Source organism: Sciscionella sediminilitoris, assembly GCF_000737195.2.
GTDB classification, from domain to species: Bacteria; Actinomycetota; Actinomycetes; order Mycobacteriales; family Pseudonocardiaceae; genus Sciscionella; species Sciscionella sediminilitoris.
In genome coordinates this window covers 1-50,118 of sequence record NZ_JALM01000037.1, presented here as the reverse complement: position 1 = coordinate 50,118, position 50,118 = coordinate 1, and the positions used below count along the sequence as shown (strand labels likewise).

The following is a 50,118-nucleotide window of genomic DNA, read 5'->3' as shown; positions in this document are numbered from 1 at the left end:
CCCCCCCCCCCCCCGCCGCTGGATCGGCGGCTGGATCACCGCGCACGCGGCGCCGCTCAAACTCGTGGACCGCGGTTCGATCCTGCTCGTCGTGTACACCGCCTTCAGCGAGGGGGTGACCCAGGGAGTCTGGAGCAAGCTCTCGATCGACAGGTTGTTCATCCTCATCGGGGTCTGTGTGGTCCTGCTGGCGATCATGCTCGGACTCACCTCACTCGCCGGGCGGCTTTTGAAATTCAATCGCGGTGATCAAATAACCGCATTGTTCTGCGGTTCGAAAAAAAGTCTCGCCAGCGGTCTCCCGATGGCCACCGTACTATTCGGCGGGCACCAGGTCGGTCTCATCGTGCTCCCATTGATGTTGTTCCATCAGATTCAACTCATGACCTGCGCCTGGCTCGCCGGCCGGTTCGGCAAGCGAGCCGAGGACCAAAGTCCCGACATCGCACGGCTTGCGGCCACCCGGCCCGGTTAGCCGACCGCGTCACATTCGGTGCGAAAAGGGGGAGAAAAACGGCGCTGCTTCCCGTACGTCACGCGCAAGCCTGCAATAATTGAAATACCGTGGGTAGCATTTCCACTCACCCATGAGGTGTCTGCTGAACCGCTCCGGAAACAGACAGCGCTTTCTTCACAGAAGTTCCCGAGTTACAGTACTCGGGCCCCCACCGAGGGTGTTGGACCGCGTGCGTTCGGTACTACTTCCTATGAATCGTCGCACAAGTTCGCACGAACCCGCACAATCGCGTTAGGCTGTGCATATGACAATCGCGTTGGAGACGGTGCTCGCGAAGGCCGGACTGAGGGTCGAGGCCGCGCGGTTCGAGACGCTACTCGTGGACGCGGCGAAGAAGCTGATCCCGCCGCACCCGGATCCGACGCTGTACTTCACCCCGGAGCAGCGTGCCGCCCTCACCGAGGCCGGTCTCGACCTCTCCCCCTCGGCCGATCAGGACGTGGACCCGCGGGCCCGTTCGGTGGCCGCGCACACGGTGCTGCGCGACGGCGCGCTGAGCGTGACCGACGCGGCGGCACGGATCGGCGTGGACGGCAGCCGCATCCGGCATCGCCTGATGGACGGCATGCTCGCCGGCTGGAAGGACGGTGGCGTGTGGCGGCTGCCCGCGTGGCAGTTCACCGAACGCGGCGTGCTCCCCGGACTCGAGGTCGTCCTGCCCGCCATCCCGCTGGACCAGCCGCCGCTCGCGGTCGCGACCTTCATGTCCACGAGCCAGCCCGACCTGTTGATCGAGAACGAGCAGAGTACTCCCCGCGCCTGGTTACTCGCCGGGGGTGACCCGAACCGGGTCGCGGCCCTCGCCACTACGCTCGGCACCGCGATTTGATCACGGAAGCGTCAGCAAGGACCGAGTAACGCTCGACCCGAGGATTCCCAGAAGCGATGGCAAGGCTCCCCCTGCCACCCGATCACGCGACCCTGCGCCAGTTGCTGCGCGGCGAGGACGTGATCGTGGTGTCCGACACGACCCGGATCTCCCGGATCTTCACCGCGCGCAGCACACACTCCCAGTTCTGGAACGCGTTCCGCACCTTCGGACCGCTGCCGCACGCCCGGTTCGATCCGCACGAGCCCGGCCCGGACGGCAGCCCGAGCACGAATCCGAACGTCGGCGTGCTCTACTTCGGTCTCAGCGTGCGCACCAGTGTGGCCGAGGTCTTCCAGACCACCTCGACGGTCGACCGGGTGACCAAGGGACCGCACCTGGTGGTGCTCCGCCCGCAGCGCCCGCTGCGCCTGCTCGACCTGACCGGGCTCTGGCCGACCCGTGCGGGCGCGTCCCAGGGCATCTCGACCGGGCCGAAGTCCACCACCCACCTCTGGGCACGAGCCATCCGCTCGGCCTACCCCGATCTCGACGGGCTCTGGTATCGGTCCTCGATGGACTCCGGGGAGCCCGCGCTGTGCCTGTGGGCGCCCCAGGCCGCGGATGCGCTGCCCGGGCAGCCGGACTTCCTCGCCCCGCTCAATCACCCAGGGCTCGATGTCCCGCTCGGCCGGATCTGCGAGCAGCTCGGCTACGTGCTGCTCACCTGATCGTCCTCGCTGCCGTCCCGCTCCGCGGCCACCTCGTCGGCGCGCGCCTTGCGCAACGAGAGCACTGTCGTGACGGCGAGCACGCCGACGATGACGCCAAGCGAGACCCAGTTGTTGATGTCCAGCCAGTCCGGGGCCGCGTGGTACTCGTGCAGCGCGTGCACGACGAGCTTGAGCCCGATGAAGCCGAGGATCACCGCGAGCCCGTAGGACAGGTAGACCAGCCGGTCCACCAGCCTGCCGAGCAGGAAGTACAGCTGGCGAAGCCCCATCAGCGCGAAGGCGTTCGCCGCGAACACCAGATAGGCCTCCTGGGTGATGCCGAAGATCGCGGGAATGGAATCCACCGCGAACAGCACATCCGCCGAGCCGATCGCGATGATCACCACGAACATCGGCGTGATGTAGCGCTTGCCGCGCACCCGGACGAACGAGTGGTGCCCGTGGAAGTCCTCGGTGACCGGGAACAGCTTGCGCACGAACCGGACCGCGAAGTTCTCCGGGTTGGCGTCCTCGTCCTTCTTGCGCACCATGCCGATCGCGGTCCAGATCAGGAACGCGCCGAACACGAAGAACACCCAGACGAAGTTGTTGATCAGCTGTGCGCCGACCGCGATGAACAGGCCGCGCAGCACCAGCGCGATGATGATCCCGATCAGCAGCACCCGGTGCTGGTGTATCGAGGGCACCGCGAAACTGGTCATGATCACCATGAAGATGAACAGATTGTCCACCGAGAGCGAGTACTCGGTGATGTACCCGGTGAAGAATTCGATCGCCGGATCCGAACCGGAGAAATACAGTACGCCGAGCCCGAAAAGGATCGCGCAGCCGACGTAGAACAGTACCCAGCGGGTGGCCTCACGGGCCGTCACCTTGTGCGGATTGTGGTCGACGATGAAGAAATCGACCGCAAACAGCGCGATCAAGCCACCGATGGTGGCCAGCCAAACCCAAACGGGTACGTCCACGTCAGACCTCCGGCTACGGTCGTGCACCGATAACCGGAGGTCTCCTCCGCCGCGGAATTCCGCGACCGGCGTTACCGGGGGCCCAACCTCGGGCCCCGTGCTGACGACAACACCGCTCTGGGAGTACTCCCCTCCATTGCGACCAATTGTGAACTATCCCGACACGGGCCGCCACCGAGGGGTGGGCAAACCGGGCATAGGGCGACCGAAATCACCTGCCGCTGCCCGTTGAAAGTGAATCTTGTGCGAACCTCTCCGCTGCTGTGATACTTCCTCGCAATCCGTCGCCGTATCCGGGAGTGTCGATGCGCGTGCTCGCCAGAGTGGCTCTCACCCTCGCCGCCTTGTTGTTGCTCGGCTCGCTCTCACTCCCGGCGACCGCACGCGCCGGCGGCACCGACATCCGCGAACAGCTCGAGCACATCCCGGGGCTCACCGTGGTCGACGAGGCCAAGGCGCCCCAGGGCTACCGGTTCTTCCACCTGACGTTCACCCAACCGGCCGATCACCGCGATCCTTCCGCGGGCACCTTTCAGCAACGGCTCACGTTGCTGCACCGGGACACCTCGCGGCCCATGGTCATGTACACCAGCGGCTACGCGGTCTCCGGCAAACCGGCGCGCGCCGAACCGACCGCGCTGGTCGACGGAAACCAGCTGAGCATGGAGTACCGGTATTTCACGCCGTCCATTCCCGCGAAACCGGACTGGCCGAAACAGCTCACGATCTGGCAGGCCGCCGCCGATCAGCACGAGATCATCAAGGCGTTCAAAAAGGTCTACGCGAAGAACTGGATCACCACCGGCGGTTCGAAGGGCGGTATGACCGCGACCTTCCACCGGCGGTTCTTCCCGGACGATGTCTCCGGAACGGTGCCCTATGTCGCGCCGAACGACGTGATCGACTCGATCGATTCCTACAAACCGTTCCTCGCGAAGGTCGGCGGCCGGGAGTACGCGCAGTGCCGTGCGGATCTGCAGCGGTTCCAACGGGAATCCCTGCAGCGCCGGGACGAACTCGAAGGGATCATGCGCCAGGAGGCCGAGAAGAAACACGACACCTTCGGCAATATCGGCTCGCTCGACAAAGCGTTCGAGACCCAGGTGATCGACACCTACTTCGGTTTCTGGCAGTACCAGGACCCGAAGAAGGAATGCGGGACGATTCCCCCGAAGGGCGCGCCCGCCAAGGACATGTACGGCTTCTACGAGAAGGTCGGTTCGCTGCTCTCCTATTCGGATCAGGAATTGCAGCAGTTCGTCCCGTACTACTACCAAGCCGCGTATCAGCTCGGTTCTCCCGAGGCCTACGACGATTATCTGCGCGATCTGCTGCGCTACCCCGGGCTCGACCAGCCCAAGAACTTCCTGCCGAAGCAGACCCGCCCGAAGCGGTTCGATCACTCCGCCATGCCCGATATCGACTTCTGGGTGCGCACCCAGTCCCAGCGAATGCTGTATGTCTACGGTTCGTACGACCCGTGGAGCGCGGAACCATTCGACTGCGGCCTCGGCGGAGCGGCCCGCGACTGCCATCGTTACTACGTGCCCGGCGGGAACCACGGATCCAGCATCTCGCAGCTGCCCGCCGCGCAGCGCACGAAGGCCGAGTCGCTGGTGCGCGCCTGGGCCGGGGTGGACACCACGGCCCGGTCCGCCGGGCAGGCACCGCGCATCGATCCCGCCTTCGAGGTCGACGAGCTCCGGGCGAAGCACCCCGGGCTCTGAGCCGTCCGAGGCCGATCAACCGGGGACCGATCAACCGGGGGTACTGAGCCGGGCGCTATTCCACGCCCGCCGCGTCCATACCGCGCAGCTCCTTCTTCAGGTCGCCGATCTCGTCGCGCAGCCGGGCGGCGAGCTCGAACTGTAGATCGCGCGCCGCGTTCATCATCTGCTCGTTGAGCTGGGAGATGAGGTCGGCGAGCTCGGCGCGCGGCATGTGCTTGACGTCCTCGGCCACGTACACCCCGGAGCTACGGCCACCGGGTTCGCCCGCGGCGCGCTTGCCACGGGAGGCATTGCGCCCGGAACCGCCGACGGCGACCTCCTCGGCCTCCTCCTCGTTCTCGGTGTAGACGCGGTCGAGAATGTCGTTGATCTTCTTGCGCAGCGGCTGCGGATCGAGACCCTTTTCCTCGTTGTAGGCCATCTGCTTCTCACGGCGCCGGTTCGTCTCGTCGATGGCGTACTGCATCGACTCGGTGATCGTGTCGGCGTACATGTGCACCTGGCCGGAGACGTTCCGCGCGGCGCGGCCGATGGTCTGGATCAGCGAACGCGGGGATCGCAGGAACCCTTCCTTGTCCGCGTCCAGGATCGCCACGAGCGAGACCTCGGGCAGGTCGAGCCCCTCGCGCAGCAGGTTGATGCCGATGAGCACGTCGAACTCGCCGAGCCGCAACTGGCGCAGCAGCTCGACCCGGCGCAGGGTGTCCACCTCGGAGTGCAGGTAGCGCACCCGGATGCCGAGCTCGAGCAGGTAGTCGGTGAGGTCCTCGGCCATTTTCTTGGTGAGCGTGGTGACCAGGATCCGCTCGTCCTTGTCGGCTCGGTCGCGGATCTCGGCGACCAGATCGTCGATCTGCCCCTCGGTGGGCTTCACGACGACCTCGGGATCGAGCAGCCCGGTCGGCCGGATCACCTGCTCCACGAACTCCCCGCCGGCCTCACCGAGCTCGTAGTCGCCCGGGGTGGCCGAGAGGTACACCGTCTGGCCGATCCGGTCCGCGAACTCTTCCCAGGTCAGCGGCCGGTTGTCCACCGCGGACGGGAGCCGGAACCCGTGCTCGACCAGGTTGCGCTTCCGGGACATGTCTCCCTCGTACATCCCGCCGACCTGGGGCACCGTCACGTGCGACTCGTCGATGACCAGCAGGAAGTCCTCGGGGAAGTAGTCCAGCAGCGTCGCCGGGGCGGAACCGGCCTCGCGACCGTCGATGTGCCGCGAGTAGTTCTCGATGCCGGAACAGAACCCGACCTGGCGCATCATCTCGATGTCGTAGCTGGTGCGCATCCGCAGCCGCTGCGCCTCGAGCAGCTTGCCCTGCTTCTCCAGTTCGGCGAGCCGCTGCTCCAGTTCGGCCTCGATACCGGCGATCGCCTTCTCCATGCGCTCCGGCCCGGCCACGTAGTGGGTGGCCGGGAAGATCCGCAGCTCCTCCACCTCGTTGACCACATCCCCGGTGAGCGGGTGCAGGTAGTAGAGCCGGTCGATCTCGTCGCCGAACAGCTCGACCCGGATCGCGAGCTCCTCGTAGGCCGGGATGATCTCCACGGTGTCCCCGCGCACCCGGAAGGTCCCGCGGGCGAAGGCCATGTCGTTGCGGGTGTACTGCACATCCACCAGGGCACGCAGGAAGTGGTCGCGGTCGATCTCCCCGCCGACCCGCAGCGGGATCGAGCGATCGAGATAGGACTGCGGGGTGCCGAGGCCGTAGATGCAGGACACGCTCGCCACCACGATCACGTCCCGGCGGGAGAGCAGGCTCATCGTGGCCGAATGGCGCAGCCGCTCCACGTCGTCGTTGATCGAGGAGTCCTTCTCGATGTAGGTATCGGTCTGCGCGATGTAGGCCTCGGGCTGGTAGTAGTCGTAGTACGAGACGAAGTACTCGACCGCGTTGTCCGGGAAGAACCCGCGCAACTCGTTGGCCAGCTGCGCGGCGAGGGTCTTGTTCGGCGCGAGCACCAGGGTCGGCCGCTGCACCCGCTCCACCAGCCAGGCCGTGGTCGCCGACTTCCCGGTCCCGGTCGCGCCGAGCAGCACGATGTCCCGCTCGGCCGCCTCGAGCCGCCGGGTGAGCTCCTCGATCGCCTGCGGCTGGTCACCCGCCGGTTCGTAGTCGCTGACCACCCTGAACGTCCCGGGGGTACGTTCCACCTCCTCGACGGGGCGGAACTCGGAGACGGCGAGGACCGGATGTTCTGTCGCGAATGCCACGTCGTCCATGCTACGAGCACCCACCGACAGTTTTCGACGGCTCACTGCCGTGCTCGCTACCCTCACGCCGTGATCCATGCTCCGAAGGTGGAGTCCTTCGACACCGAGGCCATGACCAACACCGATCCGAAAGGGCACATCCGGGATGTGGACCGCTACGAGGAGACCCGGTCCGGGCTGTACCTCGCCCGCCCGACACCGGGGCGGCCGCAGTTTCACTACATCGAGTCCTGGCTGCTGCCCGAGCTGAATCTGCGCATCACCGATTTCCACTTCAACCCGGGACACGAGTTCCAGGACTTCTACCTCGATGTGGTGGACATCGAACGCTCCGGGCCGGTGTGGCGCTCGACCGATCTTTACCTGGACCTCACTCTCTATCACCACGACCGGGTCGAAGTACTGGATGTGGACGAGCTGCTCGAGGCCGTTCCTGCCGGCCATCTCAGTGCCGAAAAAGCAGAATCCGTGCTGCGCACAGGATTTTCCGCGGTCCAGGGAATCGCCGCGAACGGCTACGATCTCGAGACCTGGCTCGCCGCGCTGAACATCACGCTGAGTTGGCGACGGTGGCCGCAGCAGGGTCGCTAGACTGAAAAATATGACTTCGTCCGGGGGTGAGCGCCGTCCTGCGTACGGCACCAAGGTGCGCGGCATCGCGCTCGGTGCCGCGCTCGCGCTCGGCGTCGGCGGGCTCACCGTGCTCGGCACCCAGGCCGCGCCGATCACCGAGGCGTCCTACTTCCAGGCGGCTCCCGCCAAACCCGCCGCCGCCCCGCTGACCCCGTGCACCCTGCGCAGGTCGGGCATGGCGACCGTGGACGTCGGCGGGCGCCCGGCCACGATGTACGTTCCGGCCAAGGCGGTCGGCCGTGGCCGGGTGCCGACCATGGTGCTGCTGCACGGCACCGGAGGCAGCGGCAAGCAGCAGATCGAGGCGAGCAAACTGACCTCGACCGCGGACCGGTTCGGGTTCAGCATCATCGCACCGGACGGCGCCATCAAGTTCCGCAAGGGGCACGCGTGGAACGTGCCGGGAGTGCCGCTGGTCGGCGGGCACTGGCCGGCACGCAGCGCGCAGAACGACATCGGCTACGTCTCCCGGGTCATCGACACCATGATCGGCAGCGGCTGCGCCGATCCGAAGCGCGTCTATCTCGGCGGTTTCTCCGGCGGTGCACGGATGGCCTCGGCCTATGCCTGCGCGCAGGCGGACAAGATCGCCGCGATCGCACCGGTCAGCGGACTGCGCGCCGGACTTCCCGGGGCACACGGGCTGCCCCGCCCGGCCAGCTGCCAGCCCCGCGAACCGGTGAGTGTGTTCGCCGTGGACGGCACCGGTGACCACACCAATCCGTACCACGGTGGCGGGCAGAAATACTGGGGCTACGGGGTGCTCACCGCGTTCAACGAATGGGCGCGCCTGGACCGCTGCGGCACCCGGTTGCCGCCGATCCCGCTCACTCCGAAGGCGAGCCTGCTCACCGCGGAGAACTGCGCCCGCCAGACGCGGGTGCAACTGCTGCGTATCGACGGCGGCAAGCACCAGTGGCCGCTGCGGACCGCCAAGGTCGACCCGGAGCTGAACGTGAACGACCTGATGTGGCTCTCGCTGAGCCAGGTGCACCGCTAGCTCTGGTCTCTCCGGCGGCGTAGCCGCTCCCGCCGGCCCACTTCCTCCGGCCCCGCCATCGGACCCGCTGTGCGGGCCAATCAAACGGCCCTAAATCTCCGGGGGTACCCAGCCGGTGCGGCGCGCCCAGGCCCGCGCCCGCTCATACGCCTGATCGAACCAGGGTTCCTTGGCCTGCGCGTACTCTCCCGTGCTCACGTACCGGCCGGCGAGTTCGCGTTTCAGGGCGAGGTAGGCCGCCTTCTCCTCCTGCTCGGCGCGCAGCCAGTCCCGGAACAGCAGCGCGAACTCGGCGGCCGGGCCATCGGCGACCCGCACGTGCAGGTGGGTGAACCGGCCGGGGTCCGCGCTGCCGTGGAAGCGTTTGAGCACCTTCCCGCCGGCCGGGTTCGCGTCGTCCCACCCTGGTTTCGTGTTGTCCCACCACTGCCCCTCGTGCGCGGGCAGGCCGATTCCGGCCAGCGCGCCCGCCAGCCGGTCGGCGGTGTCCAGATCGGGCACGAGCAGCTGCATGTCGATGACATCCTTGGCGCCGAGACCGGGCACCGCGGTCGAACCGATGTGCTGAACCGGGTACTCCCCGACCGCCGAGGTGATCCGCGCCCGCAGCCGCTCGGCGATCTCCGGCCAGCGCTGGTCGTAGTCCACGATGCGCGCCGTCTCGGGTTCGATGCACCGGCCGAGCCGCTGGTTCGCCTCGAAGGGCACCAGCCGGTCGGCCCACAGCTCGTCGACCGCGCGCAACGTCTCGTCCGCGCCGCCCGCATTGTCCAGCCAGACATCGGCGACCGCGCGCCGCTGTGCCTCGCTCGCCTGCGCCCCGATCCGCTCCCTTGCCTGCTGTTCGGTCATGTCCCGGCTCGCCAACAGCCGCTCGATGCGCAGCGGCACCGGCGCGTCCACCACGATGACCAGGTGATAAGCGGGAGCGAGGCCGTTCTCCACGAGCAGCGGGACATCGTGCACCACGATCGCGTCCCCGGCGGCGCCCTCGATCAGCTCCGCCGTGCGCGCACCCACCCGCGGGTGCACGATCCCGTTCAGCCTGGCCCGCGCGGCGTCATCGGAGAAAACGGTCGCCGCGAGCCTCGAGCGGTCCAGGTCCCCCTGTTCGGTGAGCATGCCGGTGCCGAACTCGGCCACCACCTCGTCGAGGCCCTCGGTCCCCCTGGCCACGACCTCCCGCGCGATCGCGTCGGCATCGATCAGCACCGCGCCGTGTTCGGCCAGCCGCGCCGAAACCGTCGATTTGCCCGCGCCGATTCCCCCGGTCAACCCAACCCGCAACATGGGCCCAGTCTTTCACCCCACCCACCGCGTGGATTCGCCCGGATACCGCCCAGTACCGCATGAGCCAGGCGCGCGCAATACCAATTTCGGGGACACGCCGCGAAGGTCCACGGTATCGGCACCCCGGTTCCGTAGGGTTCGCACGAACTGCGTAACCGACGGGAGAGGCTGATGAAGGGCAACGGCCACAACGGCGGGCGGCACCGGCTCGGCGAACCGGGTCTGGTGCACTGCGTGCGGCACCACGAGGTCGCCGAGGCACTCGCCGAATTCCGCCGGAGCTGGTTCACCGCGATCCTGGTCCCCGCCAAGCACAGCCTCGCCGGGCTGCGCAAGCGTGCCGCCCGCGCGGCGATCGAGAACGCCTGGGCTCCCACGCGCGCGCAGGCGGCCGGGTAGCTCAATTCCGTAACTCAGCCGAAGAAGACTTCTGCTTCCTGATAGCGCTCCAGTGGCACCGTCTTGAGCGAGGCGGTGGCCTCGGCGAGCCGCACCCGGGTGATCTCGGTGCCGCGTAGCGCGACCATCACTCCGAAGTCCCCTTCGGCGACGGCGTCCACCGCGTGCAACCCGAACCGGGTGGCGAGCACCCGGTCGTAGGCGGTCGGTGTGCCACCGCGCTGCACGTGTCCGAGCACCACCGCGCGGGATTCCTTCCCGGTGCGCTCGGCGAGTTCCTCGGCGAGCCAGTTGCCGACCCCACCGAGGCGCACGTGCCCGAAGGCGTCGCGTTCCCCGGTCTGCAGCACCTCCGCACCGCCGTCGGGCACCGCTCCCTCGGCGACCACGATGATCGGGGCGAACTGGCGCTCGAACCGGCGCTGCACCCACTCGGTCACCTGCTCGATGGAGAACGGCCGCTCCGGGACGAGGATGACGTTCGCCCCGCCGGCCAGCCCGGAGTGCAGCGCGATCCATCCGGCGTGCCTGCCCATCACCTCGACCACGAGTGCCCGGTGATGTGATTCGGCGGTGGTGCGCAGCCGGTCGATGGCCTCGGTGGCGATGTGCACCGCGGTGTCGAAGCCGAAGGTGTAGTCGGTGGCCGCGAGGTCGTTGTCGATGGTCTTGGGCACTCCGACCACCGGGATCCCGTCATCGGTGAGCCGCTTGGCCACCCCGAGCGTGTCCTCCCCGCCGACCGCGATCAGCGCGTCCACCCCGTGTTCGGCGACGACCGCGCGGATCCGGTCCACACCGCCCTCGACCGAGTAGGGATTGGTGCGGCTCGAACCGAGGATCGTGCCGCCCCTGGCCAGGATGTCCTCGACCTCGTCCAGACCGAGCGGTTTGATCAGGCCGTCCATCGGGCCCTGCCAGCCGGCCCGGAATCCGAGGATGTCCCAGCCGTGTCCCTCGATCCCTTTCCGGACGACCGCCCTGATCACCGCGTTCAGGCCGGGGCAGTCGCCGCCACCGGTGAGCACACCGATCCGCATATTCGCTCCTCGCACTTCGCCGCTATGACACCGCTCACTGTATCGGTTCGGCACGGTGCGTCGAGGAGGGTGAGCGCACCGCGGTGAATCAGCGGACCGGGTAACCGAGTTCGGCGCGGCGCTGCTCGATCACCTTCCACCGGGCGAGGTTGTGCCGCGCGTCGGCGAGCGCGTCGTGCGCGTCCGCGGGCGGGTACGGCAGTTTCGGGCGCCCCACGTCCTCCCAGCGCTGCCGCAGTTCCCGGGTGAACCGGGGAATCTCGCGCGGGAGGGCGGGCATCGCGCCCCACAGCTGGGCGATCGCGACGTGGTCGTAGGCGGCGATCCAGGCCCACAGTTCGACCGGTTCCCCCGGCTCGGTCAGATAGGCGTGGAAGTCAGCACGGATCCGTTCGCGGGAACGCCACGCCTTGTCCCCCGGCGACGGCAGCTTGTCGAGGACATTGGCCCGCACCCAGGATCCCGCGCGGTCCGGATCGAACTCGGTGGAAACCGCGTAGAACTCTCTCCCGTTCTCGTCGACGGCTCCGACCGAGACGAGTTCGATGGTCTCCCCGTCCTCGATGAACTCGCAGTCGTAGAAATATCGCACCCCAGAGAGAGTACGTATCGCGGTGCCCGGGGATTCTGCTGCGTTCCACTTGCCGACACATGTCCGGTATGCGAGGCTCCAGCTCTCGCCAACGAAGTCGAGAGGATGACCGGAAATGGCTGGTCACAGTCGACGCCGCTTTCTCGGATACCTGCTCGCCGCACCCACCCTCGCGGTCGCCGTGCCGATCGGAGAGGAATTCGCCCTGCCCGGTGAAGCCTCGGCGGCGCTGCCCTCGAATCCGGAGATCGCCGACCTGCTCGATCTCTCCGATCTGCTCAATCTGGCCGCGGCACCGACCTCCGGGCTGGTCGCGGTCGGGGTGCAGGCCGACGGCACCGTCTCCTTCGCACTGCCGCGCGCCGAGGTCGGGCAGGGCATCACCACCGCGGTCGCCATGCTGATCGCCGAGGAACTCGACGTCGGCATGGACAAGGTCCGGGTCACCCTCGCCGACGCGCGCCCCGAACTACTGTTCAACCAGCTCACCGGCGGCTCCAACAGCATGCACTCGATCTACCGTCCGGTGCGCACCGCCGCGGCGATCGCCCGGCTCGCGCTGCTCGACGCGGCGGCCGGGCAGTGGGGAACCGACGCCTCCCGGCTCGCCATCAGCGACGGGGTCGTCTCCGGTCCCGGTGGCCGGAGCGCACCACTGGGCTCGTTCGCGAAGGCGGCGGCGGGCAATCGCACCAAGCAGCTGAGCGCGGAACCGAAGAAGCGGCCGAGCCTGATCGGCACCCCGCAGAACCGGATCGACGCGCATGACGCGGTCACCGGGCGCAAACAGTTCACCATGGACCTGCGGGTGCCCGGCGCGCTGCCCACCATGGTCTGTCGTGGACCGCACATCAACGCGACCGTGGGCTCGGTGCGCAATCTGGCCGAGGTCCGGGCGATGCCCGGGGTCACCGATATCGCGGTGATCTCCACCGGGGTCGCGGTGCGGGCGAACACCACGACACACTGCATCGACGCGGTGCGCGCGCTGCGGGTGGACTGGCGGGGCGGGACGGTCGACGGGGAAACCGATGCGAGTGTGCGGGCGAAACTGCGTGCGATCGCTCCGCCCATGCCACCACCGATGCCGGGTGCCGAGACCATCGACCTCGAGGTGGATTTCGCCTTCGCCAGCAACAGCGCACTCGAGACGAACTGCGCGATCGCCGATGTGCGCCCCGATCGCGCCGAGATCTGGGCCGCGCTCAAGGCGCCGATTCCCGCGCACAACGAGATCGCGGCCAAGGCCGGTCTGCTGCCGACCGCGGTGAAGGTGCACGTGGTCCAGGGCGGCGGTTCCTTCGGCCGCAAACTGTTCCACGACGCCGCGCTCGAGGCGACCGAGGCCTCCAAGGCGATGGGCAAACCGGTCAAACTGATGTGGCACCGCACCGATGATTTCCGGCACGGCAGGGTGCACCCGATGTCCACCTCGAAGATCCGGTTGAATCATTCCGGCGGAAACGTGCTCGGTTACGAGCAGCGGCACATGACGACGCAATTGGATCTCGGCCACGGATTCGGCGATGCGATCACCTCGATGCTCGACAAACTCCCGGTCGCCGATCTGACGTTCAATCAGGTTTTCTTCCTCACCACGCAGGCGATGCCGTACAACTTCGGGATCACGAACCAGACCCTGCACGAGGTGCCGCTGAAATTCCACACGAGCAGCATGCGCAACGTGTATTCGCCGAATGTCACCGGCGCGCGCGAGATCGCGGTGGAAACGCTCGCGAAAAAACTCGGCAAGGATTCACTGGCACTGCGCCGCTCGTTCGCCAAGGAGGAGCGTGTCCGAGCGATTCTGGACAAGGTTGCCGAACTCGGTGAATGGGGAAAGGAAATGCCCTCCGGAACGGCGCAGGGAATCGGCATCCACGTCGAGTACAAGAGCTGTTGCGCGGTGCTCGTGGAAATCGACTGCCGCCCGGAGACGGTGCACCGGCCGGTCGAGGAGGAAGGGGTGACCGGGCCACGCGTCACCCGGGCCACGGTGGCCGTCGACGTGGGTATTCCGGTGAATCCGCGCGGACTCGAGGCACAGATGCTCGGCTGCGTGAACGACGGAATCGGCCTGGTGCTCACCGAGAGCCTGCACATGGACCAGGGCCTGCCCCTGGAAGGCAGCTGGGACAACTTCTTCTACACCAGGCAGTGGAACACCCCGCTGGATGTGCGGGTGTTCGTCATGCCGAAGACGACCGAGGAACCCGGCGGGGCGGGCGAACTCGGGGTCGCCGCCACCGTCGGCGCGGTCGCCTGCGCCTACGGCCGGGCCACCGGGACGATGCCCACCTCGTTCCCGATCAACCACGGCACGCTGAGCTTCGAACCGCTCCCCCGTGTCCCGCCGATTCCGCAGTCCCCCACCGACGGCCTCGAACACACCTTCTAAGGAGTCACGGTGCCCGAACACAGTTTCATCCTCAACGGAAACCGGGTCAGCGTGGACACCGAGGACAACGTCCGCGTGCTCTGGGTGCTGCGCGATCTGCTCGGGGTCACCGGGCCGAAGTACGGCTGCGGGATCAACGTCTGCAAGGCGTGCACCTGCCACATCAACGGCAAGGCGTTCAATCCCTGCTCGGTGCCCATCTCCGCGATCAAGCCCGGCGACGAGATCACCACCATCGAGGGCCTCGCCGATCAGCGGACCGGGGAACTGCACCCCATGCAGGAGGCCTGGCTCGAACACGACGTCGCCCAGTGCGGCTACTGCCAGCCGGGCCAGATCATGGCCGCGGTCGCCCTGGTGCGCAAGGCACGCGCCGCCGGTACCGAACTCGACGACGCCGAGCTGGACAAGCTGCGCAACATCTGCCGCTGCGGCACCTACACCCGCATCCGCGAGGCGATCCGTACCGGCGCGAAGAACATGTGACATCAGCCTTCGAAAAACTGGCGCAGCCGCTCCGCGATCTCGGGCACGTCGATTTCACCGCGTGCCGCTTCGAGAACCATCGTCTCTGCGGCGTCGACGTCCAGCGAGTCCCGCAACGGCACCTCGTTGACTTCGAGGGAAACGGCGGCACCGGCCCATGCGGCACGCCTGTTCCCATCGATCAACGCGCGATTGCGCACCAGGGAAGGCAACAGTACGGCCGCCTTCGTGAACAGATCCGGGTAGGCGTCCTGGCCGAACACGGTGGTCTGCGGCCGGGCGACCGCGGCAGCGAGCAAGCCGAAGTCGCCGACCTCTGGTGATGCCCCATCGCGCGCCCGGTCGCGGTGAGAACGTCCTCGACATCGAGAAAATACGGCCCGGGCGCTCAGACGAGCCGTTCATCGAGCTCGGCGTGATCCCCGCGACTCGCGCAGCCGCCTCGGCGACCCGATACTTACGCGAGGACACGGCAGAGACGACCGCGTCGTGTGCCACGGTCTTCAACGACTTGCCTTCGCGTTCGGCAGCCGCCCGCAGGTCGGCCATCTCCTCCTCGGTGAACTGCACGTTCAAGGCTGCCGTGAAGACAGCACGGCCAAAGCCGTACCTGCTTTGGTACCGGCTTAACCCGCCTTGGTTCCCGGTACCCGGTCGCCACCTCGGTCCTCGCGCTGCGCGGGCAGCGCGACCGCGCCCGCCTGCTTCGCGGCGAGGTCGTCCTTGACCTTCTGCGCGTACACGTCGACGTAGGTCTGCCCGGACAGTTCCATCAGCTCGTACATCACCTCGTCGGTGATGGAGCGCTCCACGAACCGGTCCCCGTCGAGCCCGGCGTAGCGGGAGAACTCGAGCGGCTTGCCGATCTTGATGTGGACCTTGGCCGGTTTCGGCAGCCGGGAACCGATGGGGTTGGCCTTGTCGGTGCCGAACATGGCGACCGGGATGATCGGGGCCTCGGCCTGCAGCGCGATCCGCGCCATCCCGGTCTTGCCCTTGTAGAGCTTGCCGTCCGGGGAACGGGTGCCCTCGGGGTAGATACCGACCAGGTTGCCGTCGCGCAGCAGCCGCACGCAGGTATCCAGCGCGGCCTGGGCGGCGTTCGCGCTGGTGCGGTCGATCGGCACCTGACCGGCCGCGGTGAAGAACGTCTTCTTGAACCGGCCCTTGAGCCCCGGCTCGGTGAAGTACTCGCGCTTGGCGGGGAAGGTGATCCTTCTCGGGACCATCAGCGGGAACAGGAACGAGTCGAGCACCGCGAGGTGGTTCGAGGCCATCAGGGCCCCACCCTCGCGGGGGATGTTCTCCAGCCCCTCGATCTCCGGCCGGAAGAACAGCCGGAGCACCGGACCGAGCAACAGGTACTTCAGGACGTAATAGAACACCGCGTCTCCCGGCCTCCCGCACACTCCACCGACACCACTTCGGAAACACCAGCGTACGGAGCATGTGCCGGTGCGCACAATGAGGTGGGACACCTGTACCTGCACATACTGTGCGGTATGTCCGCTTCGGCGGCGAACTACTATGGAAAGCACATCCCTGTCGGACCCGAAGGAGGAGGCCATGCCCGTACTTCCCGGTGCGGAACCGTTCACCCACGACGGCTCGACCCGGACGGGAATCCTGCTCTGTCACGGGTTCACCGGCTCACCGCAGACCATGCGCCCCTGGGGTGAGCACCTGGCCGCGCAGGGCTACACGGTGCGCTGTCCCCGGTTGCCCGGGCACGGCACGACCGCCCGTGAATGCAATCGCACCCGCTGGCCGGACTGGTACGGCTGCGTGGAGGCCGCACTCGACGAACTGCTCGAACGCTGCGAGCGGGTGTTCGTCTTCGGCCTGTCCATGGGCGGAACGCTCACCCTGCGGCTCGCCGAGCAGCGCGGTGCGGACATCAGCGGGATCGTGCTCGTCAACCCCTCGGTGACCACGGAGAACAAGCTCGCCGCGCTGCTTCCGGTGCTGTCCAGGGTGGTCCCGAGCAAACCCGGGATCGGCGGAGACATCGCCAAGCCCGGCGTGCCCGAGCTGAGCTACCGCACCACCCCGCTGCGCGCGCTGAACAGCCTGCGCGAGCTGTGGCAGCTGGTGCGCGCGGACCTCGGGCGGATCGGCATGCCGGTACTGCTGTTCCGTTCGAGCGTCGATCACGTTGTGGAGCCGATCAATGCGAACATCGTGGCAAACGGTGTCCGCAGCGAGGATTTCACCACGGTGGTCTTGCCGGACAGCTTCCACGTAGCCACCCTTGACTATGACGCGTCGACCATCTTCCGGCTCGGGAGCGAATTCGTGGCGCGGCTGACCGAGGAAACACCACAGCTCGCTGGAGAGCCAACATGACAAGACGCTCGGACGGTCCGGAAGACGTGGACGCGGCGTTCGCCGAGATCGTCGCCGATCTCGAGCGCGAGGGCGTCGGCGAGAACCTCACCGCCGAACCGTCCGAGCCCGCAGGATCGGAGACCAGCGGCCCCGAGGCCGCCGAGGAACAGCGACCGCGCCCCGAACCCGAGCCACGCCCCCGCGCCAGCGAATGGCGCACCGCGGAGCGGGACTGGGACCCGGACGCGGACCTCGACATCGATGCGGACGACGAGCACTACGAACCACCCGAGCCGCCACCGGTCCCCCGCCCGCACGCCGCCACGATCGTCGCCCTCGTCCTGATCGCGATCGCGATCCTGTTGTTCGCCGCCCCGAACCTGCTCGGCATCTCCTCCTCGGCGGCCATCCCGCTCGGCGCGGTCGCCGCGGTCGGCGCTGCGGGGCTGCTGTTGTTCCGGCTGCGCAGCGGGCCGCCACCGGGGAGCCCGGGCTCGGACGACGACGGCGCGCAGGTTTAGCTGCCGCGGAAGGAGCCGCGGCCCGATCGACTCCCCGTCACCGCGCGGCGCGCGTTCCCAGTGACTCCGCGGCGAGTACGGCGGCGCCGACCATTCCCCCGTCGTCACCGAGCTGAGCGGTGCGGATCCGGGCGAGCGGGCGGTAACCGCTGCCGGTCTGGGCGCGCGCGTAGTGTTCCCGGGCCTCGTCGAGGAACAACGGAGCGGATTCGGAGACTCCACCGCCGATGACCACGAGTTCGGGATCGTAGATGTCCGCGACGAGCGCGATCCCCTCACCGAGCCAGCGGGCCAGTTCGGCGAGTGCCCGCTGGGCGATCGGGTCACCGTCCCGCGCGGCGGCGGCGACCTGCCGTCCGGTGAGGGTGCGCGCGTCGTCGGAAGCGTGCCTGCGCAGTTCGGTCGAAGTGCCCGGATGTTCGGCGAGCAGCTCGACCGCGGTCGCCGAGAGCGCGGTACCGCTGCAGTAGCGCTCGAAGCAGCCGGATTTACCGCACGGACAGGGCCGCCCGTCCGGAACGAGGCGCAGGTGGCCGAGTTCGGGGGCGACCCCGTGCGCGCCGCGGTACAGTTCCCCGTCGATCACCAGCGCCGCCCCGATTCCGGTGCCGAGCGCGATGTGCACGGCGACCTGGCTGCCGCTGGCCGCGCCGAACCGGTGCTCGGCGACCGCGGCGGAGTTCGTGTCGTGTTCCACGAGCACCGGGAGCCCGAGCCGGCCGCCGAGGCGTTCGGCGATATCGGTGTCCCGCCAGGCCAGGTGCGGGGCGAACATCACCCTGCTGCGATCGGCGCTGATGAACCCGGCGATCGCGAGGCCGACCCCGCCGACCCGGTGCCGCCTGGTCAGCTCGTGCACCACCGAGACGATCGCGTCCTCCAGCGAACGCTGTCCGCTCGGGGTCGCGGTGCGCGCGGTGTCCAGGATCGAGCCGTGCTCGTCGACCACCGCGGCACGCACACTGGTACCGCCGATGTCCACCCCGATGGCACGCATCAGTTCCGCTCACCGCCTCGCTTACGGTGCACGGCGATCCGCTGGACCCGGCCGTCCTGCTCGGGTCCGTTCTCCGGTTCGGTCCGTTCGGGTTCGAGTTCGGATTCGCTCCGTCCGGGTCCCGGTTCGGCCAGGTCGGCGTCCTCCGCGGGCCAGTCGCGCTGCCCGGTGGCCGGTGCCCTGCGCACCTCGATGTGCTGCACCCGCACCCGTACCGGCGGCTGCGGCATCGTGGTGGCGAGGTCGTCGACGACGTCTTCCTCGCGCAGGTGCCCGGATGTGGTCCAGCTGCCGGTCCCCGGGCGGTTCCCGGGACCGGGTTCGCCGAGCACCGCGCGCAGCAGGTCCACCAGCGCGACCCCGTGCCCAGCCGCGCGCGCCGCCAGTTCCGGGCGCTGCCCGCGCACCACGGCGAGCGCGGCGCACAGCGGGCACCAGCTGCAGGTGGCCGGGAGTTCCCCGGTAGGTTCGGATGCCTTGCGCAGCAAGGGTTCCGCGCGATCGGCGAAGGCGGTCAGCAGTCCGCGCAGCTCGGCGACCAGGCGCGGGTCCGCCCCGTGCGAGTGCAGATGTTCCTCGGTGTCCACGTTCCCGGGCCCGTTCACAGCGCACGCATCCGGACGACGATGCCTTCGGTGTCCACCTCGGCGGTACGCACCTCGGTGCGCCGCAGCACCGAGGGCAGGCTGATCAGCCGCCGCCTGCCGTCCACGGTGACCGCGAGATCGTCCCCGATGCGCGCGAGCTCGAGCCGGGCGTCCTCGGCGAGCGGGATCGCGATGTGCAAGCGGTACTCCGTGCCGCCGCCGTGCACCGAGAGCAGCGGCGGATCCAGTTCCTCGTGTTCGGCGAGCGGATCGGCGCGCCCGTAGAGATCGGTGGCCAGCGCGGCGAGCGCGTCCGCGCCGACGGGTTCGTTCGCCCGGTGCTCCGCGGTGCGCACCTCGAGCTCGGTGTGCGTGCGCACCTCCCGCAGCACGGCGTCCTGCTCCGCGCGCCGGGTGCGCATCCAGTTCGCCGCCGGGCCGAAACCGAGCCCCGCCTTGGGCACCAGCCGGTTCGCGATCACCCCGTCGACCCGGATCCCCTGCAGGGCGAGCGCCGTCAGGGTGCGCCTGGTCTCGGCGATGACCACCCGTTCCGGGGTCAGCACCAGCCGAACCGAGGTCCGCGCGCGGTCGGTGAGCAGTCCGCGCAGCGCGGCGAGCTGGCCCCCGAGGGTGCCCAGCGCCTGCCTGGTCGCCGCCCACTGGTCCCCGCCGAGCAGTCCGGCGCGCAGCAGCCCTGCGCCCTTGCCGGAGGGGAAGAACTTGCCCAGATAGCCGGAGAACGCTTCCGGAAGGGCGAGCAGCCGCAGGGTCTCCGCGGTCGGCCCGCAGTCCACGAGCACCGCCTCCCAGCGCCCGTCCGCCGCACCCTGCTCGACGAGCCGGTGCACCTCGACGAGCGAGAGCAGCTCGTCCACTCCGGGCAGCACGGTCAGTTCCTCGGCGTCCACCTCGTCCACCCCGGCCCCGGCGAGCATTCCGCGCAGGTGGGTGCGCAACTGGGCCCAGGACTGGTCGACGAGTCCGCGCGCGTCGATGTGCCCGGCGTACAGGCCGGACTCCACCTCGAGCGGGTCCGCGCCGAGCTCGGTGCCGAACGCGTCCCCGAGCGAGTGCGCGGGATCGGTGGACACGACGAGTACCCGGCGACCGCTCCTGGCCAGCCGCGCGGCGGTGGCGGCCGCGATCGTCGTCTTGCCGACTCCGCCCTTGCCGGTGAACAGCGTGACGCGCACCGGCTAGCGCTCCCGCGCCGGGTGCCGCTCGGTCATGACTCCTCCTCGACCCTGCGCTTGAGCTCCTTGAGTGCGGTGTCCATGATCACTTTTTCGGCCTTGCGGCGCAGCTGGCCGATCATCGGGATGGCCAGCTGCACGGAGAGACTGTAGGTGACCTCGGTGCCACCACCGGAGGGGACGAGCGTGTAACTGCCGTCCTGGGCCTTCTGCATCGCGCCCTTGACCAGGTGCCAGCGTACCGAGCGGCCGTCCGGCGCCCACTCGTACTCGAGGGTGTAGGTGTCCTTGACCGGGCCCTGCTCGATGGTCATCCGCACCTGGCGTGCGCGCCCGTCCGCCCCGGTCTCCAGCACCTCCGCCGATTTGAAGGCATCGGTCCACTCCGGGTACGCGTCGAAGTCGGCGATCACCGCCATGATGCGTTCCGGGGGCGCGTCGATCACGATGGACTGGGTCGACCGGTCGGGCGTGGACATGGACCGCAGGTTACCGGGCAGGTGTGCTCACAGCTCGAGCACGTACGGCGTTTCGGTGCGCTGGAAATGCCCGACGTTGATGCACTCGGTGCGCCGGTAGCGCAGCCGCGGTGCCAGCGGCTGGTGCACGTGCCCGAACAGCGCGTACCGCGGCGACTCCCGGTCGAGCAGGTCCACCAGCGCCGTGGAGCCGAGTTCGGCGCGCCGGGCGACCACGTCATAGGTCAGCTCCGGCAGCGCGGGCGGGCAGTGGGTGCACAGCACATCCACCCCGTGCAGGGCGGCCACATCGGCGTCGTAGTCCTCCGCGGTGCGGATATAGGGCTTCCACACCCCACCGGAGCGGCGGGCCCTTCCCTTCGGCAGCACCGTTCCGCCGACGAACCCGAAGCGCACACCGCCGATCTCGAGCACCCGCCCGTCGGCCAGGGTTACCCCGTCGTGCAGATGATCGGGCCACAGTTCGGGCGCGTCCACGTTGCCCGGGATCGCGTAGGTGGGCGCCGTCAGCGCGGCGAACAGCTTCGCGTACTGGTCGTGGATGGCCTCGGTGACCACCCGCCCCGGGTCCTCGAGGCTCGCCCACAGCGAACGGGCGTACGCCCCGGCCTCGGTGGGATCGCTGCGGCGGCGCAGTTCGGCGAAGCGGCCGACCGCTTCCGCGCCGAAGATCACACCGAGAATCCCCGCCGAGTGGTCGTGATAGTCGACGAAATCGAGCAGATCGCCGAGCACGAGCAGCACATCGGCCCCTTCCCCGGCCCGGCTCAGCGCATCGACGTTCCCGTGCACATCGGAGACAACGTGTACCCGCACATCCGCGAGGTTACCGAAGGGTTCACTGCGGCGGTGGGCAACCGGGGCGCCGTCCCGCTTCCAGGGTTCGCTTGAGCCGCAGGGACACCGCCTTCGCCGCGACCTGGCGCGCGGTGATCACCCGGCGCACCATCGCCGGGCTCCAGTTCCGGTCCGGCGGCGGGTCCGCGCGCAGGAAGTAGTGCGCCAGGGTGCCGTCCAGCATCGGTTCGAGCCACACCTCCTGGGTGCCGACCAGCGCACCGGTCACCGTCCACCGCAGCCCCTCCTCGCCCCGGTCGGCGTAGACCTCGAGCCGCAGGTCGGGCCAGCATTCCCGCCACACATCCGGGTCGGCGTAGGTGGCCGCGAGCACGGCCGGCGGCACGAGTAGAAAGGTCTCGTCGACGATGTCCACCGTTGGCATGTGCCCAGTATCCCTGTCCCCGGGAAGCGATCTGGGACACCACGGTGGAACACTGGTATTACCGGCCGGTAAGTTGCGCTGGTGCGGACACAGTCACGTCCCGGGAGGTTGCGACGATGCAGGAGTACACGGCGGCGAGCATCGGTGAGGTCGACGAGCGGGAGAACCTCACCGACATGATCTTCGCCAACGCGGAACGATTCGCCAGCACGATCGCCTTCCGCAGGCGGGTCGGCCATTCCTGGGTGGACGTCACGGCCGCGCAGTTCGCCGCCGAGGTGACCGGGGTGGCCAAGGGCCTGATCGCGGCCGGGATCGAGACCGGTGACCGGATCGGGCTGCTCGCCAAGACCCGGTACGAGTGGACCCTGATCGATTTCGCGATCTGGACCGCGGGCGCGGTCACCGTGCCGATCTACGACACTTCCTCGGCCGACCAGATCGAGTGGATCCTCGCCGACTCCGGGGCCCGCGCGGTGTTCGTGGAGACCGATGCGCACCACAGCGTGCTGGACGGGGTGCTCGGCAGGGTCGACGGCGTCGACCGCGTGTGGCAGATCGAGGGGGAACCGGGCGCGGTCGCCGAGCTCACCGGCGCGGGCGCCGAGGTGAGCGGGGACACAGTGCGCGAACGCAGGCGCAGCCTCGGCGCCGACGACCTGGCCACCCTGGTCTACACCTCGGGCACCACGGGGCGGCCCAAGGGCTGCGAGCTCACCCACCGCAATCTGCTCGCCGAAGTGCGGGCGAACGCGAACTCCTTCCCCCGGCTGATGCAGTCGGGCAACTCACAGCTGATCTTCCTGCCGCTGGCCCACGTCCTGGCCCGCGCGATCGCGCTGACCGGCGTCTACACCAGGCTGACCATGGGGCACACCCCGGATGTCAGCAATCTGCTCGACGACCTCCGCGGGTTCCGGCCCACCTTCATCGTCGCCGTGCCCCGGGTGTTCGAGAAGGTGTACAACTCCGCGCGGCAGCGCGCACACGACGGCGGTAAGGGCAAGATCTTCGACGCCGCGGAGGCGGTCGCCGTGGAGTACTCCAAGGCGAAGGAGAGCGGTTCGCCGAGCCTGGCACTGCGGGCCAAGCACGCGGTGTTCGACCGGCTGGTGTACGCCAAGCTGCGGGCCGCGCTCGGTGGCCGGTGCACCGGAACCGTGTCCGGCGGCGCACCGCTCGGCGAACGGCTCGCGCACTTCTTCCGCGGCGTCGGCATCCCGGTCTACGAAGGCTACGGGCTCACCGAGACCTCCGCGGCCGCCGCGGTGAACACCGAGCAGCACAGCAAGATCGGCACCGTGGGGCGCCCGATCGCCGGTACCTCGGTGCGCATCGCCGAGGACGGCGAGGTGCTGGTGAAAAGCGATGTGGTGTTCCGCGGTTACTGGGGCAACGAGGAGGCGAGCGCGACCGCGCTGACCGATCGCTGGTTCCACACCGGGGATCTCGGCAGCATCGACTCCGAGGGCTTCCTGCGCATCACCGGGCGCAAGAAGGAACTCATCGTCACCGCGGGCGGCAAGAACGTCTCCCCCGCCGTGCTCGAGGACGGACTGCGCGCGCACCCGCTCATCTCCCAGTGCATGGTCGTCGGGGACAAGCAGCCGTTCATCGCCGCGCTGATCACGATCGACGAGGAGTTCCTCACCGGCTGGAAATCCAGGCACGGCAAGGATCCCAACGCGAAGGTCGGCGACCTGATCGACGATCCCGAGCTGAACAAGGAGCTGCAGGAGGCCGTGGACCAGGCCAATACGGCGGTCTCGCACGCCGAGTCAATCAAGAAGTTCCGCGTGCTGCCCAACGATTTCACCATCGACTCGGGTGAGCTGACCCCCTCGCTGAAACTGCGCCGCGGGGTGGTCACCGACATCCGGGCAGAGGACATCAAAGCGATCTACTCCTAGAGATCGACGTAGGCACGCACCCGCGCCAGGATGCCCTCGATCACCCAGTCGAGCATCGCGTCGAACTGGGCATCGGCGTCCTGGTGCGGGGTCCGTGCCTCGGCGATGAGCCGGGAAAGGAACGGGTATTCCCCGGACTCGGCCATGCGCACCATGTAGCGCTTCTCGGCCTCGGTGGTGGTCTCCTCGACCGGTCCGGCACTGAACCCCGCCGCGCGTTCGGCGAGCTCGTTCTGCGCGTACCCCTGCGCGAAGGTCATCACCGTGGTGACGATCTGGAAGAGCTCGTCGATCCGCAGTCCCGGCCGGTCCAGCGCGGCCATCATGTGTTCCATGGCCCGCAACATGTTCGGCCCGGGTGGATTGGCGTAGGCCGAGGCGACCGGGAACCACGGATGCTCCAGCACCGCCGTTCTGCTGCCGTGCGCGCACAACCGCAGCACGCCCGCCCAGTCCCGGTAATCGCCCGGCCAGCTCTCCGGATCCCCCAGAATCGAGTCCACCATCAGCGCGAGCAGTTCGTCCTTGCTGCGCACGTAGCGGTACAGCGACATGGTTCCCGCGCCGAGCTCCGCGGCCACCTTGCGCATGGAGAGCCCGTCGAGCCCCACGGCATCGGCGATCCGCACTCCGGCCGCGGCGATATCGGCCCGGTTGTACGCGGGAGCCTTGCCACGCGTGGGTTTCTCCGGCCGCAGCCAGATGACCTCGTCCTCGGACCCCGACACGAAAACCTCCTTGCGTACGTTGTACCCACTAAGCTAGCTTGTTAATAGCGTACGCAGTACTCACCTATGGCGCGCAAGTCCTACCTTGGGGAAGAAATGACCGAACCGATCGTGCGCGTCGAAGGGCTGAACAAGCACTTCGGCAGCACCCACGCCCTTCGAGACCTGCGGTTCGACGTCGCACCCGGCACGGTGTGCGGGCTGCTCGGGCCGAACGGGGCGGGCAAGACGACCGCGGTGCGGGTGCTCGCCACCCTGCTGCGGCCCGATTCCGGCACCGCGCTGATCGCCGGGCACGACGTGGTCCGCGATCCGATGGCGGTACGCAAGCGGATCGGGCTCGCCGGGCAGCACGCCGCACTGGACGAGACCCTCACCGGGCGGGAGAACCTGCGCATCTTCGGCAGGCTGTACCACCTCTCGGCCCGGTCGGCGCGGGCACGGGCGGACGAACTGCTCGAGCGGTTCGATCTGGCCAAGGCGGGCGACCGTCAGGTCAAGGGGTACTCCGGCGGGATGCGCAGGCGCCTCGACCTGATCGCGAGCCTGATCGTGGCCCCGGATGTGCTCTTCCTCGACGAGCCGACGACCGGGCTGGATCCGCGTAGCCGCAACGAGGTCTGGGAAGCCGTGCGCGGACTGGTCACCGACGGCACCACGGTGCTGCTCACCACCCAGTACCTCGACGAGGCCGACCAGCTCGCGAACAACATCGTGGTGATCGACACCGGGACCGCGGTCGCGGACGACACCCCGGGCAACCTCAAGGCCACCATCGGCGCGCATCTGGATGTCACCGTCGAACACGTCGATCAGCTCGCCACCGTGGCGCGGGAACTGCGCACCCTCACCGGTACCGAGCCGGAGGTCGTCGCGGACGAACGCCGGGTCACCGCCGTACTGGACACGAAAACGGTGCCACTGCCCAAGGTCACCCTCGTGCTGCACGAGAGCGGGGTGGCGATCAGCGACCTCGCGCTGCGCCATCCCACGCTCGACGAGGTGTTCCTGCGCCTGACCGGCGAGCAGAAATCCTTGGCACGCAACGAAACCGAGATGACAGAGGACAGGACATGACGAGCATCGCCGTCCCGCGCCGTGAACGCGGTGCGCTCTACGACCTTTTCGCCGACAGCGCGACCATGATCCTGCGGAACCTGTTGCGGTTCAAGCACTCCCCCGGCGAGATCATCGGCACCATCATGTTCCCGCTGTCGATGATCCTGATCTTCGGCTACATATTCGGCAGCGCGATTCCCATTCCGGGCGGCGGGAACTACCGCGAATTCCTGATGCCGGGACTGTTCGCCATGGGGGCCGCGGCCTCGTTCGCCGGAATCATGCAGAAAATGGCGAACGACAATCAGCTCGGCGTCATGGACCGGTTCCGTTCGATGCCCGCCTCGCGTTCCGCGGTCCCGGTCGGCACCAGCGGCGCGGAGCTGATCAACTACACCCTCGGGCTCGTGGTCACCGCGCTGTGCGGCTGGGCGACCGGATGGACGGCACACACCGGATTCTGGAGTGTGGCGGCGGGATTCGGGGTCATCCTGCTCTTCGCGTTCGGGATGATCTGGCTCGGCATCTTTCTCGGCTCGCTGGTCCGCAATGTCACCACCGCGGAACGGCTCGCCCCGCTTTTCATGCCGCTGACGATGATTTCGAACACCTTCGTGCCGACCGGGAACATGCCCGCCTGGTTGCGCGCCATCGCGGACTGGAATCCGGTGAGCGCGCTCGTGGAATCCTGCCGGGTGTTGTTCGGCAATCCCGGGCTGAGTTCGAGCACGGCCTGGTCGATGCAGCATCCGGTGGCCACGATCCTGTTGTGGTCGATCGCGCTCATCGCCGTGTTCGCCCCGCTTTCGGTGCGCCGCTTCCAGAAGATGAACCTCTGAGCACCGCGCCCGGCCGCTCACACACTCCGGTACACGGCGCCGTGCGCTTCCTCGCAGTGCACCGGGCCTGCCTCGCCCGGCCGGACGTGGTCCACCTGCAGCGTGGCGTGCTCGATGGCGTGTTCGGCGGCCAGCAGCCGCGCCAGATCCGCCCGCACGGCATGGCAGTCCTCGCCCGGGGTGATCAGCACATGCGCGGACAGCGCGGGCATTCCCGAGGTGATCTCCCAGACGTGCAGGTCGTGCACCTCGGCGACATGCGGCCGGTCGGCGAGCAGCGCGCCGATCGTGTCCGGGTCCAGACCGGCGGGCGCTGCCTCCAGGAAGATCCGGCTCGAATCGCGGACCAGTCCGACTCCGGCCTTGACCATCAGGGCGACCACGACCAGTGAGGCGATCGCGTCGGCGCGGGCGAACCCGGTCAGCAGCATGACCAGTCCGGCGACCGCGGTGGCGAGGAACGCGAACAGGTCGTTGAGAATGTGCTGGAATGCGCCCTCCACGTTCAGGCTGGACCGGTTGGCCTTGCTGATCATCCAGGTGGCGATCAGGTTCACCACGACCCCGAGCAGGGCCACGATCAGCACCAGTGAGCCGGTGACCTCCGGCGGATCGATCAGCCGGGTGATCGCCTCATAGGTCAGCCAGGCGGCGAGCACCAGCAGGGTGATCCCGTTCGCTTGTGCCGAAAGGATTTCCGCGCGCTTCCAGCCATAGGTCATCCGGCCCGAGGCGGGGCGCGCGGCGAGCCGGATCGCCCACAGCGCCAGCGCGATCGAGGCGGCGTCGGTGAGCATGTGCGCGGCATCCGAGAGCAGCGCGAGCGATCCGGCGAGCAAACCGGCGACGACCTCGCCGAGCATGAAAACACCGATGACCGCCAGGGCACCGGCCAGCCACCGTTTGTCCGATTCCCCGCTCGCGTGCCCATGTCCGTGTCCAGCGCCCATCCGGGTCACCCCCTTCATCGTCCCACTACGGCAATCATATGCATGTATCGCTATGTGTGCAACTGTCGTGCGGGGCCGGTGTCGCGTGATCGCGAGCGGAAACGGCTATGGTGGGCCGAGGATGTCATCAGCCACCCCGCCGCCCGACGACCTGCTCCGCGACAAGCCCGCGAGCGCACAGCGAGTCCGCCTGGACGTCGGGGAACGGCGCGCCCTGCTGATGGAGACCGGCATCCGGTTGTTCACCGAGCACCGCTACGACGAGGTCGGCATCGGCACGATCGCCAGGGCCGCCGGTATCTCCCGGGGCCTGCTGTACCGCTACTTCCCGGACAAGGTGTCGTTCTTCGCCGCGGTGGTCGCCGACCGGCTCGCGGACCTCGCCGAACGGTGCCGGCCGGATCCCGCGCTCGATTCCATCGACGGTGCGCGCGCGGCGATCGACGCCTATCTCGAGTTCGCCGCGCAGCGCCCGCAGTGGTACATCTCGATGTATCGCGGTTCCGCCTCCTCGGCGGCCCCGGTTCGCGAAGTGCTCGAGCGGTTCGACGCCGGGCTCGTCGACGGCTTGCTGACGATGTTCGGCGCGGAGAACACACCACTGACCGGGGTCCTCGTGCGCGGCTGGCTCGCCTACCTCGCCGCGGCCGGGATCGCCGTGATCGACGGCGCGAATGTCGACCACGCGGAGCTGCGCGAGCGCTGTGTGCGCGTGGTTTCGGCGGTCGCCGAGGCCGCGGCCCTACCCGAAGGCCCCTGACCGGACCTCCCGCCCGGCGAACGATCCGTACAGCGCGAGGAGCCTGCGGCCGCGCGCGGTGGTGGTCACCCGGACCATGCGCCCTTCCCGGTGCCGCACGACCAGTCCGCAGCGGACGAGCCAATCGATGTGATGGGTCACCGCGGCCGGGGTGAGATGCGTGGCACGGGCCAGTTCGGACATCACGCGATCGTGCTCGGCGAGGCGCAGCAGTTGGGCACGTGGCGTGGACAGGAGCGCGTCGAGTTCCGCATCGGCGTCCGGATCGGGGCCACCTCCCGGTCGCGGACGGGCCGGATAGGCGAAGTAGACCTCATCCGGGCGGTCGAGATTGGCCACCGTCAGGTGCAAACCGGCCAGCAGCGGATTGAGCAGCAGGGTGCGCCGGCCGATCCGGCTGTCGATGCCGTCGGGATCCGGGAACTCGAAGCCGGACGGGGCGGTGCGCCCTCGGGGATGGGCGGCGGCGAGCGCCACATCCAGCGAACCGGTCACCGCGGCCTGACCGATCCGCTGAGCCTCCTCCTCGCGCAGCCCACGCTGGCGATCCCATTCGGCGGCCACGACCTCCCAGAGCAGTTCCAGCCCATCGGTCAGCTCGTGCAACCACCTGCGTGGCGCGGACCGGATCGCGTCCCAGTGCGGCGGCGGATGGCCGTCGAAGGTCTGCTCGACATCCGCACCGAGTTCGGCGGCCGAGGTCGAACGCAGTCGATCGAGGTGTTCGCGCATCGCTTTCCCGGCGGACATGGTCGACGCGGTGAGGTCCACGACCGGCGTCAGGCAGTCCGGGGACAGGGACGCACCGGGCTCGACGACCCGGCCGAGCGCGACGAGGCTCTCCGCGCGCAGCACCGAACAGGCCCTGGCGAACACCGAATCCCGGCCGAGGGCGCGGTCCCGGAGCCCGGCACAGGCCAGGGCGAGCACGCTCGCGTACGGATCATCGACGACCCGCACCGGGACCGCGCGATCGAGCAGTACATGTGTGGAGCGCAGCCGGTGCCCCGGAGGCATCGTGGCCTCCGGTACGAGGTCGAGGGTCATCGAGGCCCCCGGCATCCAGGACGACCGGGCCGGGCGGAACGCATCCCCCTACCTCCCGCGCCGTTCATGGGCTCGAATGAACCCCGTTCATTAGTCTCCATGGAAGCTAGTGGGTGAGATCGGTCCTGTCAAAGCCACCGGATGCCGTCGCCGTGCCGGATTTCGGCGCTAGCCCTCGAGCAGTTCGGCGAGCCGGCGCGCCCGCTGCTCCCAGCTCCAGTGTTCGAGCACCCGTTCCCGGCCCGCCGCGCCCATCCCGCGTGCCTCGAGCGCACGCAGCACGGCCCGGGTCACCGCGCCGGTGTCCCGCCCGTCCACGGTGAATCCGGTCTCCCCCGTGCGCACGCTTTCCGGTGCGCCACCGGAATTTCCGGCCACCACGGGGATCCCGCACGCGGCCGCCTCGAGGAAGACCATCCCGAAACCTTCCACGTCGAGCCCGAGTCCCCTGGTGCGGCACGGCATCGCGAACACATCGGCGGCGTTGTACCAGTCGGCGAGCTCGCTCTGGGGCACCGCGCCCGCGAAGACGACCCGATCACCGAGCCCGGCACGGTCGGCAAGGCCGCGCAGCCGCGGGGTGTCGCGCCCGGTTCCGGCGACGAGCAGCACGGTATCCGGTGCGGCTGCGAGGACCCCGGGCAGCGCGGCGAGCAGGGTGTCGACTCCCTTGCGCGGCACCAGGCGGGAAAGGCACAGCACCACGCGCTGCTCGCCGAGCCCGAGTCGCAGCCGGATTCGCTTGCCCGCCAAGGGATCGGGACGGAACCGTGCGGTGTCGACGGCGGGCGGGAGGTACTCGAATCCGGTAGCCGGGCCGAACGCCGAGGCGATCCTGGACCGGGTGTAGTGGCTGACGAAGGTGACCGCATCGGTGTGTTCCCCGATGCGCCGCAGCACCGAACGGGCACCCGGCAGCATCGACCAGCCCACCTCGTGGCCGTGCGTACTGGCCACGATCCGGCGCGCCCCGGCCCGGCGCAACGGGGCGGCCAGCAGGCCGAGCGGGGCCGCCGCGCCGAACCAGACAGCGCGGCAGTCGTGCTCGGCGAGCAGCCGCCGCGCGGTGTGCAGCACCGGCCGCGTGGGCAACAGCATCCCGGTGTGCCGGACGACCGGGAATGGCAGGCGGGCATCGTGTTCGGCGGCATCTTCCGCGTGCGGGCCGAGTACCACCAGCGAGGCGGGGTCCAGCCTGCGCGCCAATTCGTCCACATAGGACTGAATGCCACCGAGCGCGGGCGGGAAGTCGTTCGTGACGAGCAGAGTCCTGGTGGTCATGGCCGGGTCATCGCAGCACGGAATGCAGGTATCCCTGCCAGTTGCGCACCAGCCCGTCCAGGTCCACGCCGAGATCGCGCTGGGTGATCCGGCCGAGCCGCGCCTCGTCGATCTTGCCGAGGCGGGACACATCCAGGAAGAACCGCACCAGCTTCGGCTGCCCGTACCGCGCGCTGATCGAGGCGCACAGGGTCCAGCCCTGTTGGTAGGCGAGATCGAGGGTGTTCGCATCGGCCTGGAAATCCGTGTCCGCGGGCAGTTCTTCCGGCACATCCCCGTCGCGCACCTCGGCGGCCAGATCGGGCGCGGCCTTGGCCACCGGGATCCCGCTCGAGACGTACCCGACGTAGTCGGCGAAGCCCTCGGTCAGCCACATCGGCGCACCGTCCACGGTGTCCTTGCGCGCGGCGATATGGGTGATCTCGTGGCGCAGCACGATCGACAGCGCTTGCGGGGACAGCTGCGCGGCGCCGTCCGGATTGAGCACCACGCGCTGGCCGGTGGCAACGTGTTCGCGGGCGTTCACCGAATCGGCGACGGCGACCGCGGCGATCGTGTTCGCCGCGAATTCCGGCCCGACGAGCGAGCGCAGTTCCTCGGCGCCGCCCGGGACGAACACGGCGACCTTGCGCGACCAGCCGTTGCCCCAGACCGCGGTGACCGCGCGCACCGCGGCGTCCAGTTGCGCGCCGACGGCCTGGGCGCTCGCCTTGCCCGCCTGGTGGTACAGCACCAGTCCGGACTGGGTCCGCAAGGTCTGGCACGGCCCGTAGTCCCAGGGACCGCGCCAGGTCTTGCCGGGACCGAGCGCGGTGTCCGAGCTCAGGTACCAGTGGTTTCCCTTGCGGGCGAACAGGTATCCCATCGGCCGGGTGGTCGGGCGCTCATCGATCCCGGCGAGCGCGTAGCCCAGCTCGACCTTGGGCGCCCAGAGCTCGTCCGGGTCACCCGGCTGCGGTGCCAGCCCGGCCGGGTCGGTGGCGAATCGGGGATCGAGTTCGTAGTACCAGGTGGCCAGCGGCACCCCGCGCAGATTGTCGAAGAGCCTGGACTGGGCCGCACGGAAGGCTTCGGGTGCCGCGGGGTCGATCCCGGCGAGGAAAGCCGCGCGGTTCCCGGTGCGCACCGCCTCGGCCCGGCCGCGCAGCAGTTCGCGGACCTCGCGGATACGCGGCGCCGGCCGGGCCGCCTCACTCGGCTTGCTGCTCGGCTGCGCCGCCACCGGGGCGGGCCGCGGATTCGGCGGTGCGGCGCTCGGCTGCGCCTGCCGGACGTAGCCGAGCAGTACGAAGATCGCGGCGAGGAGCACGACGAGGATCACGGCGCCGATCAGGCCGCGTCGGATCGCCACCTTGTTCGATGGCCGGGGCGTGCTCACGCGCGACATAGTAGCCCCGCGGTCATCGACCACGGGGCTCTATGGTTGCTGTGCCGGTTCGGTCAGCCGATGCGGCGCGCGCCGGAGTAGTCACTCTGCAGCGGCTCCACTTGCACGTTCTGGCCGAAGTTCGGGGCGTTGACCATCTTCCCGTCGCCGACGTAGATGCCGACGTGGTGCACGGGGCTGCCGAAGAACACCAGGTCACCCGGCTGCAGCTCGCTGCGCGAAACCTCCTTGCCCGCGCTGGCCTGCGCCTGCGAGGAACGCGGAAGCGAGTAGCCGGCCTGCTTGAACGCCCAGGAGGTCAGCCCGGAGCAGTCGAAACCGGACGGGCTGGTGCCGCCCCACACGTACGGGACACCGATCTGCCCGAGCGCGGCCTGCATCGCCTTGCCGCCGATCCCGGAGCCCGGAATGTACACGCCGCTGTCCCCGCTGCCCTGCTTCATCGAGCTCTGCAGTCCGGGGCTGAGCTTGTCGAGCGCTTCCTTGACGGTGCTGATCTGGCGCTGCACCGATTCGTGCTTCTCCTTGATGTCCGAGATCAGCTGCGCCGCGGAGTTCTTGGCGTCCTCGGCGCGCTTCTGCGCGTCCAGGGTGGCGCCCTTCGCCTGCTGCGCACGCTTGGTGGCGCCGGCGAGCCGCTGCAGCGATTCGTCGTTGTCGGAGGAGATGACCTGGATCGCCGAGGCCCGGTCGAGGAAGTCCCGCGGGGAGGCTCCGGTCATCAGAACGGAGAGCTTGGAGAACCGCGCGCCCTGGTAGGTCGCGTTGGACAGCTTGTCGACCTGTCCGCGGAACTGGCTCTCCTGCTTCTGCGCGTCCTGCACCGCCTGCTCGGCCTTGGCCTCGTCCGCCTTGGCCTTGTCCAGCTCGGCCTTGCGCGCGTCGAGGTCGTCCTTGGCCTTCAGGTAGGACTGCTGAACCTTCTCGGCCTCGGTGGTGAGCTGCTTGTACTGCTTAAGCGCGTCGGCGGGGTTGTCCGGGGTCGACGTGTCGTTCGGCTGTGCCGACGCCGGTAGTCCGACCATGCCGACCGCCGCGGCGACGGCGGTGGCGGCCAGTGCGCCACGAGTGGTGCGCTGGAGTCGTTGCTGCGCCACGTGCGGAATACTCCTTCGGCTATCCGACCGCCTGCGGACACCGAGACCCGCTCGAGGCCAGCACCGTCCCACACACGAACAAAACGTGCCCGACTGGTGCGCCGTGAACGCGCCCGATGCCTACCCGGTCCCCGACAACCGAACGGCGGTGAACTCGCGTCGCCGTCGTTGTGACGACCGTCCTCCGCGAGGTCTCGAACAGGTTACGAAACAACCCCCGCAGCGTCCAGCTTGGGGTGGGTTATGTCGCGATCTTGCGCTGAACGGACACTCCCACGCGACGAACGCGCGTACCCTATCCGGCCCGCTGTCGCTTTCCCGATTCGTCGATCACCGTCAGTGGGAGCGCGCGTACTTTCGAGACCATGCCCGCCTCGGCGAGCACCTCGATCGCGCGCCGGTGCTCCGCGTCGAGTCCCGCGCCGAGCGGGGTTTCCGGCTCCGCGGCGGGCGGCCCGCCGAACAGCACGCTCACCACGCAGTCCTCGCACGCCTTGCCGCGGACCGGGCACCGCTCGCAGTCGATGATCATCTCGTCCTCCTCGTTCCGGCCTTGTGGTGTTTCCGCCGTCACGATAGGAGCGACCACCGACAGTTCCGGGTTCCTCACCAGGAACCCGCTGCTCAGCGACCGCTCAGACGCGGGAGAGCCGGGAGACGAGCACCGCGGAGGACACGGCATGCGCGCCCCTGCCCCGCACCGCGCGGACCACGTCCTTGTCCGAGGTCGCCACGACGAGCGGGCGCCCGCCCGGTTCGGCCGCGACCAGGTTCTTGATCACGTCGTCGGCGAGCACCCCCGGATCGGAGAACAGCACCCGCACGCCGCGCGGCCACACCTTGTGCGCGGTGACCCCGGCACCGTCGAACGCGAGGGTGATCTCCGCCCCGGTGCGTGCGGCCAGCGCGGCGAGCTGGCGCGCGATCCGGTCCCGCTGGTCGGCGAGGGACAGTTCGGGGTACCCGGTCTTGGTGACGTTGTAGCCGTCCACGATCAGGTGCGCCGCGGGCATCCGTAGCAGCGAGTCCAGCGCGCCGACATCCCGGAGCTGGGTGCTGCGGCCGTACGCGATGCCCGCACCTTCGACGAGGTCGGCGGGCCGCATCCCGAGTTCCCCGATCCCGAGCTCACCGCGCAGCCCGGCGGCGGCACCCTCGATCGTCTCGACGAGCAGGGCGAGCCGGGTCTCGTCGGCCTCTCGCGCCTGGCGGGCGGCCAGGCGCGCGGCCCGCACTTCCTGCCGCGCGGTCTCGGCACGTTCCCGTTCGGCCTCGGCACGCGCGCGCTCGGCGTCCCGTTCCGCGGCGATCCGCTTGACCTCGAGCTCGGCCTCCGCGCGGACCTCGGCCAGCGCGGCACTCGCGGCGTCCGCCTCATCGCGCGCGGCCCGCAGCTGGGTGCCCTTCTCGCGCAGCCGGGAGCGCAGTTTGTCGGCCTCGGCGTTGCCGTCCCCGCGCTCGGTCCTGGCGGCCCGTAGCTCGGCCAGTTCACCGGAGAGCCGTTCGAGCTTGGCCAGCGCCCCGTCCCGTTCGGCACGCATGCTCGAATCGGCGGCGCGCATCGCCACGAAGGCGGCCAGATGCGCGGCGGCCGGATCGGCGGTGAGCACCGCGGCGGCCGCGGCGTGCACCGGGTCCGGCGCGGAGACCTCCAGCGCGTCCGGGCGGTTCTCCCGCGCCCACTCCAGCACGAGTTCGCGGAACCGGTCCCCCTCGCCGAGCGCGGCGAGCAGCACCGACTCCCCCGCGCTCGCCCGTTTGGCCGGGGCGAATCCGGCGACGGTGCGCACCTGGGTGGACAACTCCCCGCGCGGGATCACGGCGAGCGCATCGGCACAGATCGCGGCGAGCCGGGCACGCAGTGGCGCGGCGAGCGCCGGCACATCGACGCCCCCGTTCGGCTGCTCCTGCTGCGTGTCCACCCATCCAGGGTAATCGCTATGCGCCCGGTCGTGCTCGCCGATTGTTGTCGGTGCCCGTGTCTAGGGTGCTGCGGCGATGGGGCAACTGAGTTTTGACGAGTTGGGCACGCCGCTACGGGAGACCACATTCTGCGTGTTCGACCTGGAAACGACGGGTGGCGCGGCGGGCACGGACGCGATCACCGAGATCGGCGCGGTCAAGGTGCGCGGCGGCGAGGTGCTCGGGGAATTCGCCACCCTGGTCGATCCAGGACGTGGGATTCCGCCACAGGTGGTCGCGCTCACCGGGATCACCGACGCGATGGTCTGCCGGGCGCCGCGCATCGACGTGGTGCTGCCCGCTTTCCTCGAGTTCGCCGAGGGCAGCGTGCTCGTGGCGCACAACGCCCAGTTCGACCTCGGTTTCCTGCGTGCCGCCTGCGCGGCCCAGGAGTACCCGTGGCCGAAACCGGCGAGCCTGTGCACGGTGCGGCTGGCCCGCCGGGTGTTGTCCCCCGCCGAGGCACCGAGCTGCAAACTGTCCGCGCTCGCCCGCCTGTTCGGGGCGGCGACCGAACCGAATCACCGTGCCCTCTCCGATGCCCGGGCCACCGTCGACGTGCTGCACGGCCTGCTCGAACGGGTCGGCAACCTCGGTGTGCAGTCGCTCGAGGAGTTGCTCGGCTATCTGCCGAAGGTGACCGAGAAGCAGCGGCGGAAACGGACCCTGGCCAGGGATCTGCCGCACGCTCCCGGGGTCTACCTGTTCCGCGGTCCCGGCGATGAGGTGCTCTACGTCGGCACCGCGCGGGATCTGCGCAACCGGGTCCGGCAGTACTTCACCGCGAGTGAGACACGGGCCCGGCTGCGGGAAATGGTCGCGCTCGCCAAGCGGGTGGACTGGGTGGAGTGCGCGCATCCGCTCGAGGCACGGGTCCGGGAGCTGCGCCTGATCACCGCGCACAAACCCGCCTACAACCGCCGTTCCCGCAACCAGCACGGCGCGTGGTGGCTGACCTTCACCGAGGAGGCCTTCCCCCGGCTGTCGGTGGTGCGCAGGCCACGCGCGGACGCCTTCGGCCCGTTCCCCTCGCGCGCCAAGGCCGAGACGGCGGCCGCGGTACTGGCCGAGGCGACCGGACTGCGCACCTGCACCACCCGTATCCCGGCCCGCGGCGCGCACGGCTCCCCGTGCGCCGCCTTCGAGCTCGGCCGTTGCGCCGCGCCCTGTGCGGGGCACGAATCGACCGAGCGCTACCGGGAGCACCATCTCGCCTGCCGCGCGGTGCTGCGCGGGGCGGACAGCAGCGCACTCGATCCGCTCGCCGCGCGGCTCGGTGAGCTCGCCGAAGCGCGGCGGTTCGAGGAGGCGGCCACCCGCAGGGATCGGCTCGCCTCGGTGCTCGCGGCGCTGGACAGTGCCCAGCGGCTGGTCGCGCTCACCGCCATCGAGGAACTGGTGGCCGCGGCCCCGGACGGTTCCGGTGGCTGGGAGTTCGCGGTGATCCGGCACGGCAGGCTGGCCAACGCGGGCACCGCACCGCGCGGGGTCGCCCCGATGCCGGTCGTCGAGGCCCTGCTCGTCTCCGCGGAGACCGTGCTCGCCGGGGAGGATCCGCTGCACGGAGCGCCCCGGGAAGAGGCACTGGCGCTGCTCGGCTGGCTCGAATCCGACGGGGTGCGGCTGGTGCGCACCAGCCGTCCCTGGTGTTCGCCGTCCGGGGCGGCGGGCAGCTGGCGCGGGTTCGTCACGAAGGCACGGGCCGCGCACTGATCCGTTGCTCCCGTGGCAACAGGGTCGCCGCGAGCAGCACCGCGGCCAGGGCGGCGCAGGCGGTGAGCGCGAACGCGCTCGGAAAACCGGGCCCGGTGCTGGCCGCGGTCAGGATGGCGATCCCGGCCGCCCCGCTGCACTGCCGTGTCGTGTTGAGCAGCCCGGCCGCGATCCCGCCGCGGTCCGCGCCGACCCCGCGGGTGGCCACCACGGTCAGCGGGGTGAAACAGAGGCCGATCCCGAAACCGAGCAGCACCACCGGCAGCGCGATCCCGAGCGCATAGGACGTGGACGCGGTGGCGAACAGGGCGAGCGTGGCGAAGCCGAGCACGGCGACGGCGAGCCCGGTGACCGCGGTGGGCCGGGCCCCGAACCGGGAGGTCGCCTTGCCCGCGATCCGGCCACCGAGCACCGTGGCCACCGCGGAGGGCACGAAGGCCAGCCCGGCCTGCAGCGGTGGATAGCCCAGCACGCCCTGCAGGTAGAGCGAGAGCAGCACCGGGGTGGCGAAGAAACCGAGCCCGATCGCGAACATCGTCAGGTTCGCCCCGGCCACGGTACGCACCCGCAGCAGCCCGAGCGGCAGCATCGGCTCGCGTGCCAGGCGCCATTCGTAGCCCAGGAACGCCACCAGCGCGAGCACGCCGAGGACGCCGGGCAGCCAGTCGGCGGCGATGATCGCGTCCACCACCAGGCTCAGCCCGGCGGTCACCAGCACCGCCGCGGGCAGGTCGAGTCCCGGCCGCCTGCCGCCCGGCGCGCGTCCCGCGGCCGCGGGTGTGAGCAGCGCGGCGAGCAGCACGAACGGCACGTTGATCAGGAACACCAGTCGCCAGCCCGCCACCTCGGTGAGTACCCCGCCGAGCACGGTTCCCGAGGCACTGCCGAGCGCGCCGATCATGCTCCACATGGCCAGTGCCGAGGCCCTGCGCGGGCCGTCCGGGAGCGCCCGCGTGATCGCCGCGACCGAGGCGGGGATCAGCAGCGCGCCACCGAGCCCCTGCACCGCGCGGGCGGCCAGCAGCAGCCAGGCGCTCGGAGCCAGCCCGGCCGCCACGCTGCCCAGCGCGAACAGGCCCAGCCCCCAGCCGAGCATCCGGCGCACCCCGAACACATCCACACAGCGCCCGCCGAACAGCTGAAATCCGGCGAACACCAGCGTGTAGGCGTTCACCACCCAGGCGATTCCGGTCGCACCGAACCCCAGTTCCACGCGGATCCGCGGCAACGCGACCGCGACGATGGTCGCATCGAGGATCACCACGAAGGCGATCAGACAGGCCAGCGTGACCACGCGTTTCTCGTTCCGGTCCACCCAGTTTCCCTCCATCCTGAATTAGGTGAACCTAACCTAACATATTTAGTGATGACCTTTCACTAATAGCTCGAGCACCAGGCGACTACAGTGCTGACGTGGTGACGAAACGCGGACGCCCGGCGCGGTTGAGCATGGAGCGGATCCTCGCGGTCGCCATTCCGAAACACCCGGACCAGCTCACGATGCAGGCCGTCGCCGCCGAACTGGATGTGGCTCCCTCGGCGCTGTATCGCTGGGTGCGCGACCGGGAGCAGCTGCTCGACCTGGTCGCCGCGGAGCACAGCCGCAGGCTGCGTGCCGACACCCTGCCGACCCCGGCGGACTGGCGCGACTGGCTGGTGGAATACGCCTACCGGATGCGCGAAGGGCTGCGCGAGATTCCGGGATTCGCGGTGCGGCTGCTCAATGGCCCGCACCGGCACACCGGCCCGCCCGAGGTGCAGGCCGCCGTGGTCGAGGCCTTCCGGCTCGGCGGGGTGCCCGAGGACCGTGCCGAGCAGTACTGGCACGTGTACAGCTCGGCCATCATCGGCTGGGTCGCCGCGGAACAGAACGAGCACTATCAGCCGAGCCCCGCACCGGATTTCGACGTGCTCGTCGACGTGCTGCTGCGCGGCACCGAGCCGCTAGGCTGCGATGCGGATCAGCAGGGGCGATCCGGGACAGCAGGAATCCAGACCGGGCATCGCCCGAAGCGAGGAGGAGAACAGTGATCACCGCGTTCGTGCTCATCAACACCGAGGCCGATGTGCTTCCGGAAGCGGCGCAAGCGATCGCCGATATCGACGGGGTCTACGAGGTGTACTCGTGCGCGGGCGCGGTCGACCTGATCGCGATCGTCAAGGTCGCCGAACACGAGCAGCTGGCCGCGCTCGTGCCGGGCAGGATCAGCAAGGTGCACGGGGTGCTGGACACCGACACGCACATCGCGTTCCGCTCGTACTCGAACTCCGATGCGGAGTCCAGTTTCGAAATCGGCCTCGAATCGGGCGTCTGACACCCGACCCGAGGCCGATTCGGTCTTCTTTTCGGTTGGCGCTCTCCGGCTATTCGGTGGACCGGCCGGAGAGTTGTTCCGACTCGGACTCGGACTGCCCGTTCCCGGAGTGGCCGTTCTCGGTGTGCTCATGCTGTTCGGCACGGGCCCGCTCGAGCGCGGCCGTCTCCTCCGGCAGGTCCGCGGCCCGCCAGATCCCGGAGATGCCCTTACCGGTGTAACCCAGCTCGTTCATCTTCTTGGGAACCGAGGCGCCCTGGTATTCGAGCGGGATCGCGTGCCCGTGCTCATCGGTTCCGCCGAGCGGCTGGTGCACCTCGATGAACTCGCCGTGCGGCAGCCGCTTGATGATCCCGGTCTCGATCCCGTGCTCGAGCACCGCCCGGTCGGAGCGCTGCAGGCCGAGGCAGATCCGATAGGTCACCCAGTAGGCGATCGGCGGACCGATCAGCAGCAGGATGCGCCCGCCCCAGGTCATCGCGTTCAGCGAGATGTCGAACTTGAACGCGATGATGTCGTTCGCGCAGGAAATGAACATCACCGCGTAGAAGGTGATGGCCAATGCCCCGAGTGCGGTCCGTACCGGCGCGTCCCTCGGCCGCTGCAACAGGTTGTGGTGCGCGTTGTCCTTGGACAGCTTGCGTTCGATGACCGGATACATGACCGTCAGCCCGATCACGAGGCCGATCACGACCAGTCCGGGGAACACCGCGGGAATCGTGTAGTTCCCGAGATAGATCTCCCAGTCCGGCCAGATGCGCAGCAGGCCGTCGAACCAGGCCATGTACCAGTCGGGCTGCGAACCAGCGGACACCTTGCCGGTCGAGTACGGGCCGATGTTCCAGACCGGGTTGATCTGGAAGATCCCGCTCATGATGGCGAGCACGCCGAGCACGACCGCGAAGAACGAACCGCCCTTGGCCGCGAACACCGGCATGATGCGCACGCCGACCACGTTGTTCTCCTTGCGGCGCACCCCGGGGAACTGGGTGTGCTTCTGGTACCAGACCAGCGCCAGGTGGACCGCGATCAGGCCGAGCAGGATGCCCGGGAAGACCAGGATGTGGATCGTGTAGAAGCGCGGGATGAAGTCCTGGCCGGGGAACTCACCGCCGAAGATCAGCCAGTGCAGCCAGGTGCCGATCAGCGGCACACTCAGGATGCCGCCGGAGACCGCGGCGCGGACACCGATGCCGGAGAGCAGGTCGTCCGGCAGGGAGTACCCGGTGAAGCCCTCGAACATGCCGATGACCAGCAGCAGCGCGCCCACGAACCAGTTCGTTTCACGCGGGCGGCGGAACGCGCCGGTGAAGAAGATCCGGCACAGGTGCGCCACCATCGAGGCCACGAACAGCAGTGCCGCCCAGTGGTGCAGCTGCCGCACGAACAGCCCGCCGCGCACATCGAAGCTGATGTTCAGGGTGGACTCGTAGGCCCGCGACATGTCCACGCCACGCAGGCCCGTGAACGAGCCGTTGTAGGTGACCTCCTGCATCGAGGGGTCGAAGAACAGCGCCAGGTAGGTGCCGGAGAGCAGCAGGATGATGAAGGAGTACAGCGCCACTTCGCCGAGCATGAACGACCAGTGCGTCGGGAAGACCTTGTTCAGCTGGCGGCGCATCCCCTTGGCCAGGGTCAGCCTGCTGTCCAGCTCATCGGCGGCCTTGCCCGCCTGCTTCAGCGCGACCCCAGCTGTCTTCGTCGGGGTGGTCAGTGAGCTCATGGCCTCCGCTCCCAGTATGCCGGGCCGACCGGCTCGATGAAGTCACCCTTCGCGTACAGGTAACCGGTCTCCGGGTCGACGTCGATGGGCAATTGCGCCAGCGCGCGGGCCGCTGGGCCGAAGATCGGTTTCGCGTACTCCAGCGCGTTGAACTGCGACTGGTGGCACGGGCAGAGAATGCGGTTCGTCTGCTGCTCGTACAGCGAGGTCGGACAGCCGAGGTGGCTGCAGATCTTGGTGTACGCGTAGAAGTCGCCGTAGTTGAAGTTCTCCTGGCCCTTGCGCTTGATCACCTTCCGCGCGTCCGAACTGCGCAGCCGGATCAGCATGACCGGGGTGTCGACGCGGTGCAGCTGCTCCTTGTTCTCCTCCCAGAGCTTCTCCGCCTCCTCGCGCACCCGGTGATCGGTGGTGTCCTCGCGCATCAGCACCGCGCGCAGCTTCTCGGGATCGTTCTGCGCCTCGAGCACCTTCTGCTTGAGCTCGTTCGGCACGTGCAGCGGGTACACCGTCTGCATGCCGCCCGCGTCCATGTCGCCGGGGCGGACCAGCTCGATCTGGTCGGGCTTGCCGTTGTCCTTGCGCAGGAACACGGTCTTGGCCTTGCTGTCCTCGCGCCATCCGGTCCAGCGCAGCGTGTCCTTCGGATCGGTGTGCGACTTCGCCCACGGGTTCTTGATGAGCCCGCCGAGCGGCAGGATCAGCGCACCGATGCCGAGGATGCCCACCGCGGTACCGCCCGCGGTCTTGACCAGCGAGCGGCGCGCGATCGTGCTCCGGTTGCCCGCGTCCGCGAGTTCGGCGAGGACCGTCTGCCGGTCCACCTCCCCGGAGCGGCCGTCGTGCCGCTGCTGCACGGCGAGCTCGTGCGGGATGAACCGCTTGGTGTAGACGAGCGCGCCGATGCCGAGCGAGAGCACCGCGATGCCCAGCGTCAGGCCGACGAGCGGGGTGTAAAGGCTGTACAGGAACTGGTGCCCCGGCTCGGCGTACTGCCACGGCCACCAGAGGAACACGACGAAGAACAGCGCGGCGGCGAGCGCGCCGATCCCGAACCACATGGCCACGAGCCGCTCGGAACGCTTCTCCGCGCGAGTGCCCTTGACCGGCCACGGGTCGTTGTAGTCGACCAGCTCGACCCCGTCGAGCTTGGCGCCGAGCTCGACGAGCTCGTCCCGGCTCATCTCGGCCAGTTCTTCTTCGGAAGGAACCTTGGGTTCTTCTTCGTTCCCACTCATGCCTTAGCTCCGATCCACAGGGTCACGCCGACGAGCGCGCCGATCCCTACGATCCAGGCGATCAACCCTTCGGACACCGGACCGAACCCACCGAGCGCCGCGCCGCCGGGGTTGTTGTTCCCGTCCGAGACCGACTTGATGTATCCGATGATGTCTTTCTTCTCCGTCGGGGTCAGCTGCCGATCGGAGAACTTCGGCATGTTCTGCGGACCCGACTGCATCGCGGTGTAGATCTGCGATTCCGAGACGTTCTCCAGCTCGGGCGCGAACTTCCCGGAGGACAGTGCCCCTCCCCTGCCGGTGAAGTTGTGGCAGGAGGCGCAGTTGAGCCGGAACAGCTCACCACCGCGGGACGGGTCACCGCCGCGCAGCGCCGCGTCGGAGGTCTTCGGCTTCTCCGGACCGCCACCCTTGGTCTCGATGTAGGCCATCAGCGCGTCGATCTCGTCCGGCTTGAGCGCCGCCGGCTTGCGCGTGGCCTGCGCTTCCTGACGCATCATCGGCATCCGGCCGCTGGAGGTCTGGAAGTACACCGCGGCGGAACCGACCCCGATCAGCGTCGGCCCCTTGTCCTTGACGCCGTCGAGGTTGCCACCGTGGCAGGAAATACAGGTCTTGTTGTAGATCTCCTCGCCCTTGCGCACGGTCGCGGGATCACCGGCGGCGTGCGCGGTCTGCGCGTTCGGGGAGAGAGCGGAGTACAGCGCGCCAACGGCGATCAGTGCCACGGCGAGCGCCAGCAAACCCGCCACTTTCCGGCGGAACTTTGAACGCTTGGCCGCACGTTTGGCAACCGTAGGCTCCTGCGCCTGCGCGGTGCGGCTGGAGTTGGTGGTCATCTCGCGAGCTTCCTCGGGGAGTCAGGTTCGGGTGGTCGAAGAACGTCTCGGTCAGGAGGCTATGGCAACAACTCCACGCAGGCGAACAGCCCGATCCAGACGATGTCGACGAAGTGCCAGTAGTACGACACGACGATCGCCGAGGTGGCCTGCGCCGGCGTGAACTTGCTCATCTTGGTGCGCGCCAGCAGGAACACGAAGGCGACGAGCCCGCCCGCGACGTGCAGACCGTGGAACCCGGTCGACATGAAGAACGCGGTCCCCCACGCGGAGGAGGAGATCGTCGTCGCGTGTTCGGTGACGAGCGTGTAGTACTCGTTGGCCTGCCCGCCGAGGAAGATCAAACCCATGATCAGGGTGATCGTGTACCAGCGCCGCAGCCCGATCACGTCGCCACGCTCCGCGCAGAACACGCCGAGCTGACAGGTGAACGAGGACGCGACGAGGATGATCGTCCACACCGAGGACAGCGGCACGTCGAGTTCGGTCGGCGGCGGTGGCCATGGTCCGACGTTCTGCGCCTTCACCGTGAAGAAGATGGCGAACATGCCTGCGAAGAACATCAGCTCACTGGAGAGCCACACGATCGTGCCGACACTGACCATGTTCGGCCTGTTCAGCGAGTGCACCCGCTGCGCGATGTTGGGTGATGCCGTTGTCACGCACGCATTATGGCCCCACGCTCACCCGTACCCAGCAGCGGGTCCACCCGTGTGTCGGGAACCGTTCAAGATCACCTTCACGGGGACCCCACGAGGCGAGGATGGGCTCGCACCTGGGCTAACGGCTAGAGTGAACGTGACGAGCAACACGATTCGGCCTCTGGAGGAGCCTTGGGCGCGACCCGGACCATCCTTGTGTTCAGCCATCGGGCGCAGGTACGCGAGACGATCATCACCGCGATCGGGCGACGACCTGCCCCGGATGTGGGGAAGGTGACCTACCTGGAAGCCGATACGGTGGCCGACGTCATCTACTACGCGGACAACGGCCGGATCGATCTCGCGATCCTCGACGGGGAGGCGCAGCCGACCGGCGGGATGGGCGTGTGCCGGCAGCTGAAGAATGAGCTGACCGAGTGTCCGCCGATCGTGGTGGCGGTGCGCCGCGCCGACGACCGCTGGCTGGCCACCTGGTCCCGGGCGGACGCGGTGCTCGTGCAGCCGTTCGACCCGCTCACCGCGGCGGAGACGGTCGCGGAGGTGCTGCGCGGCGACCGGGCACCGGCCACATCCGGCTGAGTGCCGCATCGGCTGAAGGAGGATTCGTGAACACCTGGTCCGGACTGCTCGGTGCGCTCGTCGCCGGTGAGGATCTGGCGGGCGAGGACACCGAGTGGGCGATGGATCAGGTGATGACCGGGAGCGCGACGGCCGCTCAGATCGCCGGGTTCGCCATCGCGCTGCGGGCCAAGGGTGAGACCGCGGCCGAGATCGGCGGGATGGCCTCGGCGATGCTGGAGCACGCGAAACGGTTCCGGACCGACCGCACCTGCCTGGACATCGTGGGCACCGGGGGCGACCAAGCGGGGACGGTGAACATTTCCACGATGGCCGCCCTCGTCGCCGCCGCTGCCGGGAGTCCCGTGGTCAAGCACGGCGGCCGGGCGGCGAGCTCCAAATCGGGCACCGCCGACGTGCTCGAGGCCCTCGGCGTGGTCATCGAGCTGCCCGCAGACGCGGTGCGCCGCTGCGTGGCCGAGGTGGGGATCGGTTTCTGCTTCGCGCCCGCCTTCCATCCCGCGCTGCGGCACGCCATCGGCCCGCGGCGGGAGCTCGGCGTGCCCACCGCGTTCAACGTGCTCGGCCCGCTGACCAACCCGGCCCAGCCGGGGGCGGGCCTGTTCGGCTGCGCGAACGAGCGGTTCGCCCCGGTCATGGCCGAGGTGTTCGCCACGCGTGGCACCAGGGCGCTCGTGGTGCGCGGGGACGACGGGCTGGACGAGCTGACCACCACGGCGACCTCCACGGTGCGGATCGTGGCGGATGGAGGCATCCGGACGGTCGGTTTCGATCCGGTCCGCATCGGCGTGCCGCGGGTCGACGTGTCGGCGCTGCACGGCGGGGACGCGAACCACAACGCCCGGGTCGTGCGCGAGCTCCTGGACGGCAGGAAGGGACCGGTGCGCGATGCCGTGCTGCTCAACGCCGCGGGAGCGATCGCGGTGCACACGGACCCGCTGGACGGCGAACTCGAGGAACTGATCGAGTCCCGGATGGCCACCGCCGCCGAGGCCGTCGACTCCGGCGCGGCGCACCGGCTGCTGGAACAGTGGGCGAGCCTGACCAAGCGGCTGGCCGACTGAAAAAGGAACCGGACAGCGGAACGGGGCGCCACGATCACCGTGGCGCCCCGTTCCGATTACGACTGTCTCCCGCTCACTCCTTGTTCGGGCGCAGGTAGTACTCGAAGACGAAGCCGCCGACGGAGATCAGCAGCAGAACACCGGCGAGCACGATCGTCCACGTGTACCACAGCGCCATGGCCAGCCCGCCCATCGCGGCGGCGAAGGCCAGGGTCACCGGCCAGTAGCTGCCCGGGGAGAAGAAGCCGAGCTCACCGGCGCCGTCGGAGACCTCGGCGTCGTCGTTGTCCTCGGGACGTTTGGTGATCCGTCGCGCCACGAAGCTCAGGTAGGTGCCCGCGATGAGGCACAGCCCGCCGGTGAGCAGCAGCGCGACCAGACCGACCGGTTCGATTCCGTCGGTCGCCCACAGGCCGGTGCACACGCCGTACACGACGGTCATGATGAAGCAGAACCCGGCCACGAAGTGGAATATCCTGCCCTCGATTTTCACTGCGCTGTCCTCACTAACACTGCAAACACAAGCCTGGGATCGCTACTGCCAACGTACGCCGTACCCGGTCGCTAGCCGGACTCCTGGCGCGCCGTCCTGTCGGTGTCGAACGGCTTCGTCGTGACCGCGTGCGGGACACACAGCTCGCCGCAGTTCATCGCGGTGAGCGCCTCGGCCGCGGTGTACGGCTTGTTCGTCGCCGGATTGGTCTTCGTGCGCAGGTCCATGTACTGCTTGAACTCGTTGTCCGGCAGCGCGCGCACCTCGAAGTTCATCATCGAGTGGTACGTGCCGCACAGCTCGGCACAGCGCCCGACGAAGGAGCCCGGCCGGTCGATGCTGTTCTGGAACGAGTGGTCCTGGTTGTTCTTCTCCGGCTGCGGGAAGACGTCCCGCTTGAAGTGGAACTGCGGAACGAAGAACGAGTGGATCACGTCGTTCGAGCGCAGTTCGTAGTCCACGATCTTGTTCGAGGGCAGCACCAGCAGCGGGATCTCCTGCGAGGTGCCCGTCGTGGTCACCGTGCGCCCGTCCGGGGTCTTGTAGTCCGGGTACTCGAACTGCCAGTTCCACTGGAACCCGATGACGTTGACCTTCACATCCGGGTTCGGGACCTTCTTCTCCACCTTGTTCTGCACATCCACGGTGAAGTAGAACAGCACGGCCACCATGATCAGCGGCACGATGATGTAGAACGCCTCGAGCGAATGGTTGTACTGGAACTGGCGCGGGATCGTGTCCCCCTTGCGCCGGTGCGCGATGACCGGCCAGAGCATCAGCGCCCACACGATCACGCCGACGATCAGCGCGGCGATGACCGACCACGTCCACAACGTGACCATGGAGTCCGACTGCGGGGTCACACCTTTCGGCCAACCGAACCGCAGCACTTCCTGGCCCGAGCACCCGGTTGCCGCGAGCGCGACAACACCCATGGCGACGGCGAGCTTGGTCGCCCTTCCCGCCCGCGTGCCTCGGTTTCGGCTCACTTCGTGCCGCCTCCCTACACCTGTAAAACCCGCGCAACGCCTTATCGTTGCGGCAAGCGGAGCGTAGCCCAGCCAGTGCCCGCACGGGGTCGCGGGGTGATCACTTCGGCGCGGCGGCCATACTGGCTGCCAAGGACAGCCCGGCGATCCTTCGAAAGGTGTACCGAACACGTGTGTGGCCTGCTTGGACTGGTGTGCGGCAAGGAAACCGACGTCGAGCGCGCGCGGGGGGACGTGGCGGCGGCGATGCACTGCCAGCGGCACCGCGGCCCCGACGAGACGGGCACGCTGACCTGCGCGAACACGGTCTTCGGATTCAACCGGCTCTCGATCATCGACCTCGAGCACTCGCATCAGCCGTTGGTGTGGGGCCCGAAGGAGAGCCCCGAGCGGTACACGCTGAATTTCAACGGTGAGATTTACAACTACCTCGAGCTGCGCGAACAGCTGACCACCGAGCACGGCGCCCGGTTCAACACCTCCGGCGACGGCGAGGCGATCGTGGCCGCGTACCACTACCTCGGCGCGGCCGCGGTGGCCAAGCTGCGCGGGATGTTCGCCTTCGTGCTGACCGACACCGAGACCGGAATCACCTTCGGTGCGCGCGATCCGTTCGGTATCAAGCCGCTGTTCTACGCGCAGGGGCCCGGCGGGATCGGGTTCTCCAGCGAGAAGAAGTCGCTGCTCGAACTGGCCGGGGTGCTCGGGATCGAGCTCGCGCTCGACCGCACCGCGCTGCAGCACTACCTGACCCTGCAGTACGTCCCGGAACCGGAGACCCTGCACGGCACGGTGCGCCGGATCGAGTCCGGCACCTCCTTCACGGTCACCCCGGAAGGGGAGTTCAGCACCACGCGCTACTTCGAGCCGCGCTTCTCCCCCGTCCCGACCGGCTCGCTGTCCGCGTCGCAGCGGCTCTACCGGGAGATCACCGATGTCATGCGCGATTCGGTGGCCAAGCACATGCGCGCGGATGTCACGGTCGGCTCCTTCCTGTCCGGCGGCATCGACTCCACCGCGATCGCCGCGCTGGCCAAGGAGCACAACCCGAACCTGATCACCTTCACCACCGGATTCGAGACCGAGGGCTACTCCGAGGTGGATGTGGCCGCGGAATCGGCGGCCGCGATCGGGGTCAAGCACGTGGTGCGCACCGTCTCCGCGCAGGAGATGATGGACGCGGTTCCCCTGATCGTGTGGTACCTGGACGATCCGGTCGCCGACCCCGCGCTCGTTCCGCTGTGGTTCATCGCCCGCGAGGCGCGCCAGCACGTGAAGGTGGTGCTCTCCGGGGAGGGCTCGGACGAGCTGTTCGGCGGGTACACGATCTACCGCGAGCCGCTCTCCCTCGCCCCGTTCGAGAAGGTGCCCGGCGCGATCCGCCGCCTGCTCGGGTTCGCCTCGGCGAAGCTGCCGGACGGGATGCGTGGCAAGGACCTGCTCCGTCGTGGCGCGCTCCCCCTCGAGCAGCGCTACTACGGCAATGCCCGCCTGTTCCGCGACGACCAGCTGCGCGCGGTGCTGCGCGACTACCGCGAGGGCGTCGGGCACACGGATGTGACCGCCGCGCACTACGGCACCTCGGCGGGCTGGGACCCGGTCGCGCGCATGCAGCACATCGACCTGTTCACCTGGCTGCGCGGCGACATTCTGGTCAAGGCGGACAAGGTGACCATGGCGAACTCACTCGAGCTGCGGGTGCCGTTCCTGGACAACGAGGTGTTCCGGGTCGCATCGCGTATCCCGCTCGAGGAGAAGATCACCAAGGAGACCACGAAGCACGCGCTGCGCCGCGCGCTCGCCGAGGTCGTTCCCCCGCACGTGCTCAACCGGCGCAAGCTCGGCTTCCCGGTGCCGATCCGGCTGTGGCTGCGCGACGAGATGTACGACTGGGCACGCGGGATCATCACCGAATCGGGGACGGACGCGCTGCTGGACAAGCCCGCGATCCTGCGCCTGCTCGAGGAGCACCGCGCGGGCGGTCTGGATCACTCGCGGCGGCTGTGGGCGCTGCTGGTGTTCATGCTCTGGCACGGCATCTTCATCGAGGACCGCATCCATCCCGAGATCCCCGAGCCGCAGTACCCGGTGCAGCTCTGAGCCGACCCGGAACAGCGTTCAGCCCCCGCACGGTGCGCCGTGCGGGGGCTGAATACCGTCCGGTGATCAGGCGGGCAGGATCCGGCCGAGCTCGTCCGCCGCCTCGGCACCGAAGGCGCCCTTGACCCGCTCCAGCGCGTCGGCGCGGTCCAGGCTCCACTCCTGCGGGCCGACCGTCTCGAGCACGTGCACCGCGACGAGCGAGCCGAGCTGCGCGGACCGTTCGAGGCTCAGCCCCGCGTAGACCCCGCGCAGGAAACCGGCACGGAAGGCGTCCCCGACACCGGTCGGGTTCTCCTTCTTCCGCTCCGGGACGGCGGTCACCGTGAAGTCGGTGCCGTCCTTGCCGACCACGCGCACCCCGTCCGGGCCGAGCGTGGTCACCCGGTACTCGACGTGCTCCAGCACCTGCTGCTCCGACCAGCCGGTCTTGTTCAGCAGCAGTTCCCACTCGTAGTCGTTGGTGAACAGGTATTTGGCGCCCTCGACGAAGGAGATCACCTGCTGCCCGTCGAAACGGGCCAGCTGCTGGGAGGGATCCGCCGCGAACGGGAAGCCCCGGTCCCGGCACACCTTGGCCTGGTTGAGCATCGCGTCCGGATCACTCGGCGAGATCAGCACCAGGTCGAGCCCGCCGATGTTCTGCGCGATCGCGGCGAGGTCGATCTGACCGGTCTCGGCCATCGCACCGGCGTAGAACGAGGAGATCTGGTTCATCTCCTCATCGGTCGTCGACACGAACCGTGCGGTGTGTTTGGCCTGCGAGGTGTAGATCCCGGCACAGTTCACCCCGTGACGCTCGAGCCACTGGCGGTACTCCGCGAAATCCTCGCCGACCGCGCCGACGAGCACCGGGTCACTGCCCAGTAGCCCCATCGCGTAGGCGATATTCGCTCCGATCCCACCTCGGTGGATTTCCAGATCGTCGACCAGGAAGCTCAGCGAAATCTTGTGCAACTGATCGGCGAGAAGCTGCTCCGAAAACTTCCCTGGAAACCGCATCAAATGGTCGGTCGCGATACTTCCGGAGACGGCAACGGGCACGTCAGAACCCTTCGAATCGACAGCATGGACGGCGCCGGAAAACTCCAGCGCCGTTCGACTCTACCGACAATAGATCCCGATTCCGCAATACCAGTGTGACAATTCCACCCCACACAAACGACCCAGGGTGCCGAGTGGTCACCCTGGGTCGATTGGAAATCCGATTCCCGGGAGTCAAGTGGTGCGGAATCGGGATCTATTG

Annotated in this window: 50 protein-coding genes; 21 read left to right on the top strand and 29 right to left on the bottom strand. The window is 68.7% G+C overall.

Translation table 11 applies throughout. The features are described 5' to 3' along the window. The 3 genes from AD72_RS18105 to AD72_RS18095 all read left to right on the top strand — a co-directional run. Nucleotides 1-475, top strand: a 475-nt coding sequence (locus tag AD72_RS18105) for a bile acid:sodium symporter (RefSeq protein ID WP_037346302.1), incomplete at its 5' end; no start/stop codon positions are given. A gap of 286 nt (nt 476-761) precedes the next feature. Continuing rightward, nucleotides 762-1,346, top strand: a complete 585-nt coding sequence (locus AD72_RS18100) for a hypothetical protein (RefSeq protein ID WP_020495202.1) — start codon at nt 762-764, stop codon at nt 1,344-1,346. 56 nt (nt 1,347-1,402) lie between these two features. Further along, the gene (locus tag AD72_RS18095) at nt 1,403-2,056 is read left to right on the top strand and encodes an RES family NAD+ phosphorylase (RefSeq protein WP_031467710.1); all 654 of its coding nucleotides are present in this window, start codon (nt 1,403-1,405) and stop codon (nt 2,054-2,056) included. Here the strand turns inward: AD72_RS18095 and AD72_RS18090 are convergent. Next, nucleotides 2,038-3,027, bottom strand: coding sequence for a TerC family protein (locus tag AD72_RS18090; protein WP_031467709.1), 990 nt, complete (start codon nt 3,025-3,027; stop codon nt 2,038-2,040). The two genes, AD72_RS18095 and AD72_RS18090, sit on opposite strands and share 19 nt — an antisense overlap. A 305-nt stretch (nt 3,028-3,332) precedes the next feature. Here AD72_RS18090 and AD72_RS18085 point away from each other — a divergent pair, with 305 nt between their 5' ends. After that, complete coding sequence (locus tag AD72_RS18085) at nt 3,333-4,754, top strand: S28 family serine protease (RefSeq protein WP_031467708.1); 1,422 nt, start codon at nt 3,333-3,335, stop codon at nt 4,752-4,754. A gap of 55 nt (nt 4,755-4,809) precedes the next feature. Here AD72_RS18085 and uvrB read toward each other — a convergent pair whose 3' ends face one another. Next, nucleotides 4,810-6,969, bottom strand: coding sequence for an excinuclease ABC subunit UvrB (gene uvrB / locus AD72_RS18080; RefSeq protein ID WP_031467707.1), 2,160 nt, complete (start codon nt 6,967-6,969; stop codon nt 4,810-4,812). 111 nt (nt 6,970-7,080) lie between these two features. Here uvrB and AD72_RS18075 point away from each other — a divergent pair, with 111 nt between their 5' ends. Next, nucleotides 7,081-7,560: a ribonuclease FAU-1 family protein gene (locus tag AD72_RS18075; protein ID WP_051898744.1), complete on the top strand. Its 480-nt coding sequence runs from the start codon at nt 7,081-7,083 to the stop codon at nt 7,558-7,560. A gap of 10 nt (nt 7,561-7,570) precedes the next feature. After that, nucleotides 7,571-8,602, top strand: coding sequence for a CE1 family esterase (locus AD72_RS18070; RefSeq protein ID WP_051898742.1), 1,032 nt, complete (start codon nt 7,571-7,573; stop codon nt 8,600-8,602). Nucleotides 8,603-8,692: 90 nt separating this feature from the next. Here the strand turns inward: AD72_RS18070 and coaE are convergent, their stop codons facing one another. Beyond that, on the bottom strand, nt 8,693-9,892 hold the full coding sequence (gene coaE / locus AD72_RS18065) for a dephospho-CoA kinase (RefSeq protein WP_031467704.1): 1,200 nt from the start codon (nt 9,890-9,892) through the stop codon (nt 8,693-8,695). Between the two features lie 171 nt (nt 9,893-10,063). Here coaE and AD72_RS18060 point away from each other — a divergent pair, with 171 nt between their 5' ends. Then, nucleotides 10,064-10,291, top strand: coding sequence for a hypothetical protein (locus tag AD72_RS18060; RefSeq protein ID WP_020495210.1), 228 nt, complete (start codon nt 10,064-10,066; stop codon nt 10,289-10,291). 14 nt (nt 10,292-10,305) lie between these two features. Here the strand turns inward: AD72_RS18060 and AD72_RS18055 are convergent, their stop codons facing one another. Both AD72_RS18055 and AD72_RS18050 read right to left on the bottom strand, forming a co-directional pair. Then, nucleotides 10,306-11,331: a 6-phosphofructokinase gene (locus AD72_RS18055; RefSeq protein WP_031467703.1), complete on the bottom strand. Its 1,026-nt coding sequence runs from the start codon at nt 11,329-11,331 to the stop codon at nt 10,306-10,308. An 88-nt stretch (nt 11,332-11,419) separates the two neighbouring features. Then, nucleotides 11,420-11,923, bottom strand: coding sequence for a polyadenylate-specific 3'-exoribonuclease AS (locus tag AD72_RS18050; RefSeq protein ID WP_031467702.1), 504 nt, complete (start codon nt 11,921-11,923; stop codon nt 11,420-11,422). Between the two features lie 115 nt (nt 11,924-12,038). Here AD72_RS18050 and AD72_RS18045 point away from each other — a divergent pair, with 115 nt between their 5' ends. Beyond that, nucleotides 12,039-14,321, top strand: a complete 2,283-nt coding sequence (locus AD72_RS18045) for a molybdopterin cofactor-binding domain-containing protein (RefSeq protein WP_031467701.1) — start codon at nt 12,039-12,041, stop codon at nt 14,319-14,321. Between the two features lie 9 nt (nt 14,322-14,330). Beyond that, complete coding sequence (locus AD72_RS18040) at nt 14,331-14,807, top strand: (2Fe-2S)-binding protein (RefSeq protein ID WP_031467700.1); 477 nt, start codon at nt 14,331-14,333, stop codon at nt 14,805-14,807. Between the two features lie 2 nt (nt 14,808-14,809). On the opposite strand, the gene AD72_RS18035 is transcribed toward AD72_RS18040, so the two are convergent. Together AD72_RS18035 and AD72_RS18030 are read right to left on the bottom strand one after the other, a co-directional pair. Next, on the bottom strand, nt 14,810-15,199 hold the full coding sequence (locus tag AD72_RS18035) for a type II toxin-antitoxin system death-on-curing family toxin (RefSeq protein ID WP_343123729.1): 390 nt from the start codon (nt 15,197-15,199) through the stop codon (nt 14,810-14,812). 234 nt (nt 15,200-15,433) lie between these two features. Beyond that, nucleotides 15,434-16,192, bottom strand: a complete 759-nt coding sequence (locus tag AD72_RS18030) for a lysophospholipid acyltransferase family protein (RefSeq protein WP_031467699.1) — start codon at nt 16,190-16,192, stop codon at nt 15,434-15,436. 181 nt (nt 16,193-16,373) lie between these two features. Between AD72_RS18030 and AD72_RS18025 the strand changes: the two genes are divergently transcribed. Both AD72_RS18025 and AD72_RS18020 read left to right on the top strand, forming a co-directional pair. Beyond that, nucleotides 16,374-17,153: an alpha/beta hydrolase gene (locus tag AD72_RS18025; protein WP_031467698.1), complete on the top strand. Its 780-nt coding sequence runs from the start codon at nt 16,374-16,376 to the stop codon at nt 17,151-17,153. Next, on the top strand, nt 17,150-17,656 hold the full coding sequence (locus tag AD72_RS18020; protein ID WP_031467697.1) for a hypothetical protein: 507 nt from the start codon (nt 17,150-17,152) through the stop codon (nt 17,654-17,656). The genes AD72_RS18025 and AD72_RS18020 overlap by 4 nt, the downstream gene beginning before the upstream one ends. A 37-nt stretch (nt 17,657-17,693) precedes the next feature. On the opposite strand, the gene AD72_RS18015 is transcribed toward AD72_RS18020, so the two are convergent. From AD72_RS18015 to AD72_RS17990, 6 genes are read right to left on the bottom strand one after another with little or no spacing between them, the layout of a single operon-like run. Then, entirely contained in the window at nt 17,694-18,653 is a 960-nt protein-coding gene (locus AD72_RS18015) for an ROK family protein (protein ID WP_031467696.1), read from the bottom strand. Beyond that, complete coding sequence (locus tag AD72_RS18010) at nt 18,653-19,258, bottom strand: hypothetical protein (RefSeq protein WP_051898740.1); 606 nt, start codon at nt 19,256-19,258, stop codon at nt 18,653-18,655. Before AD72_RS18010 ends, AD72_RS18015 begins: the two co-directional genes overlap by 1 nt. Further along, the gene (locus AD72_RS18005) at nt 19,255-20,436 is read right to left on the bottom strand and encodes an ArsA family ATPase (RefSeq protein WP_031467694.1); all 1,182 of its coding nucleotides are present in this window, start codon (nt 20,434-20,436) and stop codon (nt 19,255-19,257) included. Before AD72_RS18005 ends, AD72_RS18010 begins: the two co-directional genes overlap by 4 nt. A 32-nt stretch (nt 20,437-20,468) precedes the next feature. After that, complete coding sequence (locus AD72_RS18000; protein WP_020495226.1) at nt 20,469-20,915, bottom strand: SRPBCC family protein; 447 nt, start codon at nt 20,913-20,915, stop codon at nt 20,469-20,471. A 27-nt stretch (nt 20,916-20,942) separates the two neighbouring features. Further along, nucleotides 20,943-21,731, bottom strand: coding sequence for a metallophosphoesterase family protein (locus AD72_RS17995; RefSeq protein WP_031467693.1), 789 nt, complete (start codon nt 21,729-21,731; stop codon nt 20,943-20,945). 22 nt (nt 21,732-21,753) lie between these two features. Beyond that, nucleotides 21,754-22,137: a hypothetical protein gene (locus AD72_RS17990; RefSeq protein WP_031467692.1), complete on the bottom strand. Its 384-nt coding sequence runs from the start codon at nt 22,135-22,137 to the stop codon at nt 21,754-21,756. A 116-nt stretch (nt 22,138-22,253) separates the two neighbouring features. Here AD72_RS17990 and AD72_RS17985 point away from each other — a divergent pair, with 116 nt between their 5' ends. Continuing rightward, the gene (locus AD72_RS17985; protein ID WP_031467691.1) at nt 22,254-24,047 is read left to right on the top strand and encodes an AMP-dependent synthetase/ligase; all 1,794 of its coding nucleotides are present in this window, start codon (nt 22,254-22,256) and stop codon (nt 24,045-24,047) included. Here the strand turns inward: AD72_RS17985 and AD72_RS17980 are convergent. After that, nucleotides 24,044-24,775 carry a TetR/AcrR family transcriptional regulator gene (locus tag AD72_RS17980; protein ID WP_031467690.1) on the bottom strand — a complete coding sequence of 244 codons (732 nt, stop codon included), beginning with the start codon at nt 24,773-24,775 and terminating at the stop codon, nt 24,044-24,046. The genes AD72_RS17985 and AD72_RS17980 overlap by 4 nt on opposite strands. A 96-nt stretch (nt 24,776-24,871) precedes the next feature. On the opposite strand from AD72_RS17980, the gene AD72_RS17975 reads away from it, so the two are divergent. Together AD72_RS17975 and AD72_RS17970 are read left to right on the top strand one after the other, a co-directional pair. Beyond that, complete coding sequence (locus AD72_RS17975) at nt 24,872-25,852, top strand: daunorubicin resistance protein DrrA family ABC transporter ATP-binding protein (RefSeq protein ID WP_031467689.1); 981 nt, start codon at nt 24,872-24,874, stop codon at nt 25,850-25,852. Next, complete coding sequence (locus tag AD72_RS17970) at nt 25,849-26,673, top strand: ABC transporter permease (RefSeq protein ID WP_031467688.1); 825 nt, start codon at nt 25,849-25,851, stop codon at nt 26,671-26,673. The genes AD72_RS17975 and AD72_RS17970 overlap by 4 nt, the downstream gene beginning before the upstream one ends. A gap of 17 nt (nt 26,674-26,690) precedes the next feature. Here AD72_RS17970 and AD72_RS17965 read toward each other — a convergent pair whose 3' ends face one another. Next, on the bottom strand, nt 26,691-27,623 hold the full coding sequence (locus tag AD72_RS17965) for a cation diffusion facilitator family transporter (protein ID WP_031467687.1): 933 nt from the start codon (nt 27,621-27,623) through the stop codon (nt 26,691-26,693). Between the two features lie 121 nt (nt 27,624-27,744). On the opposite strand from AD72_RS17965, the gene AD72_RS36655 reads away from it, so the two are divergent. Beyond that, entirely contained in the window at nt 27,745-28,383 is a 639-nt protein-coding gene (locus AD72_RS36655) for a TetR/AcrR family transcriptional regulator (protein WP_051898739.1), read from the top strand. Here AD72_RS36655 and AD72_RS17955 read toward each other — a convergent pair. From AD72_RS17955 to AD72_RS17930, 6 genes are all read right to left on the bottom strand, one after another. Then, nucleotides 28,366-29,430 carry a helix-turn-helix domain-containing protein gene (locus AD72_RS17955; RefSeq protein WP_031467685.1) on the bottom strand — a complete coding sequence of 355 codons (1,065 nt, stop codon included), beginning with the start codon at nt 29,428-29,430 and terminating at the stop codon, nt 28,366-28,368. The genes AD72_RS36655 and AD72_RS17955 overlap by 18 nt on opposite strands. Nucleotides 29,431-29,598: 168 nt before the next feature. Further along, nucleotides 29,599-30,711, bottom strand: coding sequence for a glycosyltransferase family 4 protein (locus AD72_RS17950; RefSeq protein WP_031467684.1), 1,113 nt, complete (start codon nt 30,709-30,711; stop codon nt 29,599-29,601). A gap of 7 nt (nt 30,712-30,718) precedes the next feature. After that, nucleotides 30,719-32,089 carry a gluzincin family metallopeptidase gene (locus AD72_RS17945; RefSeq protein WP_156365248.1) on the bottom strand — a complete coding sequence of 457 codons (1,371 nt, stop codon included), beginning with the start codon at nt 32,087-32,089 and terminating at the stop codon, nt 30,719-30,721. A 62-nt stretch (nt 32,090-32,151) separates the two neighbouring features. Next, entirely contained in the window at nt 32,152-33,195 is a 1,044-nt protein-coding gene (locus AD72_RS17940) for an NlpC/P60 family protein (protein ID WP_031467682.1), read from the bottom strand. 295 nt (nt 33,196-33,490) lie between these two features. Then, nucleotides 33,491-33,727, bottom strand: coding sequence for a hypothetical protein (locus AD72_RS17935; protein ID WP_031467681.1), 237 nt, complete (start codon nt 33,725-33,727; stop codon nt 33,491-33,493). A 103-nt stretch (nt 33,728-33,830) separates the two neighbouring features. Continuing rightward, a complete protein-coding gene (locus AD72_RS17930; RefSeq protein WP_031467680.1) occupies nt 33,831-35,117 on the bottom strand; it encodes an NYN domain-containing protein in 1,287 nt (428 codons plus the stop codon). A gap of 76 nt (nt 35,118-35,193) precedes the next feature. Between AD72_RS17930 and AD72_RS17925 the strand changes: the two genes are divergently transcribed. Next, nucleotides 35,194-36,870, top strand: coding sequence for a DEDD exonuclease domain-containing protein (locus AD72_RS17925; protein ID WP_031467679.1), 1,677 nt, complete (start codon nt 35,194-35,196; stop codon nt 36,868-36,870). Here AD72_RS17925 and AD72_RS17920 read toward each other — a convergent pair. Beyond that, a complete protein-coding gene (locus AD72_RS17920) occupies nt 36,845-38,185 on the bottom strand; it encodes an MFS transporter (RefSeq protein ID WP_197285005.1) in 1,341 nt (446 codons plus the stop codon). The genes AD72_RS17925 and AD72_RS17920 overlap by 26 nt on opposite strands. Before the next feature lie 98 nt (nt 38,186-38,283). Here AD72_RS17920 and AD72_RS17915 point away from each other — a divergent pair, with 98 nt between their 5' ends. Both AD72_RS17915 and AD72_RS17910 read left to right on the top strand, forming a co-directional pair. Next, complete coding sequence (locus AD72_RS17915) at nt 38,284-38,901, top strand: TetR/AcrR family transcriptional regulator (protein WP_156365247.1); 618 nt, start codon at nt 38,284-38,286, stop codon at nt 38,899-38,901. Beyond that, nucleotides 38,898-39,185: an Lrp/AsnC family transcriptional regulator gene (locus AD72_RS17910; RefSeq protein WP_031467676.1), complete on the top strand. Its 288-nt coding sequence runs from the start codon at nt 38,898-38,900 to the stop codon at nt 39,183-39,185. The genes AD72_RS17915 and AD72_RS17910 overlap by 4 nt, the downstream gene beginning before the upstream one ends. 49 nt (nt 39,186-39,234) lie before the next feature. On the opposite strand, the gene qcrB is transcribed toward AD72_RS17910, so the two are convergent. From qcrB to ctaE, 4 genes are read right to left on the bottom strand one after another with little or no spacing between them, the layout of a single operon-like run. Further along, entirely contained in the window at nt 39,235-40,908 is a 1,674-nt protein-coding gene (qcrB, locus tag AD72_RS17905; RefSeq protein WP_031467675.1) for a cytochrome bc1 complex cytochrome b subunit, read from the bottom strand. After that, entirely contained in the window at nt 40,905-42,146 is a 1,242-nt protein-coding gene (gene qcrA / locus AD72_RS17900; RefSeq protein WP_031467674.1) for a cytochrome bc1 complex Rieske iron-sulfur subunit, read from the bottom strand. The genes qcrB and qcrA overlap by 4 nt, the downstream gene beginning before the upstream one ends. Beyond that, complete coding sequence (gene qcrC, locus AD72_RS17895; RefSeq protein WP_031467673.1) at nt 42,143-42,985, bottom strand: cytochrome bc1 complex diheme cytochrome c subunit; 843 nt, start codon at nt 42,983-42,985, stop codon at nt 42,143-42,145. Before qcrC ends, qcrA begins: the two co-directional genes overlap by 4 nt. Nucleotides 42,986-43,044: 59 nt before the next feature. Continuing rightward, complete coding sequence (ctaE, locus tag AD72_RS17890; RefSeq protein ID WP_484592863.1) at nt 43,045-43,647, bottom strand: aa3-type cytochrome oxidase subunit III; 603 nt, start codon at nt 43,645-43,647, stop codon at nt 43,045-43,047. A 171-nt stretch (nt 43,648-43,818) separates the two neighbouring features. On the opposite strand from ctaE, the gene AD72_RS17885 reads away from it, so the two are divergent. Continuing rightward, the gene (locus AD72_RS17885; protein ID WP_020495247.1) at nt 43,819-44,226 is read left to right on the top strand and encodes a response regulator transcription factor; all 408 of its coding nucleotides are present in this window, start codon (nt 43,819-43,821) and stop codon (nt 44,224-44,226) included. 26 nt (nt 44,227-44,252) lie between these two features. Then, nucleotides 44,253-45,290 carry an anthranilate phosphoribosyltransferase gene (gene trpD / locus AD72_RS17880; protein WP_031467671.1) on the top strand — a complete coding sequence of 346 codons (1,038 nt, stop codon included), beginning with the start codon at nt 44,253-44,255 and terminating at the stop codon, nt 45,288-45,290. A 73-nt stretch (nt 45,291-45,363) separates the two neighbouring features. Here the strand turns inward: trpD and AD72_RS17875 are convergent, their stop codons facing one another. Beyond that, on the bottom strand, nt 45,364-45,783 hold the full coding sequence (locus AD72_RS17875) for a cytochrome c oxidase subunit 4 (RefSeq protein WP_031467670.1): 420 nt from the start codon (nt 45,781-45,783) through the stop codon (nt 45,364-45,366). A gap of 71 nt (nt 45,784-45,854) precedes the next feature. After that, nucleotides 45,855-46,772 carry an aa3-type cytochrome oxidase subunit II gene (gene ctaC, locus AD72_RS17870; protein ID WP_425480774.1) on the bottom strand — a complete coding sequence of 306 codons (918 nt, stop codon included), beginning with the start codon at nt 46,770-46,772 and terminating at the stop codon, nt 45,855-45,857. A 171-nt stretch (nt 46,773-46,943) separates the two neighbouring features. On the opposite strand from ctaC, the gene asnB reads away from it, so the two are divergent. Further along, the gene (asnB, locus tag AD72_RS17865) at nt 46,944-48,872 is read left to right on the top strand and encodes an asparagine synthase (glutamine-hydrolyzing) (RefSeq protein ID WP_031467668.1); all 1,929 of its coding nucleotides are present in this window, start codon (nt 46,944-46,946) and stop codon (nt 48,870-48,872) included. Nucleotides 48,873-48,938: 66 nt separating this feature from the next. On the opposite strand, the gene AD72_RS17860 is transcribed toward asnB, so the two are convergent. Beyond that, nucleotides 48,939-49,874, bottom strand: a complete 936-nt coding sequence (locus AD72_RS17860) for a carbohydrate kinase family protein (protein ID WP_051898743.1) — start codon at nt 49,872-49,874, stop codon at nt 48,939-48,941. Between the last annotated feature and the right edge of the window lie 244 nt (nt 49,875-50,118).

Excerpts from the sequence above, each read along its gene's own strand:
- AD72_RS18100 (WP_020495202.1), top strand. The coding sequence starts at position 762 with ATGACAATCGCGTTGGAGACGGTGCTCGCGAAGGCCGGACTGAGGGTC.
- AD72_RS18095 (WP_031467710.1), top strand. The coding sequence starts at position 1,403 with ATGGCAAGGCTCCCCCTGCCACCCGATCACGCGACCCTGCGCCAGTTG.
- AD72_RS18085 (WP_031467708.1), top strand. The coding sequence starts at position 3,333 with ATGCGCGTGCTCGCCAGAGTGGCTCTCACCCTCGCCGCCTTGTTGTTG.
- AD72_RS18075 (WP_051898744.1), top strand. The coding sequence starts at position 7,081 with ATGACCAACACCGATCCGAAAGGGCACATCCGGGATGTGGACCGCTAC.
- AD72_RS18070 (WP_051898742.1), top strand. The coding sequence starts at position 7,571 with ATGACTTCGTCCGGGGGTGAGCGCCGTCCTGCGTACGGCACCAAGGTG.
- coaE (WP_031467704.1), bottom strand. The coding sequence starts at position 9,892 with ATGTTGCGGGTTGGGTTGACCGGGGGAATCGGCGCGGGCAAATCGACG.
- AD72_RS18060 (WP_020495210.1), top strand. The coding sequence starts at position 10,064 with ATGAAGGGCAACGGCCACAACGGCGGGCGGCACCGGCTCGGCGAACCG.
- AD72_RS18055 (WP_031467703.1), bottom strand. The coding sequence starts at position 11,331 with ATGCGGATCGGTGTGCTCACCGGTGGCGGCGACTGCCCCGGCCTGAAC.
- AD72_RS18045 (WP_031467701.1), top strand. The coding sequence starts at position 12,039 with ATGGCTGGTCACAGTCGACGCCGCTTTCTCGGATACCTGCTCGCCGCA.
- AD72_RS18025 (WP_031467698.1), top strand. The coding sequence starts at position 16,374 with ATGCCCGTACTTCCCGGTGCGGAACCGTTCACCCACGACGGCTCGACC.
- AD72_RS18020 (WP_031467697.1), top strand. The coding sequence starts at position 17,150 with ATGACAAGACGCTCGGACGGTCCGGAAGACGTGGACGCGGCGTTCGCC.
- AD72_RS18015 (WP_031467696.1), bottom strand. The coding sequence starts at position 18,653 with ATGCGTGCCATCGGGGTGGACATCGGCGGTACCAGTGTGCGTGCCGCG.
- AD72_RS18000 (WP_020495226.1), bottom strand. The coding sequence starts at position 20,915 with ATGTCCACGCCCGACCGGTCGACCCAGTCCATCGTGATCGACGCGCCC.
- AD72_RS17990 (WP_031467692.1), bottom strand. The coding sequence starts at position 22,137 with ATGCCAACGGTGGACATCGTCGACGAGACCTTTCTACTCGTGCCGCCG.
- AD72_RS17985 (WP_031467691.1), top strand. The coding sequence starts at position 22,254 with ATGCAGGAGTACACGGCGGCGAGCATCGGTGAGGTCGACGAGCGGGAG.
- AD72_RS17975 (WP_031467689.1), top strand. The coding sequence starts at position 24,872 with ATGACCGAACCGATCGTGCGCGTCGAAGGGCTGAACAAGCACTTCGGC.
- AD72_RS17970 (WP_031467688.1), top strand. The coding sequence starts at position 25,849 with ATGACGAGCATCGCCGTCCCGCGCCGTGAACGCGGTGCGCTCTACGAC.
- AD72_RS17965 (WP_031467687.1), bottom strand. The coding sequence starts at position 27,623 with ATGGGCGCTGGACACGGACATGGGCACGCGAGCGGGGAATCGGACAAA.
- AD72_RS36655 (WP_051898739.1), top strand. The coding sequence starts at position 27,745 with ATGTCATCAGCCACCCCGCCGCCCGACGACCTGCTCCGCGACAAGCCC.
- AD72_RS17955 (WP_031467685.1), bottom strand. The coding sequence starts at position 29,430 with ATGACCCTCGACCTCGTACCGGAGGCCACGATGCCTCCGGGGCACCGG.
- AD72_RS17950 (WP_031467684.1), bottom strand. The coding sequence starts at position 30,711 with ATGACCACCAGGACTCTGCTCGTCACGAACGACTTCCCGCCCGCGCTC.
- AD72_RS17935 (WP_031467681.1), bottom strand. The coding sequence starts at position 33,727 with ATGATCATCGACTGCGAGCGGTGCCCGGTCCGCGGCAAGGCGTGCGAG.
- AD72_RS17925 (WP_031467679.1), top strand. The coding sequence starts at position 35,194 with ATGGGGCAACTGAGTTTTGACGAGTTGGGCACGCCGCTACGGGAGACC.
- qcrB (WP_031467675.1), bottom strand. The coding sequence starts at position 40,908 with ATGAGCTCACTGACCACCCCGACGAAGACAGCTGGGGTCGCGCTGAAG.
- qcrA (WP_031467674.1), bottom strand. The coding sequence starts at position 42,146 with ATGAGTGGGAACGAAGAAGAACCCAAGGTTCCTTCCGAAGAAGAACTG.
- qcrC (WP_031467673.1), bottom strand. The coding sequence starts at position 42,985 with ATGACCACCAACTCCAGCCGCACCGCGCAGGCGCAGGAGCCTACGGTT.
- AD72_RS17860 (WP_051898743.1), bottom strand. The coding sequence starts at position 49,874 with ATGCGGTTTCCAGGGAAGTTTTCGGAGCAGCTTCTCGCCGATCAGTTG.